This window comes from Citreimonas salinaria (genome assembly GCF_900107235.1).
Classification (GTDB): Bacteria; Pseudomonadota; Alphaproteobacteria; order Rhodobacterales; family Rhodobacteraceae; genus Citreimonas; species Citreimonas salinaria.
This window is the reverse complement of the sequence record NZ_FNPF01000014.1, coordinates 53,603-109,136: the sequence shown is the minus strand read 5'-3', so window position 1 is coordinate 109,136 and position 55,534 is coordinate 53,603. Positions and strand designations below refer to the sequence as shown.

General features: G+C 67.6%; 52 protein-coding genes and 1 pseudogene (1 of these 53 only partly in view). 20 read left to right on the top strand and 33 right to left on the bottom strand.

What is annotated here, in order from left to right; genetic code table 11:
- The 7 genes from BLW27_RS15600 to xylF form a co-directional block, all read right to left on the bottom strand.
- Nucleotides 1-527: IS5 family transposase (locus BLW27_RS15600; RefSeq protein ID WP_143042294.1), on the bottom strand; the 527-nt coding region annotated here is incomplete at its 3' end.
- A 637-nt stretch (nucleotides 528-1,164) separates the two neighbouring features.
- The gene (locus BLW27_RS15595) at nucleotides 1,165-2,184 is read right to left on the bottom strand and encodes an aldose epimerase family protein (RefSeq protein ID WP_089884598.1); all 1,020 of its coding nucleotides are present in this window, start codon (nucleotides 2,182-2,184) and stop codon (nucleotides 1,165-1,167) included.
- Between the two features lie 21 nt (nucleotides 2,185-2,205).
- Nucleotides 2,206-3,507, bottom strand: a complete 1,302-nt coding sequence (gene xylA / locus BLW27_RS15590) for a xylose isomerase (RefSeq protein ID WP_089884595.1) — start codon at nucleotides 3,505-3,507, stop codon at nucleotides 2,206-2,208.
- A complete protein-coding gene (xylB, locus tag BLW27_RS15585; RefSeq protein ID WP_089884593.1) occupies nucleotides 3,504-4,943 on the bottom strand; it encodes a xylulokinase in 1,440 nt (479 codons plus the stop codon). The genes xylA and xylB overlap by 4 nt, the downstream gene beginning before the upstream one ends.
- Nucleotides 4,943-5,722: an ATP-binding cassette domain-containing protein gene (locus tag BLW27_RS15580; RefSeq protein WP_089884616.1), complete on the bottom strand. Its 780-nt coding sequence runs from the start codon at nucleotides 5,720-5,722 to the stop codon at nucleotides 4,943-4,945. The genes xylB and BLW27_RS15580 overlap by 1 nt, the downstream gene beginning before the upstream one ends.
- On the bottom strand, nucleotides 5,722-7,017 hold the full coding sequence (locus BLW27_RS15575; protein WP_089884591.1) for a sugar ABC transporter permease: 1,296 nt from the start codon (nucleotides 7,015-7,017) through the stop codon (nucleotides 5,722-5,724). The genes BLW27_RS15580 and BLW27_RS15575 overlap by 1 nt, the downstream gene beginning before the upstream one ends.
- Nucleotides 7,018-7,112: 95 nt before the next feature.
- Nucleotides 7,113-8,141, bottom strand: a complete 1,029-nt coding sequence (gene xylF / locus BLW27_RS15570; RefSeq protein WP_089884589.1) for a D-xylose ABC transporter substrate-binding protein — start codon at nucleotides 8,139-8,141, stop codon at nucleotides 7,113-7,115.
- Nucleotides 8,142-8,437: 296 nt separating this feature from the next.
- Between xylF and BLW27_RS15565 the strand changes: the two genes are divergently transcribed.
- Complete coding sequence (locus BLW27_RS15565) at nucleotides 8,438-9,652, top strand: ROK family transcriptional regulator (RefSeq protein ID WP_245710900.1); 1,215 nt, start codon at nucleotides 8,438-8,440, stop codon at nucleotides 9,650-9,652.
- A complete protein-coding gene (locus BLW27_RS15560) occupies nucleotides 9,649-11,259 on the top strand; it encodes a CRTAC1 family protein (protein ID WP_089884587.1) in 1,611 nt (536 codons plus the stop codon). Before BLW27_RS15565 ends, BLW27_RS15560 begins: the two co-directional genes overlap by 4 nt.
- Nucleotides 11,260-11,296: 37 nt before the next feature.
- Here BLW27_RS15560 and BLW27_RS15555 read toward each other — a convergent pair whose 3' ends face one another.
- The 8 genes from BLW27_RS15555 to BLW27_RS15520 form a co-directional block, all read right to left on the bottom strand.
- A complete protein-coding gene (locus tag BLW27_RS15555; protein ID WP_089884584.1) occupies nucleotides 11,297-12,616 on the bottom strand; it encodes a cytochrome-c peroxidase in 1,320 nt (439 codons plus the stop codon).
- Nucleotides 12,617-12,972: 356 nt separating this feature from the next.
- On the bottom strand, nucleotides 12,973-14,247 hold the full coding sequence (locus BLW27_RS15550; RefSeq protein ID WP_089884582.1) for an ABC transporter substrate-binding protein: 1,275 nt from the start codon (nucleotides 14,245-14,247) through the stop codon (nucleotides 12,973-12,975).
- A 34-nt stretch (nucleotides 14,248-14,281) separates the two neighbouring features.
- Nucleotides 14,282-15,250: a branched-chain amino acid ABC transporter permease gene (locus BLW27_RS15545; protein ID WP_089884580.1), complete on the bottom strand. Its 969-nt coding sequence runs from the start codon at nucleotides 15,248-15,250 to the stop codon at nucleotides 14,282-14,284.
- Nucleotides 15,247-16,161, bottom strand: a complete 915-nt coding sequence (locus tag BLW27_RS15540; protein WP_089884578.1) for a branched-chain amino acid ABC transporter permease — start codon at nucleotides 16,159-16,161, stop codon at nucleotides 15,247-15,249. Before BLW27_RS15540 ends, BLW27_RS15545 begins: the two co-directional genes overlap by 4 nt.
- Nucleotides 16,158-16,892: an ABC transporter ATP-binding protein gene (locus tag BLW27_RS15535; RefSeq protein WP_089884577.1), complete on the bottom strand. Its 735-nt coding sequence runs from the start codon at nucleotides 16,890-16,892 to the stop codon at nucleotides 16,158-16,160. Before BLW27_RS15535 ends, BLW27_RS15540 begins: the two co-directional genes overlap by 4 nt.
- Nucleotides 16,885-17,658 carry an ABC transporter ATP-binding protein gene (locus BLW27_RS15530; RefSeq protein WP_089884575.1) on the bottom strand — a complete coding sequence of 258 codons (774 nt, stop codon included), beginning with the start codon at nucleotides 17,656-17,658 and terminating at the stop codon, nucleotides 16,885-16,887. Before BLW27_RS15530 ends, BLW27_RS15535 begins: the two co-directional genes overlap by 8 nt.
- Entirely contained in the window at nucleotides 17,655-18,734 is a 1,080-nt protein-coding gene (locus tag BLW27_RS15525; RefSeq protein ID WP_089884573.1) for an aldo/keto reductase, read from the bottom strand. The genes BLW27_RS15530 and BLW27_RS15525 overlap by 4 nt, the downstream gene beginning before the upstream one ends.
- Entirely contained in the window at nucleotides 18,731-19,102 is a 372-nt protein-coding gene (locus BLW27_RS15520; RefSeq protein ID WP_089884571.1) for a TIGR04076 family protein, read from the bottom strand. Before BLW27_RS15520 ends, BLW27_RS15525 begins: the two co-directional genes overlap by 4 nt.
- Before the next feature lie 99 nt (nucleotides 19,103-19,201).
- Here BLW27_RS15520 and BLW27_RS15515 point away from each other — a divergent pair, with 99 nt between their 5' ends.
- From BLW27_RS15515 to BLW27_RS15505, 3 genes are read left to right on the top strand one after another with little or no spacing between them, the layout of a single operon-like run.
- Nucleotides 19,202-19,873, top strand: coding sequence for a GntR family transcriptional regulator (locus BLW27_RS15515; protein WP_089884570.1), 672 nt, complete (start codon nucleotides 19,202-19,204; stop codon nucleotides 19,871-19,873).
- A complete protein-coding gene (locus tag BLW27_RS15510) occupies nucleotides 19,866-21,332 on the top strand; it encodes an aldo/keto reductase (RefSeq protein ID WP_089884569.1) in 1,467 nt (488 codons plus the stop codon). Before BLW27_RS15515 ends, BLW27_RS15510 begins: the two co-directional genes overlap by 8 nt.
- Nucleotides 21,329-22,162: a tryptophan 2,3-dioxygenase gene (locus BLW27_RS15505; RefSeq protein WP_089884567.1), complete on the top strand. Its 834-nt coding sequence runs from the start codon at nucleotides 21,329-21,331 to the stop codon at nucleotides 22,160-22,162. Before BLW27_RS15510 ends, BLW27_RS15505 begins: the two co-directional genes overlap by 4 nt.
- A gap of 66 nt (nucleotides 22,163-22,228) precedes the next feature.
- Here the strand turns inward: BLW27_RS15505 and BLW27_RS21965 are convergent.
- The 4 genes and pseudogenes from BLW27_RS21965 to BLW27_RS15485 all read right to left on the bottom strand — a co-directional run bounded on the left by BLW27_RS21965 (nucleotide 22,229) and on the right by BLW27_RS15485 (nucleotide 25,894).
- Nucleotides 22,229-24,003: pseudogene (locus tag BLW27_RS21965) on the bottom strand (SulP family inorganic anion transporter).
- A gap of 84 nt (nucleotides 24,004-24,087) precedes the next feature.
- The gene (locus tag BLW27_RS15495) at nucleotides 24,088-24,999 is read right to left on the bottom strand and encodes an MBL fold metallo-hydrolase (protein ID WP_089884564.1); all 912 of its coding nucleotides are present in this window, start codon (nucleotides 24,997-24,999) and stop codon (nucleotides 24,088-24,090) included.
- On the bottom strand, nucleotides 24,999-25,436 hold the full coding sequence (locus BLW27_RS15490; protein WP_089884563.1) for a DUF6691 family protein: 438 nt from the start codon (nucleotides 25,434-25,436) through the stop codon (nucleotides 24,999-25,001). The genes BLW27_RS15495 and BLW27_RS15490 overlap by 1 nt, the downstream gene beginning before the upstream one ends.
- The gene (locus BLW27_RS15485; RefSeq protein ID WP_089884561.1) at nucleotides 25,436-25,894 is read right to left on the bottom strand and encodes a YeeE/YedE family protein; all 459 of its coding nucleotides are present in this window, start codon (nucleotides 25,892-25,894) and stop codon (nucleotides 25,436-25,438) included. Before BLW27_RS15485 ends, BLW27_RS15490 begins: the two co-directional genes overlap by 1 nt.
- Nucleotides 25,895-25,986: 92 nt before the next feature.
- Between BLW27_RS15485 and BLW27_RS15480 the strand changes: the two genes are divergently transcribed.
- From BLW27_RS15480 to BLW27_RS15460, 5 genes are all read left to right on the top strand, one after another.
- Nucleotides 25,987-26,304, top strand: coding sequence for an ArsR/SmtB family transcription factor (locus BLW27_RS15480; RefSeq protein ID WP_089884559.1), 318 nt, complete (start codon nucleotides 25,987-25,989; stop codon nucleotides 26,302-26,304).
- A 175-nt stretch (nucleotides 26,305-26,479) separates the two neighbouring features.
- Nucleotides 26,480-27,121, top strand: a complete 642-nt coding sequence (locus BLW27_RS15475; RefSeq protein ID WP_089884557.1) for an SRPBCC family protein — start codon at nucleotides 26,480-26,482, stop codon at nucleotides 27,119-27,121.
- Between the two features lie 11 nt (nucleotides 27,122-27,132).
- Nucleotides 27,133-28,317, top strand: coding sequence for a zinc-dependent alcohol dehydrogenase (locus BLW27_RS15470; RefSeq protein WP_089884556.1), 1,185 nt, complete (start codon nucleotides 27,133-27,135; stop codon nucleotides 28,315-28,317).
- A gap of 390 nt (nucleotides 28,318-28,707) precedes the next feature.
- Nucleotides 28,708-30,018: a chromate efflux transporter gene (chrA, locus tag BLW27_RS15465; RefSeq protein WP_089884553.1), complete on the top strand. Its 1,311-nt coding sequence runs from the start codon at nucleotides 28,708-28,710 to the stop codon at nucleotides 30,016-30,018.
- An 84-nt stretch (nucleotides 30,019-30,102) separates the two neighbouring features.
- Nucleotides 30,103-32,289 (top strand): thiamine pyrophosphate-dependent enzyme, encoded by a 2,187-nt coding sequence (locus BLW27_RS15460; RefSeq protein WP_089884551.1) that lies wholly within the window; start codon nucleotides 30,103-30,105, stop codon nucleotides 32,287-32,289.
- A 69-nt stretch (nucleotides 32,290-32,358) separates the two neighbouring features.
- On the opposite strand, the gene dnaJ is transcribed toward BLW27_RS15460, so the two are convergent.
- Complete coding sequence (gene dnaJ / locus BLW27_RS15455; protein ID WP_089884549.1) at nucleotides 32,359-33,513, bottom strand: molecular chaperone DnaJ; 1,155 nt, start codon at nucleotides 33,511-33,513, stop codon at nucleotides 32,359-32,361.
- 75 nt (nucleotides 33,514-33,588) lie between these two features.
- Nucleotides 33,589-35,514: a molecular chaperone DnaK gene (dnaK, locus tag BLW27_RS15450; protein ID WP_089884546.1), complete on the bottom strand. Its 1,926-nt coding sequence runs from the start codon at nucleotides 35,512-35,514 to the stop codon at nucleotides 33,589-33,591.
- A gap of 187 nt (nucleotides 35,515-35,701) precedes the next feature.
- Here dnaK and BLW27_RS15445 point away from each other — a divergent pair, with 187 nt between their 5' ends.
- Nucleotides 35,702-36,304 carry an alpha-ketoglutarate-dependent dioxygenase AlkB family protein gene (locus BLW27_RS15445; protein WP_089884544.1) on the top strand — a complete coding sequence of 201 codons (603 nt, stop codon included), beginning with the start codon at nucleotides 35,702-35,704 and terminating at the stop codon, nucleotides 36,302-36,304.
- A 2-nt stretch (nucleotides 36,305-36,306) separates the two neighbouring features.
- Here the strand turns inward: BLW27_RS15445 and BLW27_RS15440 are convergent, their stop codons facing one another.
- Together BLW27_RS15440 and BLW27_RS15435 are read right to left on the bottom strand one after the other, a co-directional pair.
- Nucleotides 36,307-36,921, bottom strand: coding sequence for an SH3 domain-containing protein (locus tag BLW27_RS15440; protein WP_089884542.1), 615 nt, complete (start codon nucleotides 36,919-36,921; stop codon nucleotides 36,307-36,309).
- Between the two features lie 67 nt (nucleotides 36,922-36,988).
- Nucleotides 36,989-37,819: an ABC transporter permease gene (locus BLW27_RS15435; RefSeq protein ID WP_089884612.1), complete on the bottom strand. Its 831-nt coding sequence runs from the start codon at nucleotides 37,817-37,819 to the stop codon at nucleotides 36,989-36,991.
- Between the two features lie 147 nt (nucleotides 37,820-37,966).
- On the opposite strand from BLW27_RS15435, the gene cysQ reads away from it, so the two are divergent.
- From cysQ to BLW27_RS15405, 6 genes are all read left to right on the top strand, one after another.
- Nucleotides 37,967-38,764: a 3'(2'),5'-bisphosphate nucleotidase CysQ gene (gene cysQ, locus BLW27_RS15430; protein ID WP_089884541.1), complete on the top strand. Its 798-nt coding sequence runs from the start codon at nucleotides 37,967-37,969 to the stop codon at nucleotides 38,762-38,764.
- 209 nt (nucleotides 38,765-38,973) lie between these two features.
- Entirely contained in the window at nucleotides 38,974-39,870 is an 897-nt protein-coding gene (gene galU, locus BLW27_RS15425; protein ID WP_089884539.1) for a UTP--glucose-1-phosphate uridylyltransferase GalU, read from the top strand.
- Between the two features lie 13 nt (nucleotides 39,871-39,883).
- A complete protein-coding gene (locus tag BLW27_RS15420) occupies nucleotides 39,884-40,930 on the top strand; it encodes a glycosyltransferase family 2 protein (RefSeq protein WP_089884538.1) in 1,047 nt (348 codons plus the stop codon).
- Between the two features lie 121 nt (nucleotides 40,931-41,051).
- Nucleotides 41,052-42,062 (top strand): glycosyltransferase family 2 protein, encoded by a 1,011-nt coding sequence (locus BLW27_RS15415; RefSeq protein ID WP_089884536.1) that lies wholly within the window; start codon nucleotides 41,052-41,054, stop codon nucleotides 42,060-42,062.
- Nucleotides 42,059-43,747 (top strand): DUF5927 domain-containing protein, encoded by a 1,689-nt coding sequence (locus BLW27_RS15410; RefSeq protein ID WP_089884534.1) that lies wholly within the window; start codon nucleotides 42,059-42,061, stop codon nucleotides 43,745-43,747. Before BLW27_RS15415 ends, BLW27_RS15410 begins: the two co-directional genes overlap by 4 nt.
- On the top strand, nucleotides 43,744-45,177 hold the full coding sequence (locus tag BLW27_RS15405; protein ID WP_089884532.1) for a nodulation protein NodH: 1,434 nt from the start codon (nucleotides 43,744-43,746) through the stop codon (nucleotides 45,175-45,177). The genes BLW27_RS15410 and BLW27_RS15405 overlap by 4 nt, the downstream gene beginning before the upstream one ends.
- 51 nt (nucleotides 45,178-45,228) lie before the next feature.
- Here BLW27_RS15405 and BLW27_RS15400 read toward each other — a convergent pair whose 3' ends face one another.
- From BLW27_RS15400 to BLW27_RS15375, 6 genes are all read right to left on the bottom strand, one after another.
- Nucleotides 45,229-45,693: a PTS sugar transporter subunit IIA gene (locus BLW27_RS15400; protein WP_089884530.1), complete on the bottom strand. Its 465-nt coding sequence runs from the start codon at nucleotides 45,691-45,693 to the stop codon at nucleotides 45,229-45,231.
- Nucleotides 45,694-45,753: 60 nt separating this feature from the next.
- On the bottom strand, nucleotides 45,754-46,323 hold the full coding sequence (gene hpf / locus BLW27_RS15395; RefSeq protein WP_089884528.1) for a ribosome hibernation-promoting factor, HPF/YfiA family: 570 nt from the start codon (nucleotides 46,321-46,323) through the stop codon (nucleotides 45,754-45,756).
- Nucleotides 46,324-46,548: 225 nt separating this feature from the next.
- Nucleotides 46,549-47,307, bottom strand: coding sequence for an LPS export ABC transporter ATP-binding protein (lptB, locus tag BLW27_RS15390; protein ID WP_089884527.1), 759 nt, complete (start codon nucleotides 47,305-47,307; stop codon nucleotides 46,549-46,551).
- Nucleotides 47,304-47,801: a lipopolysaccharide transport periplasmic protein LptA gene (lptA, locus tag BLW27_RS15385; RefSeq protein ID WP_089884524.1), complete on the bottom strand. Its 498-nt coding sequence runs from the start codon at nucleotides 47,799-47,801 to the stop codon at nucleotides 47,304-47,306. The genes lptB and lptA overlap by 4 nt, the downstream gene beginning before the upstream one ends.
- On the bottom strand, nucleotides 47,798-48,406 hold the full coding sequence (locus BLW27_RS15380) for a hypothetical protein (RefSeq protein ID WP_089884522.1): 609 nt from the start codon (nucleotides 48,404-48,406) through the stop codon (nucleotides 47,798-47,800). Before BLW27_RS15380 ends, lptA begins: the two co-directional genes overlap by 4 nt.
- A 22-nt stretch (nucleotides 48,407-48,428) precedes the next feature.
- Nucleotides 48,429-49,043 carry a ribonuclease D gene (locus BLW27_RS15375; RefSeq protein WP_089884520.1) on the bottom strand — a complete coding sequence of 205 codons (615 nt, stop codon included), beginning with the start codon at nucleotides 49,041-49,043 and terminating at the stop codon, nucleotides 48,429-48,431.
- Nucleotides 49,044-49,832: 789 nt separating this feature from the next.
- Between BLW27_RS15375 and BLW27_RS15370 the strand changes: the two genes are divergently transcribed.
- Nucleotides 49,833-50,510 (top strand): sugar transferase, encoded by a 678-nt coding sequence (locus tag BLW27_RS15370; protein ID WP_425429301.1) that lies wholly within the window; start codon nucleotides 49,833-49,835, stop codon nucleotides 50,508-50,510.
- Between the two features lie 202 nt (nucleotides 50,511-50,712).
- Here the strand turns inward: BLW27_RS15370 and BLW27_RS15365 are convergent, their stop codons facing one another.
- A complete protein-coding gene (locus BLW27_RS15365) occupies nucleotides 50,713-51,381 on the bottom strand; it encodes a YiaD family glycine zipper/OmpA-like lipoprotein (RefSeq protein ID WP_089884516.1) in 669 nt (222 codons plus the stop codon).
- A 135-nt stretch (nucleotides 51,382-51,516) separates the two neighbouring features.
- Nucleotides 51,517-52,362: a methylated-DNA--[protein]-cysteine S-methyltransferase gene (locus BLW27_RS15360; RefSeq protein ID WP_089884514.1), complete on the bottom strand. Its 846-nt coding sequence runs from the start codon at nucleotides 52,360-52,362 to the stop codon at nucleotides 51,517-51,519.
- Between the two features lie 129 nt (nucleotides 52,363-52,491).
- Here BLW27_RS15360 and nth point away from each other — a divergent pair, with 129 nt between their 5' ends.
- Together nth and BLW27_RS15350 are read left to right on the top strand one after the other, a co-directional pair.
- Nucleotides 52,492-53,136: an endonuclease III gene (gene nth, locus BLW27_RS15355; protein WP_089884512.1), complete on the top strand. Its 645-nt coding sequence runs from the start codon at nucleotides 52,492-52,494 to the stop codon at nucleotides 53,134-53,136.
- Nucleotides 53,133-54,122 (top strand): adenosine kinase, encoded by a 990-nt coding sequence (locus tag BLW27_RS15350; RefSeq protein ID WP_089884509.1) that lies wholly within the window; start codon nucleotides 53,133-53,135, stop codon nucleotides 54,120-54,122. The genes nth and BLW27_RS15350 overlap by 4 nt, the downstream gene beginning before the upstream one ends.
- A 25-nt stretch (nucleotides 54,123-54,147) precedes the next feature.
- On the opposite strand, the gene BLW27_RS15345 is transcribed toward BLW27_RS15350, so the two are convergent.
- Nucleotides 54,148-55,221, bottom strand: a complete 1,074-nt coding sequence (locus BLW27_RS15345) for a 5-(carboxyamino)imidazole ribonucleotide synthase (RefSeq protein ID WP_089884507.1) — start codon at nucleotides 55,219-55,221, stop codon at nucleotides 54,148-54,150.
- 85 nt (nucleotides 55,222-55,306) lie between these two features.
- A protein-coding gene (purE, locus tag BLW27_RS15340) for a 5-(carboxyamino)imidazole ribonucleotide mutase (protein WP_089884505.1) crosses the window boundary here: on the bottom strand, nucleotides 55,307-55,534 show its 3' portion. The gene runs 267 nt beyond the window's last position; the window shows 228 of its 495 coding nt (coding positions 268-495); its start codon lies off the right edge, out of view; it ends in the stop codon at nucleotides 55,307-55,309.

The following is a 55,534-nucleotide window of genomic DNA, read 5'->3' as shown; positions in this document are numbered from 1 at the left end:
GGCAGGATCGGACTGTCGCCGTCGCTGCTGGGGGTGAACTCGACTGCCCGGATGTCCGAAGTGGCGGTATCCATCGCCAGGTGGACCTTGCGCCACTGGCGGCGACTTTGCGGCCCATGCTTGCGGGTCTGCCATTCGCCATCGCCGAGGAACTTGATGCCGGTGCTGTCCACGAGGAGGTTCAGGGGACCGTCGGCAAGGCGGTAAGGGAGCTGCACAACCAACGTCTTCTGTCTGCGGCACAGGGTGCTGAAGTCGGGGACGGACCAGTTCAACCCCGCCAGCCGCAGCAGGCTGGCCACCATGCCCGCGGTCTGCCGCAAGGGCAGCTTGAAAAGCACCTTGATCGAGAGGCAGAACTGGATCGCGGCATCGGAGAAGACGGGAGGGCGGCCGAGCCGACCTTCATGCGGCGCCAGCCAGGCCATTTCCTCTACCCAGATCAGCATCGAGCCGCGCTTGCGCAACGCGGCGTTATAGCTGGACCAGTTCGTCGTGCGGTAGCGGGCGGGAGGAGGCTTGCTCATGCGACCCGTCTAACCGCAGGGATTCGCGATGTGAATCGCCCGCAGTCAGAGTTACGCAACAACGCCGTGTGGAACGCATCCGGATGCAGTTCGTGCCGCTGAAGTTCTTCAGCGAGTTCGAGCACGATCGGGACTTAAACGCGCTTCGAGCCGGCTTTCTTCGGCGGCCAGTTCGATTACGCATGGCCGCCCCGCAGGACAATATTGCGCGGGGCAGACATCGACCGGCTCGCAAAATGCATAATCAATTGCTAAGCGTCCTGAGACGCGCCAAGGCCGTTCCGATTTTTTGAACCGGGTTCGGCTTTCCCAGTTCCCGTAACCTGAAAATCAGACCCAGAGGTGGGAAGATAAAAGGCGCGGCGAACGAGGAGCCGTGTGAGTTCCGCAGCCGCAAAGTCTGCGGGGGATCGGACTTCGAAACCACAAGCGATACTTCCGGTTTCATCGCGGGGAGGTGGTGCCGCTCGATGATGACCGGAACCATCCGGGCATAATACTTGCGTCGCAGGGCAGGCGGCGGCGCCATTTCCTGGGCCGTATCGACTGAGAGGCGATCGATCAGCGTGTGCAGTTGTTCCGCCGCCCGTCAAAGTGCACGCTGCGCAGGTGCCTTGCAATGCTGCACTTTTTTGTTTCAGCCGAGCGTTCGGACCGAGAAGCGCGTGATCTGCCGGAAAACCTGCCCGGGCTCCAAGGTGATGTCGGGAAAGCGGGCGTGGTTCGGAGCGTCCGGCCAGAACTGCGGCTCCAGCGCGATCCCGGCATTGGCCCCGTAGGCGGCGCCGGCGTGGGTTCGATGGTCACCCGAATCGATCAGCGCACCGTCATAGACCTGAAGCCCCGGCGCGTCCGTTTCGATCTCGAGCTGGAGCGGGCCTCGGGACAGCGTGGCGACGGGGCGCATCCCGGTCCCGCCGAGGCAGAAATTGTGGTCGAGCGCCACCTCAGGGTTCACCGGCGATCGTGGCGCGGTGAAGTCGAAGGGGCTGCCGGAGACGGGTTCCGGCGCCGAGGGTATCTTGTCGGCGTCGATCGGAAGATAGTGGGCGGCGGCGACCGTAAAGCGGTGATCCTCCAGGCCTGCTCGCGGGGCGAGGGTCCAGTAGCTGTGATGAGCCATGTTGCAGAAGGTCGTGGCATCGGTCCGGCCCTCGATCGTCAGCGCCAGTGCGCCGGTCTCGTCCAGCCGGTACTCGGCGGTCAGGTCGAGATTGCCTGGAAACCCGTCCAGCCCGTCCGGCAGCCGGATGGAGAAGGTGCAGCCGTGGTGATCGTGCCGCTTCAGCGACCAGTTGAGACAGCCCGACCCGTGACGCCCGCCGTGCAGCGTGGTGCGGCCATTCTCGTTCCGGTCAAAGTCCAGAACCCGCCCGTCCAATTCTGCGCGGCCGCCGGCGATGCGGTTCGCGACGCGCCCCACGATGGCGCCGAAATAGTGCAGCGGGCCCAGGTAGGCCTCGAAGTCCGGGCTGCCCAGCACCAGCGCGTGCGCAACGCCGGCGATACGGAAATCCTGCAGGCTGGCGCCCCACGTCATCAGCGCCGCGTGGGTGCCGCCGTTCTGGATCCGCGCCAGCAGCACTGGCGAGCCGTCGGGCGCCGTGCCGAAGTGCTCGGCGCGGCGGCCGGCAGGCGTGGCGTATGCGTCACTCATGGTCCACTCCTGCCGGCCGGCTCAGACGTAGCGCATCACCAGGTTTTCGAGGATCTCCTGCCGGCCCGACTTCGGCTGCGGCACGATCTGCTCGCGCTCGACCCGCGCGGCGATCTCGTCCAGCGAAGAGCCGAGCATCGCCTTCGCCTCGTCGCTCTCCCATCCGGCGTAGCGGGCAGTGCGTGCCGCTTCCAGCTTGCCCTCCTCGAGCATCTTCGCGGCGGCCTTCAACCCGCGGGCGCAGACATCCATGCCGCCGACATGCGCAAGGATCAGATCCTCGGCGTCCAGCGACTGACGGCGCAGCTTGGCGTCGAAATTGGTGCCGCCCGTCTCGAAGCCGCCCATCTTGAGCACCTCGTAATAGGCCAGCGCCACCTCGGGCACGTTGTTCGGGAACTGGTCGGTGTCCCAGCCGGACTGGTAGTCGTTGCGGTTCATGTCGATCGACCCGAGCATGCCCAGCGACGCCGCCATCGCAAGCTCGTGCTCGAAGCTGTGGCCGGCCAGGATCGCGTGCCCCTGTTCCAGGTTCAGCTTCACGTCCTTGTCGAGGCCGTAGCGCTGCAGGAAGCCTGCGACCGTGGCGACATCGTAGTCGTACTGGTGCTTGGTCGGCTCCTGCGGCTTCGGCTCGATCAGGATCGTGCCCTCGAACCCGATCTTGTGCTTGTAGTCCACGACCATCGAGAGCATCCGCGCCGCCTGGTCGGCCTCGCGCTTGAGGTCGGTGTTGAGCAGCGTCTCGTAACCTTCGCGCCCGCCCCACAGAACGTAGTTCTGACCACCCAGCTTGTGCGTCGCGTCCATGCAGCTCTTGATGGTCGCGGCGGCGAAGGCGAAGACGTCCGGGTCGGGATTGGTCGCGGCGCCGGCCATGTAGCGGCGGTGCGAGAACAGGTTCGCCGTGCCCCACAGCAGCCTGGTGCCGGTCTCTTCCATTTTCGGGCCGAAGTAGTCGGTGATCCGGTCGAGGTTGGCGGTGTTCTCGGCAAAGGTTTCGCCCTCCGGGCGCACGTCGACGTCATGGAAGCAGAAGAACGGCTGGCCGAGGATGCGAAACATCTCGAACGCCGCGTCGGCCTTCATCTTCGCGTGGTCCATGCTGTCGCCGAACCACGGCCTCTGGAAGGTCTGGCCGCCGAACGGATCGCCGCCCTCCCACGCGAAGGAATGCCAATAGGCGACGGAGAAGCGCAGATGCTCTTCCATCCGCTTGCCCATGACGATCTCGTCGGGATCGTAGTGGCGGTAGGCGAAATCGTTGTCGCTGTCGGGCCCCTCGTAGGCGATTTTCGGGATTCCGGCGAAGAAGTCGGTCATGTCAGTCCTCTGATCCTGTCGCGCGCCTCGACATAGCGGGCGTGACCCGCGGCGAAGGCGTCCTTGAGTTCGGGGTCGGGTTCGAAACTGCGGGCGACCCGCGGCTGGGTCGCCACTTCGGCCCCCTGTTCGGTCGCCGCCATCAGGCCCAGCCGGGCGGCACCAAAGGCCGCGCCGCGCTCTCCGCTGGCCGGCACCGAGACCGGCGTGTCGAGCGCTGTCGCGATCGCCTTGAGCCAGTAGTCGGATTGCGAGCCGCCGCCGACCGCCAGAAGCGAATCGATGCGGGTGCCGGTCGCCGCCAGCGCGTCGGCGCAATCGCGGATGGCGAAGGTGACGCCCTCGAGTACGGCGCGCGTGGCGGCGGTGCGGTCGGTGGCGTGTTCCAGCCCGGCGAATGCGCCACGGATCGCGGCGTCGTTGAGCGGCGTGCGTTCGCCCCCGAGATAGGGAAGGAACAGTCCGCGCCCCGGCGCCTGGAGCGCCCCGAGTTCGCCGGTCAGCGTCGAAGGGTCGGCGCCGACGAGACGGGCGAACCAGTTCAGCGAGTCGGTCGCAGAGAGGATTACGCCCATCTGATGCCAGCTGCCGGGCAGGGCGTGGCAGAAGGTGTGAACCGCGGTCGCCGGGGCAGGGCGGTAGCCATCGCTCGCGGCGAACAGGACGCCGGAGGTGCCGAGCGAAACGAAGGCCTGTCCCGCATGGACTACGCCGACGCCGATGGCCGAGGCGGCGTTGTCCCCGCCGCCGCCGGCGACGACGACGTCGTTCCCGAACCCCCACCGGCGCGCCAGTTCGGTGCGCAAGGTGCCGGAGACTTCCGATCCTTCCACGAGGCGCGGCATGTGACCGCGCGACATGCCGGTCACGGCAAGAAGGTCGTCCGACCAGTCCCGCGCGCCGGTATCCAGCCAGGATGTGCCGGCGGCGTCCGACATCTCGGCCACGTGTTCGCCGGTCAGCCAGAGCCGCAGGTAGTCCTTCGGCAAGAGGACCTTGGCGGTCCGCTCGAACAGGTCCGGCTCATGCGCCTTGACCCAGGCCAGCTTGGGCGCGGTGAAGCCGGGGAAGACGATGTTGCCGGTGATGTCCCGGAAACGCGGATCGGCGTCCAGCTGTGCTGCCTCGGCATGCGACCGCGTGTCGTTCCACAGGATGCAGGTGCGAAGCACCTCGTCGGCCCGGTCCAGAAGCGTCGCCCCGTGCATTTGCCCGGACAAGCCGATGCCGCGCACCTGCGAGAGGTCCACCTTGCCCGCAAGGCTATCGAGCACGGCCTCGGCCCCGGCGATCCAGTCCGACGGAGCCTGTTCGGACCAGCCGGAGTGCGGCCGCGAGACGTCGAGCGGGGCCGAGGCCTCCGCCAGCAGCGCCTGCTCGTCGTCTATGATGACGCCCTTCAGCGAGGACGTGCCAAGATCGAGGCCCAGATACATCAGGCGGCCTTGCCCGGGTTCTTGCCGAGAATGATCATTCCCAGAAGATCGTCCTCGGTCACGTCGGCCACGTTGACCGTGCCCACGAGTTCGCCGTTCTTCATCACGCTCGCACGGTCGCACATGCGCATGACCTGGTGGATGTCGTGATCGATCAGGAAGATACCCAACCCCTGCTTCTTGAGCTCCTGGATCAGCTCAGAGACCATCTCGGTCTCCTGCACGCCGAGCGCGGCGGTCGGTTCGTCCATGATCAGGATGCGGGCGTTGAAGTAGACGGCGCGGCTGATCGCGACGGATTGGCGCTGACCGCCCGAAAGTGACTTCACCGGGGCGGCGAACTTCCTGAAGTTGGGGTTGAGCCGCGACATGATCTTGCGCGTCTCGGCCTCCATCGTCGCGTCGTCGACGATGCCCATCCTGTTGGTCAGTTCGCGCCCGAGGAACAGGTTCGAGGCGGCGTCGAGATTGTCCGCCAGCGCGAGCGTCTGATAGATCGTCTCGATGTTGTAGTTCCGGGCATCGCGGGGGCTGCCGATGTCGGCCTTCTGCCCGTCGACCAGGATCTCGCCGGAATCGGCGCGATAGGCGCCGGACAGGATCTTGATCAGCGTCGACTTGCCGGCCCCGTTGTGGCCCAGCAGGCCGACGACCTCGCCGGGGTAGAGATTGATCGAGACGTCGTCCACGGCCCGGACGCCGCCGAAGGTCTTCGTGATGTTGCGCATCTCGACCAGCGGCGTGCCGCTGCGGTCGATCGCCGTGCTTTCGGTGCTCATCATTCGGCCCCCGTGCGCTTGCGATAGAAGATGTCCACCAGGACCGCGAGCACGAGGACGCTGCCGACGACGATGTTCTGCAGCGGCGCGTCCACGCCCACCATCGCCATGCCCGATTGCAGCGACTGCATGATCAGCGCGCCCAGGATGGCGCCGTAGATCGTGCCGATGCCGCCCGACAGCGCCGTGCCGCCGATCACCGCCGCTGCGATGACCCGAAGCTCGTCCAACGTGCCGATGTCGTTCGAGTGGAACGTCAGCCGGGCCGAGGCGACGAGTGCGGCCAGCGCGCAGAGCACGCCCATGATCGCGAAGACCTTGACGGTCAGCATCCGGGTGTTGATGCCCGACAGTTCGGCCGCGTCCGGATTTCCGCCGGTCGCGAAGATGTAGCGGCCCAGCCGCGTCTTCCGCGCCGTAACGGTCATGACGATCGCGACCACGGCGAGTAGCAGCACCGAATAGGGGATGCCGTAGCCTGCGGAATGGCCCTCGGGCATCGTCTCGCCGCGTGCCTCGAACATCCGTTCCAACCGCGCCGTCGGAATCTCGTAGGCGTTGAGAAGCGCAATGAAGCCGAGGATCATGGCGGTGATGATCAGCGCGACCAGGACTTCGGCCCAGAGCGGCTTGACGGGGAAGTCGTGGGCAAGCTTGTTGCGCCTTGCCTGCCACAGCGCGAACAGCGAGAAGGCAACCGCCACGATCCCGACGATCCAGGACCAGGTCTCGCCCAGCGTGCCGCCGATCCCGCCGAACAGAAGGAAATTCTCGTCGAGCGGCCCGATCGTCTGGCCGCTGGTCAGGTACCACGCCACGTTGCGCCACACGAGCAGCCCGCCCAATGTGACGATGAAGGCGGGAATGGCCAGGTAGCCGATCAGCATGCCGTGGAAGGCGCCGATCGCGGCCCCGCACACGATCCCGACCAGGATCGCAAGGGGCGCCGTCAGCGGGTGGTTCAGCCCGAGACCCAGCCATTCCGGCGCGACCATCGTCTGCGTCATCGCCATGAGGGCCGAACAGGTCGCCAGCAGCGAGCCGACCGACAGGTCGATGTGCCGGGTCACGATCACGAACACCATGCCGGTGGCCATGATCGCCACGCTCACGGTCTGGATCGTCAGGTTGAAGATATTCCGAGGCGTCAGGAAGCGACCGTCTGTGAAGACGTTGAACACCAGCGCGAGCACGATGAACGCGCCGATCATGCCGAGCAGGCGCGTGTCGAGTTCGAGCTGTTCGAAGAGGGAACGCTTGCGCGTGCCGGACTGGCTCTTGGCCGCGTCAGTCATAGGGATTGCCTTCCGGGGTGTCGGGGCGCGGCGAACGCCGGTTCGGCGGGGACCGGACTACCGGCCCCCGCCTGGGACGATGATCGCTCAGGCGATCAGTTGCAGGGTGCGGGTCCGCCCTCGACGCCCTGGCAGAGCGCCTCTTGCGAGATCCAGCCGGCGTCGACGACGACGTCGAGGTTGTCCTGCGTGATCGGGACCGGCTCGAGGAACTGCGCCCAGAGGGTCGTGCCGGCCGGCGATTCCCATTCCTCGGCGCCTTCGACCTCGGCGAGGCTGGCGCCACCGGCCAGTTCCACGGCGATCTCGCCGGCGCGGCGGCCGAGATCCCGGCTGTCCTTCCACACGGAAACGGTCTGGGTGCCCTGCGCCACGCGATTCAGGGCGGCGTGATCGGCGTCCTGGCCCGAGACCGGGATGCCATCCATGCCCTGCGCGGTCAGCGCGGCGACGACGCCGCCGGCCGTGCCGTCGTTCGAGGCGACGACGGCATCGACGTCGTTGGCCTGGGCCGTCAGGATCTGCTCCATGTTGCGCTGCGCGTTGGCGGGCAGCCAGCCGTCGGTATAGGCTTCGGCCACGATGGTGATGTCACCTGCTGCGATTGCCTCCTCGAGCACTTCGCCCTGGCCTTGGCGCAGGAAATCCGCGTTCGGATCGGTGGGCGAGCCCTTGATCATGACGTAGTTGCCGGTGGGCTGCTCCTCGAGCACCGCGCGGGCCTGCATGCGGCCGACCTCGATGTTGTCGAAGGTCAGGTAGAAGGCGCGCGGATCGTCGATCAGGCGATCGTAACCGACGACCGGAATGCCTTCGTCCGATGCGGCCTGCACCGCCGGCTGGATGGCGTCCGCGTCCTGCGCGAGGATGATCAACGCGTCGGCGCCCTGGGCGATCAGGCTCTCGACGTCCGAAAGTTGTTTCGCCGACGAGGACTGGGCGTCGGTCGAGATGTACTCGGCCCCGGCGGCCTCGAGCGCCTCGCGGATGGCGGCTTCGTCGGTCTTCCAGCGCTCTTCCTGGAAGTTGGACCAGCTGACGCCGACGGTCAGGTCATCCTGAGCCATCAGGGCCGTCGCAGAAACGCTCGTCGAAAGCGCGGCGAGCAGAAATGCCTTACGCATGAATAAATCCTCCCATTTGATTCCCGCCACGGCGGGCCCCCGGCCTCCTCGCCGGATACGGTGGCACGATGGCCAGAATTCGTTCGATTGTCAAAATTAATTTGACCCGCCGAGCGAGCGAAGAATAGGATTCATCCCAATTACTGCTATGAATGTCGCGCTCAAGGCATTCTCGGCGTCGTTCGCTAGGCGCGGCCGTGCTTTATAAGTTCACGACCTGAAGGAATCACGCAGTGGGCGCCGCGCCAGATATCGAGATCCACGAAAAGGACAGGCGGTCTCTCGGTTGCGGTCCGTTGACACTGCCCGCCGGGCCGGCCGGCCGGCCGCTGCGCCAGCAGGCGTTCGAACACATCCGGGCCAACGGTCTGATCAGCCGGGCCGACGTGGCCAAGGATCTGGGGGTGAGTCCCGGCTCCGTGACGGCCGTCGTGGCCGAACTGATCGATCTGGGAATGATCCAGGAGCATCCGCGCCCACGAAGGAGCGCCGACAGCGGGAGGGGCCGCCCGCCGGTCGCGCTCGGCGTCAGGCCGGGTGCCGGGGCGGTCGCAGGGCTGAAGCTGTCGGACCGGGCGCACAGCGCCGTCGTGATCGACGCCTCCGGTCGGCGGCTCGGCGAGGCGGTCATCGAGGCAGAGCCGGGGCGGCATCGGGTCGAGACGCTGATCGATGGCGCCGAGGCGGCTTTGAAGATGGCGCTGGAGCAGGCGGGGCTGGCCGCCACCGACCTCGCGGCGACCGGCCTGGGCCTGCCGGGAGTCGTCGCGCACGAGGCCGGCCGCGTCCTTTGGTCTCCGCTCATGCACGAACGCGACGTACCCTTCGCCGAGCAACTGGCCGACCGGATCGGCGGCCTGGTCTGTATCGATAACGATGCCAATCTGGTCACGCTGGCCGAACTCTGGTTCGGCGCGGGACGCCACATGTCGGACTTCGCCGTGGTCACGATCGAGCACGGCGTCGGGATGGGGCTGGTGCTCAATCACCGCCTGTTCCGGGGTGCGCAGGGGCTGGGAATGGAGCTTGGGCACACCAAGGTGCAGCCCGACGGCGCGCTGTGTCGGTGCGGTCAGCGAGGATGCCTGGAAGCCTACGTGGCCGATTACGCCCTGGTGCGCGAGGCCTCGACCGCCCTGAACTGGCCCGACGCCGGTCTGCGCTCGACGCCTGTGATCCTCGAATCCCTCTACGCCCACGCCAAGGCCGGGAACTCGGAAGCGCGCGCCATCTTCGGTCGGGCCGGGCGGTACCTGTCCATCGGGCTGGCGAATGTCGTGAACCTGTTCGATCCCGGCTTGATCCTGCTTTCGGGCGAACGGATGCAGTACGATTATCTCTACGCCGAGGAGGTGCTGGCCGAGATGACGGCCCTGACCCTCACCCACGGCCGAAATGACCCGAAGGTCGAGATCCACGCCTGGGGCGACCTGCTGTGGGCCCAAGGCGCCGCGGCGCTGGCGCTCGACATGGCAACCCCGATCCTGCTGAACGGGGGCGCGGTCCGATGAGCGGATCATGCGGCGGGCGAGGGCGGGCGCGCCACGAAGGAACCACGGGCCGGCGCGAACGGCGGCGTACCGGCCCTTTGGCCGCTGTCGTGCCGGTTGTCGCGATTGTGACGGCCTCCTGCGCCTCCGCCGCTCCGCGGTTCGAGGACGCGTCGGCGTCGCTGCCTTCGCCTCACGTTTATGCCGGCGGCTGGGAGCACTTCGTCGGCGGCGGGGTCGCGGTCCTCGACTGCAACGCTGATGCGCTGCCCGACCTGTTCGTGGCTGGGGGCGAGAACCGCGCCCGCCTGTTCGTCAATGTAACGACCGACGAACTCCGGTTCCGCGAGGCTGACGTTCCGGAACTGACCGGGGTGACCGGAGCCTATCCGCTGGATCTCGACGCCGACGGAATCCTCGACCTCGCGGTGCTTCGCGCCGGGCCGAACGTGATGCTGAAGGGTGACGGCGCTTGCGGTTTCGCCGACCGCGGCGATGCGCTGGGGATCGCCGCGGGCAATGCCTGGACGACGGCCTTCTCGGCCACGTGGGAGCCCGGCGCCGCGCTGCCGACCCTCGCCTTTGGAAACTACGTCGACCGGGACGATCCCGACGGGCCCTTCGGCACCTGCGATGCCAACGTCCTGATCCACCCGGCGGGCGCGCGCTTCGGTGCGCCCGAGGCGCTCGAACCGGGATTCTGCGCGCTGTCGATGCTGTTCTCGGACGGTGCGCGGGGGAGGACGGGCCTGCGGATTTCCAACGACCGCCACTACTACGTCCGCGGCGGGCACGAACAGATGTGGGACCTGGTCGAGCGCCGCTTCCTGACCGAGGGGGACGGCTGGCAGCGGGTCTCGCTGTGGGGCATGGGGATCGCCAGCCGCGACCTGACCGGCGACGGGCTGCCCGAGGTGATGCTGACCTCGATGGGCGACCAGCTTCTCCAGATCGCGCAGCCCGACGGCACCTACGCCGCGGCGCCGTACGAGATCGGCACCTACGCCCAGCGGCCCTTCGTCGGCGACGACGGACGGCCCTCGACCGGCTGGCACGCGCAGTTCGGGGACGTGGACAATGACGGCCGCGCCGATCTCTTCATCGCCAAGGGCAATGTCGACCAGATGCCCGGCCTCGCGATGGAGGATCCGAACAACCTGCTGATGCAGGGCGCCGACGGCCGATTCTCCGAGGCGGCGGACGTGGCCGGCGTGGCCAGCACGGCACGTGCGCGGGGCGCGGCCTTGGCGGACCTCGACCTCGACGGGCGTCTCGATCTCGTGGTGGTGAACCGGCGGGCGCCGATGGAGATCTGGCGCAACGTGACGGCGGACGCCGGGAACGCCGTCACAATCGAGCCGCGACAGCCCGGAGCGAACCATTTCGCCGTCGGCGCGTGGGTCGAGCTGCGGAAAGGCGACGAGGTCCAGCGGCAGGAGGTGACCGTAGGCGGCGGGCATGCCGGCGGTGTCGCGGGCCCGCTGCATTTCGGGATCGGGTCGGCCGGCACGGCGGAGATCCGCGTGATCTGGCCGAACGGGTCCGCCGCGCCCTGGTCCCCCGTCGCGGCCGGAGACTCCGTCATTGCCACGCGCAACGCCGAAGGCATCGGGATCGAGGCACGCTGACGCCTCAGGTGCGCGCCGGAAGGTGCCCGCTCCGCACCTACTTGTCGACCTTCAGGCCGCTCGGAACCGCGTCCGGAATGCCGAGGCGACCCGCCGCGGCGCCCTCGTCGGTCAGCGCCGCAAGAAAGGCCAGGATCGCGTCCATCTGCGTTCCGTCGAGCGGCGGGAAGGTCTCGGCCGCGGCGGCGATGGCAGCTCGCTCGGCCGGATCATCCAGCGCCCGCCAGTCCTCGACCTCCATGCGGGGCAGCACCGCGCGGCTGCGGTCGAACGCCGCCGCCTCGCCCCGTCCGTGGTCGGACAGGAAGCTGCGGAGGTCGGCATACGCGCCGGAATGCCCATAGGGCGCGGTCATCGTGACGTTGCGCAGGCTGGGCGTACGGAAGCGGTAGGCGTCCTCGGCCCGCCCCGTCACGCGCATCCGCCCGATATCCTGCGCATGATCCTCGAAGGCGGCGCGCTTGCCCGGGCCGAATTGCGGCACGCCCATGGCGTGGAACCCGTGGTCCGTCTGGAACGGCCCCGAGTGGCAGGTGATGCAGGCTGCCTCGCCGTAGAACAATGCCATGCCGTCCGCCGCCGCGCCGGTCAGAGGCGCCTCTTTGCGAAGGTGCCGGTCGAAGGGGCTGTCGTCGGCGCGCCATTCATGCGCCATGAACGCGGCGATGGCGTCCGAGATGTCGGTGAAGTGGATCGCGCGGCCGGCGGCGATCTCGGGGTCGACCCGTGCGAAGCGGTCGGTGTACTCCGGTATCGCCGCCACGCGCTCGGACAGGATCGCCCAGGCGCCGCCTTCCCCGGTGATCCGCCCCATGCGCGCGGCCTTCGAGACCTCGTTTTCGCTGTAGTGGCCGGCCATCTCGTCGTCGCTGAGCACGGGGAACATCGTCTGTGCAGACAGGACGCCGGAAAAGCCCTGCTCCATCTCGACCCCCATCGGCGTGCGCAGGCCGCTGGGCCGCGCGGGATCGGCCTCGATCCGCCCGTCGTGGAAGAGCACCGTGAACTCGTGCGCGCCGAGGTTCCACAGGCCCGGTGCGTTGCGCGGGATGCGCTCTTCGGGCGGGTTCGCCGGCTCGCCGATGCGGTCCGGCCCCACCCCGCTGCCCCCTTCGCCCATCCCGAGGCTCAGCCCGTCCGAGGTGCCGAAGCGCGGATGATGGCAGGTCCCGCACGAGATGTTGCGGTTGCCCGACAGGATCGGGTCCCAGAACAGAAGCCGGCCCAGTTCGGCCTGCTCGGGATCGACCTCGACGAAATCGGCATCGCCAACCGGGTCCGGCAACTCCGACCCGCCGCCGCGCGCCCCTGTCGCGGCGAGGCCCAGGGCGACCACGAAGATGGCCGTCCGCTTCATGCCGGCTGCTCATGGCTAATGAAGGCAAGGCCACGTCCGCACGAAGACCCCGCGGATCGCCGTCCGCTCAGCATGGTCTTGGCGATGCCGGGAATCGCAAGCCTGTTTGCCAATGCCTGTCCTCCGCCCCGCCGGTTTCAGCAGGCAGAGTCACCGCGGACCGGGTTCCTGTCAACGGGAGCGGCAGGCGAATGTCGTTGCTGTCGCGCATCCCGAAGCTGTCGGCAAGGCGCGGACCTTAAGCGGCGACACCATTCTGAAGAAGGTTCGGGCTTCACTGTGAAGCCTGCCGCCGATCGCCCGCGCATGAAAAACCCGCGGGGCAGGCGCCCCGCGGGTTCCACGCTGCAAGAATCTCAGTCCTGCAGGGACGCCATGAAGTCGTTCACCTCTTCAAGCGACAGGTACTCGACCTCTTCGATCCCGTCCTCGGTGAACTTCCAGATCACCGCCGGGGCCGACACGTCGCCGTACTCGTCGAAGCGCACGTTGCCGGTGGCGCCCTGGTACATCACGTTGCCGCCCTCGGCGAAGATCTCGGCAGCCTTGGCGAAGCCTTCGGCATCGGCCGTGACCGGCGTGCCCTCGGGATCGGTGACGCGCGGCACGGCGGCCGCGATCTCGGCGCCCGTGGCGTCTTCGCCGGCGGCTTCCATCGCCATCAGCGCGATCATCGTCGCGTCGTAGCTGTTGGCGAGGCCGGGCCCGTTCGGCGGGCTGTCGAAGCGCGCCTCGTAGGCGTCGACGAAGGCCGTGGCGCTGTCCGCGCGGGGCGAGGCGGTGTCGGTCCCCCAGGCATTCTCCAGGTACTGCATCCCGACGTTCTCGCGGAATTCCTCGGACTTGAGCGAGTTCGCGAGGATCATGTTCTGCGTGCCGCCCAGCGCCAGCCATTCGCGCGCCGTGGCCGTGCCCTCGTTGGGGTAGAGCGCCATGTAGACCGCGTCGGGCTGGCCCGACAGCGCGCTGGCCGCCTCGGCACGATAGCTGGGCTGGCCGTCGTTGATTGCAACCTGCGCCGTCACCTCGATCCCCATGGATTCGAGGTTCTGAGCCACCAGCTTGCCGATGTCCTGGCCCCAGTCGTCGTTCTTGTAGAACACGGCGACCTTCTTCCAGCCCTGGTCCTGCGCCACCTTGGCGCCCACGGCGGCCTGCACGCCGCTGGTGGCGAAGGTGCGGAACCACAGCCCGTTGGTCTTGCCCTCCTTGGCAAGCTCGGTCAGGGCGGTCGAGGACGTGCAGCACGACATCTGCATCACGCCCGCCGGCACCGTGACCGAGGTCAGGATCGGCAGCGACACGCCCGACGACACCGCGCCGATCAGCAGCTGCACCCCGTCGAGATCGACCAGCGCCTTGGCGGCGTCGACGCCGACCTTGGGATCGACCTGCGTGTCGCGCAGGATCATCTCGACCTGGCAGTCGTTCACGCCGCCGGCCTCGTTCACCTGGTCGACGACCCATTGCGCCGTCTCCGCGATCGGCCGGCCCCAGTCGACCGAGGTCGGCAGCACCGCGCCCACCTTGGTCGTGCAATCCTGCGCCGCGGCGCCAGTGGCGATTCCCGCCGCGCCCAAGGCGAGCGCCAGCGCCGCACCGGCGCGCCGCCTGGTCCTATTGTTCGTCATGTCAGTCTCCCTGTTTCGGTTGGTTTTTATCTTGTCATTCGGCGGCGGCGGGCACGGGGTGACGCCCCCGTTGCGACACCACCAGCCGTTCCGGAAACAGCCCCTGCGGTCGCCACAGAAGCATGCCCACGATCACCGATCCAATCAGAACATACTGGATCGATCCGGCATAGATCTGCGCCTCGACCGGGGCATATCGCGACAGCGCCCAGCCGCTGGCGGTCCACGCGCCCCAGATCAGGAAGGCGCCGAGGATCGCGCCGCGGTTGTTGCCCGCGCCGCCCACGATCAGCATGGCCCAGATCTGGAAGGTCAGGATCGGCAGCACGTCCTGCGGGCTGACGAAGGCGTAGAACGTCCCGTAGAGCCCGCCGGCCAGCCCCATGATGACCGAGCCCGTGACGAACGAGATCAGCCGCACGCGCGCGGGCGACTTGCCGAGCGATTGCGCCGCCTCCTCGTCCTCGCGGATGGCGCGCAGCAGGCGGCCGAAGGGCGACGCGACGAGGCGCTGCAGGAACGCGTAAGTCGCCACCAGCAGCACCACGACGAAGCCCAGGAAGACCGCGTTGTAGGCCAGCGGCGACGCGAACAGCTCCTGCAAGGGCCGGTCGAAACCGCGCAGGCCGCGCGCGCCGCCCGACAGCCATTCGGCATTGCGCATGACGTTCTCGAAGGTGACGGCGACGCCGAAGGTCGCGATGGCGAGGTAGTCGTGCCGCAGTTTCAGCGTCAGCCGCCCGACCAGCCACGCCAACAGCCCGGCCGCGGCCATGCCGCCCGCCAGCGCCACGGGGTAGGGCAGGGCGAAGCCGCCGATATGGCCTTCCTGCGGCGTCCCGCCCAGGATCAGCGTACCATAGGCGCCGGCGCCGAAGAACGCGGCCACGCCACCGTTGAACAGCCCGGTGTTGCCCCATTGCAGGTTCAGCCCCAGCACCGCGATCGACAGGATCGTCGCAACGGTGGTGAAGAACACCAGGTACGAGATCAGCCCGATCATGCGCGCGCCACTCCAAGCAGGCCGTGCGGGCGTAACGTCAGCACCGCCAGGATGATCAGGAACGGCATCGACGGCGCGTAGCCCGAGGGTAGCACAACCAGCGCCAGGTTCGCCGCCAGCCCCACCAGGAAACCGCCCAGCGCCGCGCCGTAGATCGAGCCGATCCCGCCAACGATCGTGGCGGCGAAGACCGGCATCAGCAGGTCGCGGCCGATCATCGGCGTGATCTGGTTGGTCAGCGCGTAGAACACGCCCGCCGCCGCCGCCAACGCCCCGCCGATGACCCAGACGGCGATCACGATGCGCCGCAGGTTGACGCCGGCCACCTGCGCAAGGCTCGCGTTCTCGGCGACCGCCCGCAGGGCATAGCCGAAGGTCGTGCGCGACAGCACCAGGTGCAGCACCACCATCAGCACCAGCGCTGCCGACAGGGTGAAGATCTGGTCCGGCCGGACGAGGATCAGGGGATCGGTGCTCAGCACCATGGCAAACGCGATGTCCGAGTTGTAGAGCGTCGTGCCCAGCCCGAAGGCCAGCCCGATCAGGTTGCGCACGATCAGCGCCACGCCGAAAGACGCGAAGACCATCGACAGCTCCTCGCCGCGTTCGCGGATGCGCTTGAACACCAGCTTGTCGATCAGCACCGCCGTGGCTGCGGTAACCGCCATGGACACCAGCACCGCCAGCGCCAGCGCGAAGGACATGGACAGCGGCCCGATCTTTGCCGTCAGCACCGGCGCCAGCGCGCCGAACAGCTTGTCGAAGACCAGCGCCACGTAGGCCCCGACCGACAGCAGTTCGGCATGGCTGAAGTTGGCGAAGCGCAGCATGTGCATGACCATGGTCAGCCCGATCGCCCCCAGCGCGTAGATCGCGCCCACCAGCACGCCGTCGACGAGATGCTGGATCATGCGTTCACCCTCTTGCGCCGGCCGCCAAGGTAGATGTCGGCCACGACGCGATCGCCCAGCAGATCGGCCGCCTTGCCGTCGACCTGGTTGCGCCCCTCGGCCAGGATATAGCAGTAATCCGACAGGCGCAGCGCCTGCGTCACGTTCTGCTCGACCAGCAGGATCGTCACGCCCGAGTCAGTCAACGCGCGCGCCATCTCCAGCACCTCCTCGGCCGCCTTGGGCGACAGCCCGGCCGAGGGTTCGTCCATCAGGATCAGCCGCGGCTCGGACGCCAGCGCGTTGGCGACCGCCAGGAACTGCCGCTGCCCGCCCGACAGCGAGCCGGCCTTGTCGTCCAGCTTGTCCTTCAGCGCGGGGAATTGCGTCATCAGCCGGTCGAAGATCGCCTCGCGCCGCGCGCCCGCCCGGCGCAGCGCCAGGGTCAGGTTCTCGCGGATGGTCAGCGTGCGGAAGATGTTGTCGTTCTGCGGCACGTAGGCGACGCCCTCGGTCGACAGCCGGTCGGGGCGGATGTTGGTGATCTCGCGCCCGTTCAGCGCGATCGCACCCGCGCTCACCGGCACCAGCCCGGCGATCGCCTTGATCAGCGTCGACTTGCCCGCGCCGTTCGGCCCGATGATCGCGGTGATCGTGGCCTTGTGCGCAACCAGGTCCACGCCGTGCAGGATCGGCAGGTCGCGCACGTAGCCGGCGGTCACGCCCGCGCAGGACAGCACCGGTTCAGGCATCGGCCATCGTCCCCAGGTAGGCCTCGAGCAGGACCGGGTTCGCCTGCGCCTCGGCCGCCGTGCCCTCGAACACCACGCGCCCCTCGGCCAGCGCGATGATCGGGTCGCAGTGGCGCATGATGAAATCCATGTCGTGCTCGATGATGACGAAGGTCTTGCCCTGCCGGTTCAGCTCTTCGATCTTCTCGATCAGGGTGCCCGCCAGCGTGGGGTTCACCCCCGCCGCGGGTTCGTCCAGCAGGATGATCTCCGGATCGCCCATCAGCACGCGCGCCAACTCCAGCAGCTTCATCTGCCCGCCCGAGATCTTGCCCGCCGGGTGATCGGCCAGCGGCGCCAGCGTCACGAAATCCAGCACCTCGAGCGCGCGGTCGCGGATGCGCCTCTCGTCGTCGCGCATCGCGCCGGGGCGCAGGAACGGGCCCCAAAGCCGTTCGCCCGTCTGCCGCAGCGGCGCGAGCATCACGTTCTCCAGCACCGACATCCGCGCGAAGGGGCGGGGGATCTGGAACGTCCGGCCGAGGCCGCGTCCGAACAGCCGGTCCGGCGACAGGCCGGTCACGTCCGCCCCGCCCAGCATGACCGTCCCGGAATCCGCCGCCAGCGTGCCGGTCAACAGGTTGAACAGCGTCGACTTGCCCGCGCCGTTGGGGCCGATCAGCCCGGTGATCGTGCCGCGACGGACCGCGATCGACACATCGTCGACCGCCTTCATCGGGCCGAAGCTGCGCGCCAGGCCGCGTGTCTGCAGCAGCACGTCGCTCATGTCGCGGTGCCCAGGACGGCGTCGTTCGGGTTGGTGTTGAGGTTGTACTTCATGATCCGGCCGTGGCGGCTGGTGCGGTCGCCCTCCAGCCCGAAGACGGGCCCGTTCGGCCCGGCCGCACGCGCGATCACCGCGCCGATCTCGGCGTGGTCGGCCTCGGTCAGCTTCGCGTCGAAGACCTGCAGCGTCTTGGGCAGATGGCGGGCGTAACGCGCGCCGACGATGGCGGCGGCGACCTGCGGCTGGTCCAGCACCCAGGCGGTGGCGACCGAGGACACCGACACGCCGTGCCGGTCGCCCACCGCCTTCAGCGTCTGCAACAACTCCTGGAACAGCTCCCACGGGCCGAACTCGTCGATGATCAGCCGGTATTTCACGAGGCTGCGGTTCTCGAACGCGAAGCCGGGATCGGCGTTGCCCAGCCAGGTCTCGGTCAGGAAGCCGCCCGCCAGCGTGCCGTAGCACAGCAGTCGCAGGTCGTGCGCCGCCGCCCAGTCGGTCAGCCCCAGCGCCGGCCGGCGGTCGAGCACGGAATACTGGACCTGCGTCGACACCAGGTCGATGCCCGCCTCGACGAACGGCTTCGTGTCGGCGGCGTCCCAGTTGGTCACGCCGAGGTTTCCGATCTTGCCCTTCTGCTGGCAGTCCTTCAGCACCTGCATCGCCGCGACAGGATCGCCAAGCGTCAGGTCCCACCAGTAGAACTGCACCAGGTCCAGTTTTTCCACCCGCAGACGCTTCAGCGAGCGGTCGACGATCGCCTCGACCTCGTCCGCGCGCAGGTCGGGCAGGCGGGACAGGTCGGGCACCAGCTTGGTGTGCACGACGACACGATCCGCCGCCTCGGCCCCGCGACGCGCCCGCAGGTCGGCGATGAAGTCGCCGATCATCTCCTCGACGCCGGTATAGATGTCGGCGCAGTCGAAGGTGGTGATGCCGGCGTCGACGAACGCCTCCATGTCCGCGATCGCCTCGGCCCGGTCGACCGCGCCGTGATCGCCGGCCAGTTGCCAGCCCCCGCGGATCACGCGGCTGATCGTGTGGCCGGGGCGCAGGTCGGTGGTCTCGACGCTCATGCGGTGCTGTCCTTCCAGTAGGGGGTGGTGCGGCTTTCGGGCAGGCCCGTGGTCTCGGCATGGCAGAACCGGCGCTTGCCCTCGCGCACGATGCGGAAGCGCCCGCCGCAATGCGGGTCGGGGCAGGCGATCTCGGCGTCGGTGCTCATCCAGTCGTTCGCGTCGGTCATACGCTGCTTCGCGGGCAGCAGCGGCAGGATCGCCGCCAGCGCGTAGGCCGAGACCTTCTGCCCGGCCTCGAACACCAGGTTCTCGCCCAGCATGCGAAAGAACTCGCCCTCGACATGCCGGCAGACGGGCGTGCGACCGTCCAGCACGGTTTCGATCCGCAGATCGTATAGCCAGAACCCGTCATCCTTTGCCGTCATCGCGAAACCTTTGATCTGTGATATTTGATGTTGTGTAAAACCGGCCCGACGTGTCAAACTTTTTCTCGAACGGTCCGCACGGCGGCCGCGGAGATGCCCATGAACCAGCCACGGCTTGCCCGGATCGACCAGTCGAAGCTGCGCGAAACGGTCTACGACGCGCTCAAGGGCGCCTTCACGCGGGGCGAATTCGCGCCGGGTGACGTGCTCAGCCTGCGTGACCTGGCCGACCAACTGGGCTGCTCGATGACGCCGGTGCGCGAGGCCGTGCGCCGGCTGGTGGCCGAGGGCGCGCTGATCGACACGCCGTCGCGCACGCTGATGGTGCCGCCCTTCGACGCGCGCCGCATTTCCGACCTCAAGGCCGCGCGCCTGGCGCTTGAATCGCTGACGCTGCGAGCGGCGATGGACCGGGCCGGTGCCGACGACTTCGCCCGGCTGGACGCGCTTCTGCGCGAGGCCGAGACCAGCGCCCTCCGCCCCGACCTGGAACGCAACTACGCCTTCCACTTCGCGCTCTATTCCCTGTCCGCCTCGCCCGTCCTGCTGCCGCTGATCGAGGCGCTGTGGATGCAGTACGGCGCCTACCTCAACCTCGTGATCCGCGAAGAGCAGGCCCTGCAGTTGGAAGAACACCGCCACCACCACGAGATCGTCGCCGCCATGAAGGCCGGCGACGCCGACGCGGCCGTGGCCGCGCTGACCCGCGACATCGAGCGCAGCTTCGCTCTCCTGTCCCACCGCATCGAAGAGGCCGCCCGCCATGCTTGACACGCCCCGCCCCGCCCGCACCCGGCTGGGCTCGCTCGACATCGCGCAGACGCTGGTCGGCCTGTGGCAGGTCGCCGACATGGAGAAGGACGGCGAGACGCTGGACCCGGACAAGGCTGCCGACGACCTCGCCGCCTACGCCCGCGTGGGCTTCGACACGTTCGACATGGCCGACCATTACGGCAGCGCCGAGATCATCGCCGGCCGCATGCTGGCGCGCCCGTCGGACCGCCGCCCGCTGGCCTTCACCAAGTGGTGTCCCAAGCCCGGCCCGATGACCCCCGAGGTCGTGCGCGCCGGCGTGCAGGAGCGGCTCGACCGTCTCGGCGTGGACCGCGTGGACCTGCTGCAATTCCACTGGTGGAGCTTCCAGCACCCAGCATGGCTCGACGCGCTGCACGAACTGGCCGAGCTGCGCGAACAGGGCCTGGTCGCCGAGATCGGCGTGACCAACTTCGACGCCGACCACTTGCGTGTGGCACTGAAGGACGGCGTGCCGCTGGTCAGCAACCAGGTGTCCTTCTCGCTGGTCGACCGCCGCGCGGCGGGCGCGCTGTCCGCCCTGTCGCGTGAGACGGGGGTGAAGTTGTTCGCCTACGGCACGCTCTGCGGCGGCTTCCTGTCCGACAAGTGGGTCGGCGCGCCGGACCCGGCGGCCATCGGCGACTGGTCGAAGATGAAGTACCGCCGCTTCATCGAAACGATCGGCGGCTGGGACGCGTTCCAGGCCATCCTGCACGCGGCCAAGGGCATCGCCGACAAGCACGGCGTGTCGGTGTCGAACGTGGCGACCCGCTGGGTTCTGGACCACGACGCCGTCGCCGCCACGATCATCGGCGCGCGGCTGGGCGAGGCCGAGCATATGGCCGACAACGCGCGGCTGTTCACGCTAAGCCTCGAGGCGGACGACCGCGCCACGCTGGACGTGGCCTTCGCGCAGACTAAGATGGTCCCCGGCGATTGCGGCGACGAGTACCGCAAGCCGCCGTTCCTGACCGCCTCGGGCGATCTCTCGCACCACCTCGACGCGATTCCCCGCGCGCACGAGGCCGAGCCCGCCGCTCGCCCAGGCGCGACCCGCGTCCTGACGGGATCGGAGTGGGAGGACATCGCCGGCTACGCCCGCGCCCAACGGGTGGGCGAGCGGGTCTTCGTCTCGGGCACCACCGCCACCGCCGGCGCGGCGCGCGTGGTCGCGCCCGACGATGCCGGCGCGCAGACGACCTACGTGCTCGACAAGATCCTCGCCGCGCTGTCGGCCCTCGGCGCGCGCCCCGAGGACGTGGGGCGCACGCGCATCTACATCACCGACGAGGCCGACGTCGAAGCGATCTCGCGCGCGCATGGCCGCGTCTTCGGCGCCATCAAGCCGGCCAACACGCTGGTCGTCGTGGCGGGCCTGATCGGCGGCTACAAGGTCGAGATCGAGGCCGAGGCGGTGATCGGAGACGCGGCATGACCGACGCATACGACCCAGGAACCGAAGGCGCGCAGATGACCTTCGACCGGGACATGAGCTATGGCGACTATCTCGGCCTCGACAAGATTCTGAGCGCGCAGGCGCCGCTGTCGGACGCCCATGACGAGATGCTGTTCATCGTCCAGCACCAGACGTCCGAGCTGTGGATGAAGCTGGCCCTGCACGAGGTCGGCGCCGCGCGCGACGCCCTTGCCCGGCGCGATTTTCAGCCCGCGTTCAAGATCCTGTCGCGCGTCGCGCGCATCTTCGAGCAACTCAATTCCGCGTGGGACGTGCTGCGCACGATGACGCCAAGCGACTACACGACCTTCCGCGAGGCGCTGGGCAAGTCCTCGGGCTTCCAGTCGCACCAGTACCGGCTGATCGAATTCGCGCTGGGCAACCGCAATCCGAACATGATGCGCGTGCACGACCACCGCCCCGAGACGCACGCCCTGCTGACCCGCGAACTCGACCGCCCGTCGCTCTACCACGTGGCACTCGACCGGCTGGCCGAGGACACCGGCGCGACCTTCCCCGAGGGCTTCCGCCGCCTGCGCGCGCCGCATTCCCACGTGTCCGAGATCGAGGCCGCCTGGCACGTCGTCTACAGCGACACCGCCCGGCACTGGACGCTCTACGAACTGGCCGAGAAGCTGGTCGACCTCGAGGATTACTTCCGCCGCTGGCGGTTCAACCACGTCACCACCGTGGAACGCGTCATCGGCTTCAAGCGCGGCACCGGCGGCACCAGCGGCGTGCAGTACCTGCGCAAGATGCTCGACGTCGAGCTGTTCCCCGAGCTCTGGTCGGTGCGCGGCGGGCTCTGACGGCGGCCGCGCCGACGGGCGCCCGGCGCGCCCATGCCGGGACCGGCACGGGCGCGCCGATGCGGATCACTGTTCCGGAAACGGCTTCGCGGCGTCGATGGGGGGGCGTCGCGCGGCATCGGCCGTGCGGGTCGTCTCGGGGGCGAGCGCGGCCAGCGCCTCGTGGTGCGACAGGAACACCTGGCCGGTGAGATGCGACAGGAACTCGGTGCGCGCGAGGCGGTCCATGACCGGGCCCTTCACCTCGGACAGGTGCAGGGCGATCTGCTGGTCCGAAAGGCGGTGCATGATCAGTTCGAGGCTCTCCATCGCGCTCGAGTCGATGCCGTTCACCGCGGCGCAGTTGAGGATCACGTGCCGGACGCGGGGATGCCGCGCGACCGCCTCCTGCACCACGCCCTCGATCGCGCGCGCATTGCCGAAGTACAGGCTTTCGTCGATGCGCAGGCTCAGCACCTCGGGCGCGCGGATCACGTCGTGACGGCGGATGTTGCGGTAATGCGCGGTGCCGGGCACCTGGCCCAGGACCGCCACGTGCGGACGCGACGTGCGCCACAGCAGCAACAGCACCGAGATCGCGATGCCCGACAAGATGCCCGCCTCGACGCCGGCGCCCAGCGTGACGAGGATCGTGACGGCAAGCGCGGTGAAATCGTGCCGGGAATAGCGCCACGTGCGGGGCAGCGCGCCCAGATCCACGAGGCTCAGCACCGCCACGATGATGGTCGCGGCCAGAACCGCGGTCGGCAGGAAGTACAGCAGCGGCGTCAGGAACACCGAGGCCAGCGCGATCCCGATCGCGGTGTAGGCCCCGGCGGCGGGCGTCTGCGCGCCCGCGTCGAAATTGACGACCGACCGGGCGAAGCCGCCGGTGACGGGATACCCGCCCGAGAAGGCCGCCGCCAGGTTCGCGGCGCCCAGGCCGATCAGCTCCTGGTCGGGCTGGATCGACTGGCGCCGCTTGGCCGCCAGCGTCTGCGCGACCGAGACGGATTCGACGAAGCCGATGACCGAGATCATGAACGCCGCCGGCAGCAGCGTCACCCACAGGCCCGGGTCGACGTCGGGCACGCTGAAGGGCGGCAAGCCCTGCGGCACCTCGCCCACGACCGAGACCCCGGCCGCGGTGAGATCGAGCAGCACCACGGCAAGGATCGAGACGATCACCGCCAGCACCGGGCCGGTGCGCGCCAGCAGTGCCGCCGCGCCGGGACGCAGGCCCAGCCGCGCCAGCGTCGGCCGAAGCTGCGTGCGCGACCAGAACAGGAAGGTGGTCGCCGCCGCGCCCACGATCAGCGTCGGCAGGTTCACCTGCGGCAGGGACGTCCACAACGAGTCCAGCAGCTCCACCATGTCGTGCCCTCCGGCACGCACGCCGAGGATGTGCTGAAGCTGGCTCGTCGCGATGAGGATGCCCGACGCGGTGATGAAGCCGGAGATGACCGGATGCGACAGCAGGTTCGCGACGAAACCCAGCCGGAAGACGCCCATCACGACCAGCATCAGCCCCGACAGCAGCGCCAGTGCAAGGGCCGCGGCGATATAGTCTGCGCTGCCCGGTTCGGCCACCGCCCCGGCCGCCGTTGCCGTAGCAGCGAGACGACGGCCACCGGCCCCACGGCAAGCGTGCGGCTCGTGCCGAAGATGGCGTAGGCGACCAGCGGAAGGATCGAAGCGTAAAGCCCCACCACCGGCGGCAAGCCCGCAAGCATGGCATAGGCCAGCGATTGCGGAATCAGCATGATCGTGACGATCGCCGCGGCAAGGCCGTCGCCGGTCAGATCCTGCCGGTCATAGCGGCGTCCCCAGTCGAGGATCGGAAAGTAACGGGACAACGACATGATGTCTGGCCTTCAAGGCTGGTGGATCGGGAAAGGCTGGCGGCGCGCCGTTCGCCGGCGCGCCGCTTGCGGAAAATCCGCGGTTCAGAAGCGGTCGACCGGCAGCTTCAGGTAGTGCCGGCCGTCGCTTTCGGCCTCGGGCAGGCGCCCGCCGCGCAGGTTGACTTGCAGCGCGGCAAGGATGCGGTCGGGCAGCGGCAGCGTCTCGTCGCGGGCCTCGCGCCGCTCGATCCAGTCCTCGCGCCGGGTGCCGTCCTTCACGTGGGCGTTGTGCGCCTTGTGCTCGGCCACGGTCGCCTCCCATTCCGGCTCGTCCCGGTCGGGTGCTCCGTAATCGTGCCCGACGAACAGTCGCGTGTCGCCCGGCAGCGCCAGGATCGCCTGGATCGTCTCCCACAGCTGGGACGCGTCGCCGCCCGGGAAGTCCGCGCGCGAGGTGCCCACGTCGGGCTGCATCAGCGTGTCGTGCGTGAAGGCCGCGTCGCCGCAGACATAGGTGATCGACCCCAGCGTGTGTCCCGGCGACAGCATCACCGTCACGTCCAGCTCCCCGATCTTGAACACCTCGCCCTCAGCGAACAGCCGGTCGAAATCGCGATCCGGATCGAAGGTGTGCGGCAGGTGGTAGATATCGCTCCAGATGGCGGCGATGTCGCGCACCTTCTCGCCGATCGCGTTCGGGGCGCCGGTGCGCTCCTTCAGATGCGCCGAGGCCATCACGTGGTCGGCATGCGGGTGGGTGTCGAGGACCCATTCGACCGTCAGGCCGTTCTCGCGCACCAGGTCGAGCACCTGGTCCATGCTGCCGGTCGAGAAGCGGTAGTGCTTCGGATCGAAGTTCCACGCCACGTCGATCAGCGCCGCCTTCTTCGTGGCCGGATCGGCGCAGATGTACTGGATCGACCCGGTGTCGGGCTCGTAGATGCCCCAGACATCGGGGCTGCCTGCCCCGCGCGAGGGGGAATGGCGGACAACGCGTTCATCAAGCTTGCTCATCAGAAAGCTCCTTTGGGATTGAGGATGGAAAGGGATTTGCCGTGCGCGCCCAGCCAGAGACCAAGCAGAAGCATCGGCAGGAATACGAGTGTCCCGGGCGCCAGCAGCGGCAGCGCCGTCCAGGCCGGACCGGGGCAGAAGCCGCCGATCCCCCAGCCGACGCCGAACAGCGCCGCGCCCACGACCAGGGGCCGGTCGATCCGGGTGCTGGTCGGCAGTTCGAAGCCGCCGCCCATGGCCGGGGCCGTCCGGCGCCAGACCAGGCGATAGCCGATATACGCCGTGACGGTCGCGCCGCCCATGACGAAGGCCAGGCTGGGGTCCCAGCTGCCGGCGAGATCGAGGAAGTTCAGCACCTTGGCCGGGTTCGCCATGCCCGAAACGACCAGTCCCAGGCCGAAGACGAGACCGGACAGAAAGCCTAGAAACGTGCGCATCAGAAACCTCCCGCGACGTGCCGAAGAACGAAGACCGTGACGATGGCGGCGGCCATGAAGGTGCCGACGGCCACGAACGACCGGCGCGACAGCCGGGCCATGCCGCAGACCCCGTGCCCCGAGGTGCAGCCCGAGCCAAGCCCGGTCCCCAGACCCACCAGCAGGCCGGCGATCGCCATTCCCGGCAGGTTGTTCGGCACGCTCTGCTGCACCGTGCCACCCGCGAGAAGAACCGCCAGCGGTGCCGCGATCATCCCGAGGATGAAGGCGAGCCGCCAGTCGCGGTCCTGCGGCGCGGCGCCCATCGGGACGATCGCGCCCAGGACGCCGTTGGTGATGCCGGCGATCCCCGCGATGCGCCCGAACAGCGCCATCACCATCACTGCGCTCAAGCCGATCAGGATGCCACCGCCAAGCGACAGCCACGGCGTGAATTCCGTTGGAGTGATCGGACCCATGTGTCCTCCTTGATATTATGCCCGGGGCGCTTGCCTCGGCTGCTTCGATGGACTACATATTAGCAATCACTGTATCAGTCAAGGCTAATATAATGAAAAAAGCAGCCGACCTGCCGATCTCGGAACTGGAGAACCGCGCCGACCACGTCGCCGCGCGCCTCGCCCTGGTGGCCAACGCCAAGCGCCTGCTGATCCTGTGCGAACTGGCCAAGGGCGAGCGCTCGGTCCGGTCGTTGCAGGACGCCGTCGGCCTGAGCCAGTCGGCGCTCAGCCAGCACCTCGCGCGCCTGCGCGAGGCCGAGATGGTCGCCACGCGCCGCGAGGCGCAGACGATCTTCTACCGCATCTCCGACCCCGAAACGGAAACGCTGATGGCCGCCCTCTACGAGGCGTTCTGCAAGGTGAGCTGACCACCAGGCGCGGCTCGCCGCGACGAAAGCGGAACAATCGTGCCGGGCACGGCCTTTCCCTTCTGCATCGACCATCGCGACGCGTGATCCGGGGCCGGGGCCGGACGCCACAGGCGCCGCCTCGTCCGGCGCCCGGACATGGGGATGGACGGACGCAACGGACCGGAGGCCGACAATGAGACACGATTCTGGACGACACCGGGGCGACCGCCTCGGCCTGCTGGCGGCGGCGACCGTCGGCGTGGTGGGGCTCGCCTTTCTCTACCAGCAGCAGACGCGCAACAGCGTGCCCCAGCGGCGCGGGGACAGCGCGCCGGGCCGCGCCGCGCGCCGCGCGCGGTTCGGCCGGTACGCCGTGGTGGGCCGCACCGTGACCATCGCCAGGCCCCGCAGCGAGATCTACGCCTTCTGGCGCGACTTCTCGAACCTGTCCAGCTTCATGGAGAACGTGCGCCGGGTCGAGGAGACGGGCGAGGTCACGCACTGGACCATCGCCGGCCCGATGGGCCGCGACGTGCATGTCGAAAGCCGCATCGTCGCCGACCGCCCGGACAGCGAGATCGCCTGGCGGTCGACCGGGAACTCGGAAATCGACACCGAGGGCAAGATCATGTTCCGCGACGCCCCCGGCGACCGCGGCACCGAGGTCGAGGCGATCATTGCCTACGTCCCCCCGATGGGCGAGCTTGGCCGCTGGGTCGCCAAGGCCTTCCAGACCGAACCGCACCTGCAGGGCCGCCGCGACCTCAAGCGGCTCAAGATGCTGATGGAGACCGGCGAGATCGCCACCTCCGCCCTTCGCAAAACCCCTTCCTGAGGAGACAGGCCATGCGCGCACTGACCTGGCACGGCAAGCACGACGTCCGCGTCGACACCGTCCCCGACCCCGAGATCATCAATCCCCGCGACGCCATCCTCGAAGTGACGTCCACGGCAATCTGCGGCTCCGACCTGCACCTCTACGACGGGGTCATTCCCGGCATGATGTCCGGCGACATCATCGGCCACGAATTCATGGGCCGGGTGGTCGAGACCGGGCCGAAAAGCACGCTGCAGAAGGGCCAGCGCGTCGTGGTGCCCTTCACCATCTCCTGCGGCTCGTGCTTCTTCTGCCAGAAGACGCTCTATTCCGCGTGCGACAACTCGAACCCCGTCGCCAACCAGGACGTCAGCGAGAACCTCTACGGCCACGCCATGTCCGGCCTGTTCGGCTATTCGCACCTGACCGGCGGCTATCCCGGCGGGCAGGCCGAATACGTGCGCGTGCCGTTCTCGGACATCGGCCCCATCGTCATCCCCGAGGGCATGGAGGATGACGACGTGCTGTTCCTGTCCGACATCCTGCCCACCGGCTGGATGGCCGCCGAGAACGCCGAGATCGAGGAGGGCGATACCGTGGCCGTCTGGGGCTGCGGTCCCGTGGGTCTGTTCGCCATCCAGTCGGCGCTGCTGATGGGCGCCGCCCGCGTCATCGCGATCGACGAATTCCCGAACCGGCTCGACCTGGCGCGCAAGCTGGGCGCCGAGGTCATCGACTTCAAGCAGACCCGCGTGCTCGACGCGCTGATGGATATGTCCGGCGGCCTCGGCCCCGACGCGGTGATCGACGCGGTGGGCATGGAAGCGCACGGCTTCGCGCCCGACACGATCCTGGACAACATCAAGCAGAACGTCGGCTTCGGCGCCGACAGCGCGCATGCCCTGCGCGAGGCGCTGATGGCGGTGCGCAAGGGCGGCCGCGTCTCGATCCCCGGCGTCTATGGCGGCTTCGTCGACAAATTCCCGCTGGGCGCGCTGATGGAGAAGGGCCTGAAGGTCAAGACCGGCCAGACCCACGTCCAGCGCTACACCGATGAATTGCTGCGCCGCATCGGCGAGGGCGAGATCGACACGACCTTCCTGATCTCGCACCGCCTGCCGCTGGAGGAGGCGCCCACCGGCTACAAGAACTTCCGCTACAACCAGAACGACTGGACCAAGGTCGTCCTGAAGCCCGGAATGACCAGCGCCTAGACGTCGGCACGACCATCGGACTCCGGTGCCGGATGCGGCACCTTCGGCAGGCCCGGCGCCGGGCCTGCCGTTTTTCGTCCGCTCCAGCTCCGGCGCGGATCGCGTAGCCCCGCGCTTCGCCGCCTTCGTGGTCGCTGGGCAGCTCCGCACGCGCCGCCCGGACGCCGGCCGCGACGCGCCACGCGGCCCCGAAAGAGGCCCGAACGTTAAGACTTCCTGAATCCGTCTCTGTAACCCGTTGATTTCCCGTGCGCGTCCGGCTGTCCCACCGTGGGACATCCCCGCGCCGCCAAAATCCCTTGCGCCCGCTTTCGCACCTTCGTCATACAGGTCCTTCAACGTCCCTCCTGCCCACGGTCCCTCCCGCGGCCCGGCAGAAAAGGAGCCTGCATGCCGCCACCAGCCGACACCACGCGCGACGCCTCGCTGTCCGAAGCCGCCGGTGTCTGGGGGCGCATCGGCGTGCTCTCCTTCGGCGGCCCGGCGGCCCAGATCGCCCTGATGCACCGGATGGTCGTCGACGAGCGCCCCTGGCTCTCCGAGCGCCAGTTCCTGGACGCGCTCTCGTTCTGCATGGTCCTGCCAGGCCCCGAGGCGATGCAGCTGGCCACCTACGCCGGCTGGCGGATGCACGGCGTCCGCGGCGGCCTGATCGCGGGCGGGCTGTTCGTGCTGCCGGGGGCGGTGCTGATCGCCTTCCTCGCCGCGCTCTACGTCCGCTTCGGCGAGTTGGCGATCACCCAGGCGCTGTTTCTCGGCGTCAAGGCCGCGGTCCTCGTGATCGTGGTCGAGGCGCTGACCCGCGTCGCCCGCCGCGCCCTCGTCGGTGCCGAGCCGCTGGCGATCGCGGCGCTGGCTTTCGTCGCGCTGTTCTTCTTCGACATCCCCTATCCGGCGGTGGTGGCGGCCGCGGCACTGTGGGGCGCGCTGCGCCTGCGCGAGGCAGCGCCCGAGCAGACCCGCCGGCGGACCACCACGGTCGGGCGCCAAGTGACCGCGACGCTCAGGACCGCCGCGCTGTGGCTTACGATCTGGATCGTGCCGCTGATCGCCGTGGGCCTTCTCGCGCCGCCGATCTTCGGAGACATCGCACGCTTCTTCTCGGTCCTGGCCACGGTGACCTTCGGCGGCGCCTACGCGGTGCTGGCCTACATGACGCAAGAGGCGGTGGCGACGCAGGGCTGGCTCTCCACCGGCGAGATGCTGGACGCGCTGGGTCTGGCGGAAACCACGCCCGGCCCGCTGATCCTTGTGACCGAGTTCGTGGGCTTCCTCGCAGGCCACAACGCCGCGCCCGAGGGCCGGTCGCCCATGCTCTGGGGTCTAAGCGCCGCGGTGGTGACGCTGTGGGCGACCTTCGCGCCGTGCTTCCTGTGGATATTCGCCGGCGCGCCATGGATCGACAGCATCACTGCGCGGCCGGTCCTGCGTGCCGCGCTGGCCGGGATCACCGCGGCCGTGGTGGGCGTGATCGCCAACCTATCGGTCTGGTTCGGATTGCACGTCCTTTTCGAGACCGTCCGGACGCTCGAGGTGCGCGGGTTCAGCATCGCGGTGCCGGACCCGACGACCTTCGACTGGCGCAGCGGCGTGATCGCGCTGGTCGCGGCGGCCCTGCTGCTGCGCTGGCACCGAGGCGTGCCGCTGACGCTGGCGATCTGCTCGACCTGCGGGCTCGCGCTGGTCGCCATCGGCGGCTGAACCGCCGGTGCGTCGCCCGGATATCCGGTTGCGGGGCGGCCGGGCACAAGGCAGGGTTCGCGCGATCTGACGGGGGGAACAGGCATGGATCGGGCGGAACACGTGCACGAGCGGCTTCAGGCGCGGTTGCAGGCGCGCGAGTGGTCGCCGGGGCGCGCGCCGGCCGGACCGCTCGGGAACGACGACGCGGTGGCGCTGTTCCGCGCCCAATGCCTCAGCCGCGCGCTTGACCGGCAGGCGCGGCACATGCAGAAGGCCGGGCAGGGGTTCTACACCATCGGATCGTCCGGGCACGAGGGGATGGCTGCGGTCGCCTGGGCCCTGCGGCCGACCGATCCGGCCTTCCTGCATTACCGAGATGCCGCCTTCCAGATCGGGCGTGCGGCGCAGGTTGACGGCCAGGACCCGGCCCGCGACATGCTGCTGAGCTTTGCGTCGTCCTCCGAGGATCCGATCTCGGGCGGGCGTCACAAGGTGCTGGGGTCAAAGGCGCTGAACATCCCGCCACAGACCTCGACCATCGCGTCGCACCTGCCGAAGGCGGTGGGCGCCGCCTACGCGGTCGGCCTGTCGCGCCGCCGTCCACCCGAGCATCAGGCCTGGCCCCACGACAGCGTCGTCATGTGTTCCTTCGGCGACGCCTCGGCCAACCACTCCACCGCGCAGGGCGCGATCAACACCGCCTGCTGGACCGCCTACCAGAACGTGCCGCTGCCGCTGCTGCTGGTGTGCGAGGACAACGGCATCGGCATCTCGGTCAAGACGCCGCCGGGCTGGATCGAGGCGAGCTTCGCCCACCGCCCCGGGCTGCGCTACTTCGCCTGCGACGGGCTGGACCTGTTCGACACGGCGCGCGTGGCGAAAGAAGCGGCCGACTGGGTGCGCCGCCACCGCAAACCCGCCTTCCTGCACGTGCGCACCGTGCGGCTCTACGGTCATGCCGGCGCGGACGTGCCCACCACGTATCTGGGCCGGGACGAGGTCGAGGCCGACGAGGCCAATGATCCGCTGGTGCATTCAACGCGCCTGCTCGACGTGTCGGGGGCGCTAGATCCCGATGCGGCGCTTGCCATTTACCGCGACACGGTCGCGGACGTCGCCCGCATCGCCGACGAGGTGGTGACCCGGCCGCGGCTGGGCGACGCGGCCGAGGTCATGGCCGCGATCATCCCGCCGGCGCGCGCCTGCCGCCCGACCAACGGCCCCGCGCCCGAGGATCGCGCGCGCGCCTTCGGCGACCTGTCGGCGCTGGACGACCCACAGATCCTGTCTCGGCACGTGAACTGGGCATTGACCGACCTGATGCTGGAACACCCCGAGATTCTGGTCATGGGCGAGGACGTGGGGCGAAAGGGCGGCGTCTACGGCGTCACGCAGAAGTTGCAGGCGCGGTTCGGCCCCGACCGCGTGATCGACACGCTGCTGGACGAACAATCGATCCTCGGGCTGGGACTGGGCCTCGGGCAGAACGGGTTTCTGCCGATCCCGGAGATCCAGTTCCTCGCCTACCTGCACAACGCCGAGGACCAGCTGCGCGGCGAAGCGGCGACGCTGCCGTTCTTCTCGAACGGGCAATACGCAAACCCGATGGTCGTGCGGATCGCGGGGCTCGGCTACCAGAAGGGCTTCGGAGGGCATTTCCACAACGACAACTCGGTCGCGGTGCTGCGCGACATCCCCGGGCTGATCCTGGCCTGTCCGTCGACCGGCGCGGATGCCGCGCGGATGTTGCGCGAATGCGTGCGGCTGGCGCGCGAGGAGCAGCGTGTCGTGGTGTTCCTGGAACCGATCGCGCTTTACCCGATGCGCGATCTGCATGAACCCGGCGACAACGGCTGGCTGACGCGCTATCCCGCACCTGGCGAGGGGATCGCGATGGGCAGCGTTGGCGTGGCTGGCGAAGGCACCGACCTCGCAATCGTCACTTACGGCAACGGGCACTACCTGTCGCGGCAGGCACAGGCCCGGTTGCAGGAGGCCGGGATCGGCGTGCGCGTGATCGACCTGCGCTGGCTGTCGCCGCTTCCCCTGCAGGAGATGGACCGCGCCATCGCCGGCTGCGATCATGTTCTGGTGGTGGACGAGACGCGCCGCTCGGGCGGCGTGGCCGAGGCACTGATGACACACATGGCCGAGACGCGGCATCCCTCGTTCGCCCGGCTTACGGCCGAGGACAGCTTCGTCGCCACCGGCCCTGCCTATGCCGCCACGATGCCCTCGGCGCAGGGGATCGAGAAGGCGGCCCTGGCCTTGGTGCGCGGACAGGGCTGAGCGCCGCATGACGGATACGAAAAAGCCCGCCGTAAGGCGGGCTTTCGCGGCTTAGGCAGCAACCGCGGCTTAGCCCTTCATGCTGTCCCAGAAACTTTTCACCGACGAGAAGAAGCTCTTGGTCTCAGGGTTGTTGTCTTCTGACAAGTCCTCAAACTCGCGCAGCAACTCCTTTTGCCGAGCGGTCAGGTTCACCGGGGTCTCGACCGCCAGTTCGATGTACATGTCACCGGTTCCCGCGCCGCGTAGCGCGGGCATGCCCTTGCCGCGCAGGCGCATCTGCCGGCCCGACTGGCTGCCCGCGGGGATCTTCACGCGGCTGCGGCCGCCGTCGATGGTCGGCACCTCGATATCGCCGCCAAGCGCTGCCACGGTCATCGAAACCGGGACCCGGCACTGAAGTTCCGCGCCCTCGCGGGTGAAGATCTCGTGCGGCTTTACCTCGATGAAGATATACAGGTCGCCCGGAGGACCGCCGCGCATCCCGGCCTCGCCCTCGCCGGCAAGCCGGATCCGCGTGCCGGTCTCGACCCCGGCGGGGATGTTCACCGAGAGAGCGCGGTCCTTTTGAACGCGTCCGGCGCCACCGCAGGCCGAGCAGGGATTCTTGATGATCTGGCCGAGCCCCGAACAGGTCGGGCAGGTCCGTTCGACGGTGAAGAAACCCTGCGTCGCGCGCACCTTGCCCATGCCGGAACAGGTGGGGCAGGCTGTCGGCTCTGAGCCGCCCTCGGCGCCCGAACCCTTGCACGATTCGCACTGGACCGAGGTCGGCACGTTGATCGTCTTGTGCAGGCCGCTGTAGGCCTCTTCCAGCGTGACGCGCAGGTTGTAGCGCAGGTCGGCGCCGCGCGCGGCACGTTGCCGGCCGCCCTGGCGCCCGCCCATGAAGTCGCCGAACAGGTCGTCGAACACGTCCGAGAAGGCACTGGCGAAATCGGCATTGCCGCCGCCCATGCCGCCGGGGCCGGGACGCGGTCCGCCGCCGCCCATGCCGCCCTCGAAGGCGGCGTGGCCGAAGCGGTCGTAGGCTGCCTTCTTGTCGGCATCCTTGAGCACCTCGTAGGCCTCGTTGGCCTCCTTAAACTTGGCCTCGGCCTCGGGGTTGTCCTTGTTGCGGTCCGGGTGCAGTTCCTTGGCCTTCTTGCGATAGGCCTTCTTGATCTCCTCGGCCGAGGCTCCCCGGGAAAGCCCCAGCGTGTCGTAATAGTCGCCCTTGGACATTGTGCACTCCATGCGCGAAACGTCAGGGGCCGGCCCGGTGTCCGGACCGGCCCCCGCTCGGTTCCGCTATCGGGCTCAGGCCCGCTTGTTGTCGTCCAGATCCTCGAAGTCGGCATCGACGATGCCGTCATCGTCCTGCGCGTTCGACTGGCGATCGGCAGGCTCGGCTTCGTCGCCGTTCGAGCTCTCGGCCTGGGCCTTGTAGATCGCCTCGCCCAGACGCATCGCCGCTTCGGTGACGTTCTGGATGCCGGCCTTGATCTTGTCGGCGCTGGCGTCGTCCTTCTCGAGGTCGTCCTTCAGGGCCGCGATTGCCAGCTCGATGGCCTCGACGGTGGACGGGTCGACCTTGTCGCCGTGTTCCTCGACCGACTTCTCGGTCGAATGGATCAGGCTTTCGGCCTGGTTCTTCGCCTCGACCAGTTCGCGGCGGCCCTTGTCGGCCTCGGCGTTGGCCTCGGCTTCCTTGACCATGCGCTCGATCTCGGATTCGTCGAGACCACCGGACGCTTGGATGGTGATCTTCTGCTCCTTGTTCGTGCCCTTGTCCTTCGCGCTGACCGACACGATGCCGTTGGCGTCGATGTCGAAGGTCACCTCGATCTGTGGCATGCCGCGCGGTGCCGGCGGGATGTCCTCGAGATTGAACTGGCCGAGCATCTTGTTGTCGGCCGCCATCTCGCGCTCGCCCTGGAAGACCCGGATCGTCACGGCGCCCTGGTTGTCCTCGGCGGTCGAGAATATCTGCGATTTCTTGGTCGGGATCGTGGTGTTGCGGTCAATCAGGCGGGTGAACACGCCGCCCAGCGTCTCGATGCCGAGGCTCAGCGGAGTCACGTCGAGCAGGACCACGTCCTTGACGTCACCCTGAAGCACGCCGGCCTGAATCGCCGCGCCCATGGCGACGACCTCGTCCGGATTCACGCCCTTGTGCGGCTCCTTGCCGAAGAACTTGGTGACCTCTTCGAACACCTTGGGCATCCGGGTCTGGCCACCGACCAGCACGACCTCGTCGATGTCGGACGTAGACAGGCCCGCATCCTTCAGCGCCGCGGCGCAGGGCTTCAGCGAACCCTTGATCAGGTCGCCGACGAGGCTTTCCAGCTTGGCGCGGGTCAGCTTCATGACCATGTGCAGCGGCTGCCCGTTCGAGCCCATCGAGATGAACGGCTGGTTGATCTCGGTCTGGCTGGAGGACGACAGTTCGATCTTGGCTTTCTCGGCGGCTTCCTTCAGGCGCTGAAGGGCCATCTTGTCCTTGGTCAGGTCGGTGCCGTGCTCTTTCTTGAACTCGTCCGCCAGGTAGTTGACGATCCGCATGTCGAAGTCTTCGCCACCGAGGAACGTGTCGCCGTTGGTCGACTTGACCTCGAACAGGCCGTCGTCGATTTCCAGGATCGTAACGTCGAAGGTACCGCCGCCAAGGTCATACACGGCGATGGTGCGGCTTTCCTTCTTGTCGAGGCCGTAGGCCAGCGCGGCCGCGGTCGGCTCGTTGATGATGCGCAGCACTTCGAGCCCGGCGATCTTGCCGGCGTCCTTGGTCGCCTGGCGCTGGGCGTCGTTGAAGTACGCGGGCACAGTGATGACGGCCTGCGTCACTTCCTCGCCCAGATAGCTCTCGGCGGTTTCCTTCATCTTCTGAAGGATGAAGGCGGAAATCTGGCTGGGCGAATACTTCTCGCCGCGGGCGCGCACCCATGCGTCGCCGTTGCCGCCGTCGATCACGTCGAACGGCATGTTCTTGCGGTCCTTGGCGAGATCCGGGTCGTCGTTGCGACGGCCGATCAGGCGCTTGACGCCGAAGATAGTGTTCTCGGGGTTGGTAACCGCCTGGCGCTTGGCCGGCTGGCCCACGAGGCGTTCGTTCTCGGTGAAGGCGACGATCGAGGGCGTCGTGCGCGCGCCTTCCGAGTTCTCGATCACGCGTGCCTGGCTGCCGTCCATGATGGCCACGCAGGAGTTCGTCGTGCCGAGGTCGATACCGATCACTTTAGACATGTTTCGATCCCTTCTAGTCTTGAGGCGATGGCCCGAGGCGTACGGACCCGTAGCGGCATCCAGCCCCGGTAAGATCACGGACCGGGTAGGCCCGCGACGTTCGGAGGGTATATAGGAGGGGCATCTTGGGCCTGCAAGCGTCGTGCGCGGGCGGATTTCGTCAATTGTCGAGCAAATCGGAGCCGGTATGACCGTTCTCGAACGCCGGGGCTTTGTCATCCATCAAGGGGTCCTGGACCGGGCGGCGCAGGAATCGCTGGTGGCTAATCTGCGTGGCGTGCTGGCGCAGGCGCCGCTGGTGCAGCCGGTCACCCCGCGCGGGCGGCCGATGTCGGTGCGGATGAGCGCCGCGGGCCGCTTCGGCTGGATCACCGACCGCAGGGGCTATCGCTATTCGGAGACGCATCCCGACGGGCAATCATGGCCGCCGATCCCCGATGCGGTGCTGGCGATCTGGGACACGGTCTCGGGCAGCGATCGCGCGCCGGAAAGCTGCCTGATCAACTGGTACGGCGAAGGCGCGCGCATGGGCCTGCACCAGGACCGCGACGAGGCGGATTTCGGCCAGCCCGTGGTCTCGGTCAGCCTGGGCGACGAGGGCTTGTTTCGCATGGGCAACCTCGAACGCGGCGGCACGACCGAGTCGATCTGGCTGCAATCGGGCGACGTGGTGGTGATGGGCGGCGAGGCGCGGCTACGTCATCACGGCGTCGATCGCATCCGCTTCGGCTCGTCGACGCTGTTGCCCAGGGGCGGGCGCATCAACCTGACGCTGCGCGTCGTGACCTGAGGCTAGTCCACATCCAGCGAGCAGCAGCCGGCCAGCAGTTCCGGCGTGCCGTCCAGGTCGTGGGTCACGGCGGCGCCGATGCCGTAGGTGTAGTTCGACATGCCGTCCGAGCAGCTGTCCAGCGTCATCAGAAGGTGTCCGCGCATACCGTCCGTCAGGCGATAGATCAGCCCCGACACGTCCCGCCGCGCAAGGCTTGCCAAGTCGCTTTGCACCGTCCCGTCCGGCCGGCCCTCGGGCATGGACCAGCTGATCGCGTCGACGCTGCGTGTGACGGACCAGAACGGCTCTGTCCCGAAGCAGCGCACCGTCTCGATCGTCGAGCCAAGCCACTGGCCCGGCTGACGTCGAAGGTAGTGCAGCGAAGCCCAGCCCGTTTGCCCGTTCACGTTGACCTGCCCCCAGTTCTGCCGCGCGTCGGCCGCGATCACCTCGACCCCGCGCGCGTCGGGGGCCAGTTCGCCGATCTTTTCGGCGCCCGCGTCGGGCGCGGCCCGGACGTTCAGCACATCGTTCGCGGCGACGCCGGCGACGTCGAAAAGCGCGGGCCACCGCTCTTGGGTGGCGAAGGCAGGCGCGGCCAGAAGGACGAGCAGGGCAACGAGGAAACGTATCATGGCGAGATTCGTGTTGGGGCGACCTCATCATCGGCCGTTTCGGCGGGCCGAGCAAGGGCAGGGGCGGTCAACGCCGGGCGCTCCAGCTCGCCGAGGCGTGCTTGCGGGTGTAGAATTCTCCCATCAAGCCGATCATGATCAGCACGATCGACACCCACAGCGCATATTCCCAGTCCGAATTGCGGGGATTGTAGTTGACGAAGGCGTGGCCGCGCGCCTGGTCGATCGAGTGGAACAGCGGGTTCCAGTCGAACATCGCCAGCATGTAGCCCGGCATCGCGTTGGCCACGAACATCTTACCCGAGGCGATCATGTTCACGCGCTGGTAGACGGTCGAGGCGATATTGACCGCGGTCGGCGCCCAGGGCTTTGCCGCCAGCAGGACCATCCCGATCGCCGCCCCCGAGAACCAAGACAGGACCAGCATGGCCAGGCATCCTACGGGGTCGTGGATTTCCTGCAGCACGAACGGGTTGAAGGCGACGTCGTAGACGAACAGGATCACGAACAGCGACAGCACCTGCACGTAGAGCGACGACAGCATCGCAGCAGCAATGGCAATCGCGGTGTTCATCGGCGCATGCTGCATCATCGGACTTGCGGGTCCCTCGCTGGCCACGACGGCAGATAGCGTCTTGGTGTGCGTCATGAACAGGAAAACGCCGGTCATGATGTAGATCAGGAAATCGCCCCGGATCGCGGCGCCGCGGATGCCCAGGATCACGAACATAAAGTAGAAGGCGAGCACGAAGATCACCGTCTGCAGCACGTTGATCCCGATTGCCATGAAGGCATTGCCGTGCGACTTGCGCACCGCCCGCACCGCGTTGTGGTAGATCAGTTCGGCCGTGTAGAGCGTCGAGCCGAGGCGCGATCGTGGCGCGGTCTTCTGAAACATCGTCCGCTGCTCCGATTGAGGCGCCGCGCGTGGCGGCATCGTGACGGCGGCCGCCCGCGTCCTGCGCGCTTGCCGATCCCGCAAGAGCCGACCATAAGGAAGGTACGTTCAAAAGCAATAAATCCGCCCGCGCCGAAGGAGATCGCCTTGAATTATTCGGAACTTGTGACCGTCATGCGTCGCCTGGCGATCGAGGCCGGCGACAGGATCATGCAGATCTACGATGCCGCCGATTTCGACGTCAACCTAAAGGCCGATACCAGCCCGGTCACCGAAGCCGACGAAGCCGCCGACGCACTGATTTCCGAGGGGCTGCGCGCGGCGTTTCCCGACATGGCGCTGGTTACCGAGGAGCAGGCCGACAGCCACGATATCAAGGCCGCACGCTTCCTGATCGTCGACCCGCTCGACGGCACGAAGGAGTTCATCAAGCGGCGCGGCGACTTCACCGTCAACATCGCCCTTGTCGAGGACGGCGTGCCCGTGCGCGGCATCGTCTACGCCCCGGCGCGCGGCCGGATGTTCTATACCGACAGCGTCGGGCACTCGGTCGAGGAGGAAGGGCCGTTCGACCCCGAGGCACCGGGCGTGACCCGGCCGATCCGGGTTTCCAAGCCCGACGGCGATGCGCTGATGGTGGTGGCTTCGAAGTCGCACCGGGACGAGGCGACCGACGCCTACATCGCGAAATACCCGGTGAAGGACATGCGCAGCGCCGGGTCGTCGCTGAAGTTCTGCCTGGTCGCGACCGGCGAGGCCGACCTCTACCCGCGGCTGGGTCGCACGATGGAGTGGGACACCGCCGCGGGTCATGCGGTTCTGGCGGGCGCAGGCGGACGGGTGGTGCGGTTCGACGACCACACCCCGTTGGCCTATGGCAAGCCCGGCTTCGCGAATCCGTTCTTCATTGCCCATGCGCCGGGTGTGACGCTGCAAAAGGACTGACTGCGCGGACCTCCGCCGCCGGCTGCAGATCCCGCCCGCCGCAACGGAAACCATCCACATCGGCCAGCGCCGGGAACGCGCGATGCGGCTCGCGAGTAACAACAACGGCCTCTTTGCCGCCCGTTGTCGCGAATTCTGCACACATGTTCTGGCAAAGAGCGGGTGCGGGTGCCAACATCCGAGCGTAACAATTCCGAAACGGAGCGATCATGCGTAAGAAAGTGACCAAGGCGATTTTTCCGGTGGCCGGCATGGGCACGCGGTTCCTTCCCGCGACGAAATCCGTGCCGAAGGAGATCATGACCCTGGTCGATCGCCCGCTGGTGCAATACGCAATCGACGAGGCCCGCGAGGCCGGGATCACCGAGTTCATCTTCGTCACCTCGCGCGGCAAGGGCGCGCTCGAGGATTACTTCGACCATGCTCCGCAGCTCGAGGAAGAGCTGCGCGCCAAGGGCAAGGACGAGCTGCTGAAGGTGCTCCAGTCGACCAACATGGAATCGGGCGACATCGCCTATATCCGCCAGCACAAGGCGCTGGGCCTCGGCCACGCGATCTGGTGTGCCGGGCGGCTGATCGGTGACGAGCCCTTTGCCGTCATCCTGCCCGACGACGTGATCGCCGCGGACACGCCCTGTCTCAAGCAGATGATCGACGCCTACGAAGCCGCCGGCAGCAAAGGGAACATGGTGGCCGCCATGGAGGTGCCGCGCGACAAGACGTCGTCCTATGGTATCCTTGACGTCGAGAGCGAGGACGGCGCCATGCTTACCGTCAAGGGCATGGTCGAGAAGCCCAGGGCCGAGGACGCCCCGTCGAACCTGGCGGTGATCGGCCGCTACATCCTGACGCCGAAGGTCCTGAAAAACCTCGATGCGGGCGAGAAGGGCGCGGGCGGCGAGATTCAGGTGACCGACGCGATCGCCAAGGAAATCGACGGCGAAGGCGTCTACGGCTTCCGCTTCAACGGGCAGCGGTTCGATTGCGGCTCGAAAAGCGGTTTCCTGCAGGCGACCGTTGCCTTCGGCCTGGCGCGCGACGATCTGCGCGACGACCTCGAGGCCTACATCGAAGAGGTCATGGCCACGCGCCGCGCGGCCCAGTGACCCTTGGCCGCTGATGGTGCGCGGGGTGAGGTCTGAACCGGACGCCCTGCCACCGATCTCTCCGCTTGCGGCCTACAGACTGCGCTGGAAGCGGCGGCGGGCATTGTGGCGGGCGCTTCGTGCGCGCCACGCCCTGACGGCCGTGACGAGACACCCGGCGACCGCCTCCGGCGCTATCCTGGGGGGCGTCTGCCTGCGGAACGAACGCATCCGCCTGCCGCATTTCCTTGCCCATCATCGCGCGCTGGGCGTCGACCGCTTCCTGATCGTCGACAATGCCAGCGACGACGGCACCACGGCCTATCTGCGCGATCAGCCCGACGTTTCCCTTTGGACAACCGGCGCGTCCTACCGCGCGGCGCGCTTCGGCATGGACTGGCTGAACTGGCTGCTGACCCGCTACGGCCACGGGCACTGGTGCCTGACCGTGGATGCGGACGAACTGCTGGTCTATCCCGACTACGAGACGCGCCGACTGCCCGCCCTGACGGCGTGGCTCGACCGAACGCGTCGGCCGGCCTTCGGCGCGCTGATGCTGGACCTGTATCCGCGCGGGCGGCTGGGAGATGGCGCCCGGCATGATGACCCGCTGCAGACGCTGCGCTGGTTCGACGCCGGCCCCTACAGCGTCAAGCGGCAAAGCCCGGCCGGCAATCTCTGGGTGCAGGGCGGACCGCGTGCGCGCGTCTTCTTCGCCGACGATCCGCGCCGCGCACCGACGCTCAACAAGCTGCCACTCGTGCGCTGGCGGCGCGGCATGGCCTATGTCAACTCGACGCATGCCATGCTGCCGCGCAAGCTCAACGCATGGTATGACGGCCCGGGCGGGGCGCAGCCGTCGGGGGTTCTGCTGCATACAAAGTTCCTGCCGGACATCGTCGCCCGCTCGGCGCAGGAACGCGGGCGGGCGCAACATTTTCACACGCCCGCGGCGTTCGGCGACTACTATGACCGCATCGCACAACGCCCGGACCTGTGGTCGGAGGGATCGTGTCGCTACGACGAACCCGAACAACTGGCAGAACTCGGGCTGCTGCACGGCTGGTCGTGGAAGGGCTGACGCCGTAAGGGCGCGGTAAACCATTTTCTTGCACTGGTGAGGCGGCCGGCTACACTCGGCGAAGATCCGCTTGGCAGGGCGGGCGGACCGAAAAAAGGTCGGGCAGGCAGGAAACGCGGCAATGGGGCTTTGGGATTCGTACCGAATGCGTTTGCGGCGCAAGCGGCTTCGGCTGCGGGCCCTGCGCAAGCGGCACGAACTAAGCCCCGTGACCGACCGCACGGCGCAGATCCGCCCCGACCACGTTCTGGTCTTCTCGACCCAGCGCAACGAGATGGCGCGCCTGCCGTGGTTCCTGAAGTACTATCGCGGCCTCGGCGCCGACCACTTCCTGTTCGTCGACAACGACAGCGACGACGGCTCGCGCGAGTATCTGTCGCAGCAGCCGGACGTGTCTGTCTGGTCCACCGGCGCCAGTTACCGCGCATCGCGCTTCGGCATGGACTGGATGAACGCGCTGCTGAGGCGCCACGGGCACGGGCACTGGACCCTGACCGTCGACCCCGACGAGTTGCTGGTCTACCCGTTCTGCGACACGCGCCCGCTGGCGGGCCTGACCGACTGGCTGGACAGCTGCGGGATCAAGGCATTCCCGGCGATGCTGCTGGACATGTATCCCAAGGGGCCGATCGGAGAGGCGACCTACACCCCCGGCCAGGACCCGCTGGAGGTGCTGCCGTGGTTCGACGCCGGCAATTACACGATTAGCCGCAACTGGGGCTACAACAACCTGTGGATCCAGGGCGGGCCGCGCGCCCGGGTGTTCTTCCGCGACCAGCCGGGCAGGGCACCCGCGCTCAACAAGATCCCGCTGGTGCGGTGGCACCGCCGCTACGTCTATGCCAGTTCGACGCACAACCTTCTACCGCGGGGGCTGAACCTGGTCTTCGACGACATGGGCGGCGAGAAATCGAGCGGCGTGCTGCTGCACACCAAGTTCCTGCCGACGTTCCCCGCCAAGGCCGATGAAGAACTCTCCCGCCGCCAGCATTACGGTGACAGCCGCGAATACATCGCCTATGCCGCGGTGCTCGACGGCGACGCGGACCTGTGGTGCCGGTATTCGGAGAAATACATCAACTGGCGCCAGCTCGAGATCCTCGGACTCATGTCCAAGGGCAATTGGGCATGAGCATGGGCGTCATCATGCTGGTGCATACCGCGCTGGACCGGGCCGCGCAGATGGCGCGGCATTGGGCGCGGGCGGGTTGTCCGGTCGTGATCCATGTCGACCGGCGGGTGCCGGATGCGCCGTACGGCGCGTTCCGCCGCGCTCTGGCGGACCTGCCGGACATAGCGTTCTCGTCCCGGCACCGCTGCGAATGGGGCACCTGGGGCCTAGTGGCGGCGACGCTGGACGCTTCGCGGGTGATGTTGGACCGGCACGACGTGCGCCACGTCTACCTGGCCTCGGGGGCGTGCCTGCCGTTGCGTCCGGTGGCGGATCTGCAGGATTACCTGGCGGATCATCCGGAGACCGACTTCATCGAAAGCGCTGCCACCGCCGACGTTCCATGGACGGTGGGCGGGCTGAACCACGAACGCTTCACGCTGTTTTTTCCGGTGTCATGGCGCCGCAACAAGCCGCTGTTCGACGCGCTGGTGGCTGGGCAACGAGCGCTAGGCTTGCGACGCCGGGCGCCGCGCGGCGTGGTTCCCCATATGGGCAGCCAATGGTGGTGCCTGACCTCTCGGACCCTTCGCGCGATCCTCGACAGCCCGGACCGCCGCGCCCACGACGCCTATTTCCGCCGCACTTGGATCCCCGACGAAAGCTATTTCCAAAGCCTCGCGCGGCTGTACGCGACCGAGATCGAGGCGCGGTCGCTGACGCTGTCGAAGTTCGATTTCCAAGGCAAGCCGCACATCTTCTACGATGATCACCTGCAGCTGTTGCGCCGGTCCGACTGCTTCGTCGCGCGCAAGATATGGCCGCGCGCAAACCGGCTGTACGCTGCATTTCTTGGCGAAGGTCTCCCCCCCGCCATCCGGCAGGACCCGCAACCCGGCAAGATCGACCGCGTCTTCGCCAAGGCGGTCGAGCGTCGCCTGCGCGGCCGGCCCGGGCTCTACATGCAAAGCCGCTTCCCCCGTCTCGGGCACGAGAATGGCGTCACCGCCGGGCGCTATGCCGTCTTCCACGGGTTCGAGCCGCTGCACGACGGTTTTTGCGCATGGCTGGCCGACGCGACGGGCGCGCGCGTGCACGGGCGTCTTTTCTCGCCCGAACGCGCGCATTTCGCCGAAGGCGAAGCGGTCGGCCCCGGCGCGTTGACCGACGATGCGGGCCTGCGCGACTACAACCCGAAGGCCTTCCTGACGAACCTGTTGTGGAATTCGCGGGGCATGCAGCACTGCTTTCTCTACGGGCCCGACGACACGCCGGAGATCCTTTGGCACATTGCGCGCGATCCCAACGCGCGGATCTCGGTCGTGTCGGGGGCATGGGCGGTACCGCTTTGGCGCTCGGACGCTCCGTTCGACGTTGTGCGCGCCCGCGCCGCCAAGCTGCAGCGGGCCGAGGCGGCGATGATCGACGCCCTGCGCGCGCCAGACGTCAAGGCCCGGGTGCGGATCCAGACGATGGCCGAATACCTGGAAGCGCCGGCCGAGACGCTCAAGAGCATCGTGGCCGAGATCGGCTGGCGCGACGGTGCGGACCGATCCGCGTCTCCTTCAACTGTCGAGCTGCTTGGCTTCGGGCAGTTCCTGCAGCGCCTGCGCAACGAGGGGATGGACCCCTACCTGGCGGGAGATTTCCCGCTGCTCTCCTCCACACCGCGCCAGCCGGAGCCCCGACGGTACATCGCCTCATGACCGATCGTTTCGACGCCTTCGTGGTCTTCGCCGAGATGCGCACCGGGTCGAATTTCCTCGAGTCGAACCTGAACGCCTTCGACGGCGTCACCTGTCACGGCGAGGCGTTCAATCCGCATTTCGTCGGCTACCCGAATCGTGAGGAACTGCTGTCGATCGATCGCGAGACGCGCGACCGCGAACCGCAGGCGCTGCTGGAGCGGATCCGCGATGAAGACGGTTTCAATGGCTTCCGCTACTTCCACGACCACGATCCACGCATCCTGCCGACGGTGTTGGACGATCCGCGCATCGCCAAGATCGTGCTGACGCGCAACCCGCTGGACAGCTATGTCAGCTGGAAGATCGCGCAGGCGACCGGGCAATGGAAGCTGACCAACGTCAAGCGCCGCAAGGATGCGCAGGCGGTTTTCGACGCGGACGAGTTCGCAGCTCACATGGAGGCGCTGCAGGCGTTCCAGGTGCAGATCACCGGTGCGCTGCAACGTTCCGGCCAAACGGCGTTCCACGTTGCTTACGAGGATTTGCAGGACGTCGCCGTGATGAACGGGCTGGCGCAATGGCTGGGCGTGGCGGCACGGCTGGACAGTCTCGAGACCGGGCTGAAGCGGCAGAACCCGCAGCCTGCGCGCGAAAAGGTAGCAAACCCCGACGAGATGGAGCGTGCGCTGGCGCGGCTGGACCGGTTCAACCTGCACCGCACCCCGAACTTCGAGCCGCGCCGGGGCCCGGTCGTGCCGTCCTACCTTGCCGCGGCGCGTACCAAGCTTTTATACATGCCGATCCGCTCGGGCCCCGAGACGGCGGTCCGGCGCTGGCTGGCTGCGCTGGACAACGTGGACGAGACGGCGCTGCTAGGCGATTTCCGCCAATCCTCGCTCCGCCAATGGATGCGCGACCGACCTGGCTTTCGCAGTTTCACGGTCATCCGCCACCCGCTGGCCCGCGCGCATGATGCGTTCTGCGCGCGCATCCTCTCGACGGGGCAGGGAGCATTCACGGGCATCCGGCGGACGCTGCGCCGCGCGCACGACCTGCCGATTCCCGAGGGCGCTCCGGACGACAGCTACGACGCCGATACGCACCGCGCGGCCTTCACCGCCTGGCTGGACTTCGTGAAGGCGAACCTGGCCGGCCAGACCGCCATCCGGGTCGACGGGCATTGGGCTTCGCAAGCGCAATGCCTGCAGGGCATGTCCGAATTTGCGCTGCCCGACATGATCGTGCGGGAAACCGAGATGTCGACCTATCTGCCGGCGTTGGCGATGCAGGTGGGCCATGCCGCCCCGCCCGAGCCCGAAGCCGCCGCGAACCGGGCGCCGTTCTCGCTGGCGCAGATCTACGACGACAGGATCGAGGCGCTGACCCGCGACGCCTATGCGCGCGACTACATTACCTTCGGCTTCGAAGACTGGGGGCAGACGCCCTGAACGAAGACGCCCCGCCGGGATAGGCGGGGCGCTTGCCGTTCAGTCGGGCGATCAGGCGGCCTTGACCGCCTCGCTTTCCGTCAGGATCGTGTACAGCTTGCTCGCATCGCGGTTGGCGCGAAGCTTGGCGCACAGCGATGGGTCGCGCAACGAGCGGGACACGAGCGCCAGCGCCTTTAGATGCGCGACGCCCGCATCCTCGGGGGCGAACAACGCGAAGACGATATCCACCGGCTGCCGGTCCACAGCGTCGAAATCGACAGGCTTTTCCAGCAGCAGGAACGCGCCGATCACCTCGTCCAGGCCCGGCAGGCGTGCATGCGGCAGCGCCACGCCGTGACCGACCCCGGTAGGACCGAGCGACTCGCGCTCGACCAGTGCCTCGACCGACGCATCTGCGTTCAGGCCGTAGGCCTGCTCGGCCAGATCGGCGATGTCGTGCATGAGGCGCTTCTTGCTGGAGGTCGAACCCAGAAGCTTTACCGCTTCCGGCTTGACGAGGTCGACGAATTTCATGGCACTCTCGTGGCTTGTCGAAGGGACGGTCGCGCCCCGCGCGGGGCAGCTCCGGTTGGTTTACGGATCGATCCAGCCGATATTGCCGTCCTCGCGGCGATACACGACGTTCACACCGTCCTTCTTTTCGTTCCTGAAGACGAGGACCGGGGCCCCCGCCAGTTCCATCTGCATCACCGCTTCGCCCACCGAGAGAGAGGGAATACGAGTCTCCATCTCGGCGACGATGATCGGCTGCAGCGACTCCGGCTCGTCGTAGTCATCGGAGCCGTCCTGTTCCGAGGCGAGGATATAAGTGGACGCTCCGGACAGTTCAACCGGTTCCGTGCGGTCCTTGTGATGGTCCTTCAGCCGGCGCTTGTAGCGGCGCAACTGCTTGTCCATCTTCTCGGCGCAGGCATCGAAGGCGGCGTATATTTCCGTTGCGTGACCCTTGGCCGCGGCGGTCAGTCCGCTGGACAGATGCACCGTGGATTCGCAGACGAATTCGTGACCGCTCTTGGAGAAGACGACAGTCGCGTCCGTCGGGCGCTGCGAGTACTTCTCGAGCACGGTGCCGAGTTCGGTTCTCACGTGGGTCTGAAGTGCCTCGCCGACATCGATCTGCTTGCCCGTGATCTGATAGCGCATGGTAGGTCCTTTTCTTTGCCGTCCGAGCCGGGTCGCCACCCTTCCAGGGGAGGTGGATCACCATCGGTCGGTCAGGCCTGGGAGCGACGCCGCGGCGCGTCGAGTGCCCCGCAGACGCGGGGATCAGTGTTAGTCGATACAGCGCGTCGCGTCGTCATGCCCGCATTTGAGTAGAGAAGCGCCGGGGCTGTCAATCGAAACCGGGCCGGCGCGGAGGAGCAGGTTTCAGCCGATGCGAAAGGAATCGCCAAGGTAGACCCGGCGCACGTTTACGTTGCGCACGACCTCGTCGGGCGTGCCGGACATCAGCACGTGGCCGTCGTGCAGGATGTACGCGCGGTCGACGATCTCCAGCGTCTCGCGCACGTTATGGTCGGTGATCAGAACGCCGATGCCGCGCTTGCGCAGGTCCGAGACCAGGTGGCGGATGTCGCCCACGCTGATCGGATCGACACCGGCGAAGGGCTCATCCAGCAGCAGGTATTTCGGGTCCGACGCAAGACAGCGCGCAATTTCGACCCGGCGACGCTCGCCGCCTGACAGCGCCATCGCGGGTGCGCGGCGGAGATGCTCGATCGAGAACTCGCCCAGAAGCTCTTCGAGCCGCTCGCGCCGGCGGCGGGCGTCGGGCACCGCTATGTCCAGCACCGCGGCGATGTTGCCCTCGACCGACAGGCCGCGGAAGATCGACATCTCCTGCGGCAGGTAGCCTATGCCCATGCGCGCGCGGCGATACATCGGCAGGTATGTCGCGTCCTGCCCGTCTATCAGGACCTGCCCACCTTCGGGATTCACCAAGCCGGCGATCGCGTAGAACGACGTGGTCTTGCCGGACCCGTTCGGACCCAGCAGCGCGACCACTTCGCCCCGGCCGAGATCCATCGTGACGTCGCGGATAACCACGCGCTTGCGGTAGCTCTTGCGCAGGTGCCTGACGCGCAGGCCGCTGTGGCCCTCGGTGACCTTGAGGGCAGGCGCGCTCACGGCTCGTCCTGTTCGGTCGGTTGCTGTTGCAGGACCGTCCGCACTCGGCCCGACAGCTGCGCGGTGCCGGTGTCCAGGTCAACCACCATCGTCTGAGCGGTCAGCGCGTTGTCGCCTTGGGTCAGAAGCACGTCGCCCGACAGGGTCACGGTGCCGCCCTCGATGTCGTAATCCGCGCGCTCGGCTTCGGCCGCCTCTTCGCCGCTGACGAGCGTCACGCCCCCCGTCGCCTCGAGCCGGTCTATCCGGCCCGCCTGTTCAGAATAGACCACAAGGACCTGCGGCGCGGCCAGCCGCATGTCGCCCTGCACGATCACCACGTCGCCGGAATAGGTCGCCGTGCCATCGGACTGGCTGACGGAAAGCTGGTCGGCGGTGACCTCGACCGGGGCGGACGTGTCCTGCTGCATCGAGCCGAACGCGACCTGGCCCTGGGCCGCCACGAGGGCAGGGGACGCCGCCAGTACAGCCGCAAGTATCAGTATTCTTATCATGGCGTTTCCGGTTCAAATTGCGGGACGTATACCATCTTTACGCTCTCGGTGAACACAAGTTGCACGTCGTCCTTCGTGGCGCCGGGCGAGATGCTCATGCCACCGGCCTCGATCGTGCCGGCGGGAGCCTCGCCTTTTATCGACCCCAGCGAGCGGCCGGCGACCGTGTCCAGCCTGGCCACGAGGCCCTCGGTCTCGAAGCTGTATCCGGACGTGCTGCGGAACCGCACGCCACCCTCCAGCCGCGCTTCGTTTTCGCTTTCCGTCAGTCGCGCGCTGGGCGCCATCATCTCGATCCGGGTACCGTCGTCCAGCGTGACGATCGCCGTCACCGTTTCGGCAACGACCGCACCGTCGCCCTCGGGGCGGGCCGAGCGGGCCACGACCGAGACAGTTTCGCCGCGCTCGGTCACTCCTGCGAACGAGGGTTCGCGCACCTGCTCGCGGCTGACGCCGTCGACGCCCAGCCGCGCGCCGATCTCGGGCGCGATGGCGTCCTGGGTATCGCGCGACAGCAGGAAGAGCGTCGACAGCAGAACCAGTGCCGCCAGCGGCAACAGGATCTTCAGCCAGGCGATGATGCGCGAATAGAACCCGGTGCGCATGACCGATCAGCCCTGCGCCCGCTCAGACATGGGCGAAGATGTCCGTGCCCGGCCAGCCTTCGAGGTCGAGAAGCGCCCGGGTCGGCAGGAAGTCGAAGCACGCCTGGGCCAATTCGGTGCGGCCCTCGCGCTTCAGCATATCGTCCAGGGCGATGCGCAGGCGGTGCAGGTACAGCACGTCCGATGCGGCATAGGCCCTTTGCGCGTCCGTCAGAGTCTCGGCACCCCAATCCGAAGACTGCTGCTGCTTCGAGATGTCGACTCCCAGCAACTCCGACGTCAAGGACTTCAGCCCGTGACGGTCGGTATAGGTGCGCACCAGCCGGCTGGCGATCTTTGTGCAATAAACCGGCCGCGCCAACGCGCCGAACGCGTTGTGAAGCGCCGCAATGTCGAAGCGGCCGAAGTGGAACAGCTTGGTCACCGTCTCGTCCATCAGCAACGCGGCCAGATTGGGCGCCGCATCCTGTCCACGAGCAATCTGCACCAGGTGCGCATTGCCGTCGCCGGACGAAAGCTGCACCAGGCACAGCCTGTCGCGGTGCGGGTCTAGGCCCATCGTTTCGCAGTCGATCGCGACGGCAGAGCCGAGGTCCAGCCCGTCGGGCAGATCGTGCTGATGCAGATGGACGGTCAAGAGCAGGCTCCGGTCGTTTGCATGGCGAGTGCGTTTGAAGGCCACATACGTCGTCGGATGGCTCTGCGCAACTCGGGCTGACGCCGTAGTTGCGCCGCCGATTCGGCGTTTGGGATCTGGAATATGCGCCGGGCTGAGCCTCGTCCGGCTCTCTGTGTAACATTTCGTGAGCGTGTCGCCGCCTCGCTCGAGCGCGTCCAAGCGCAGCCTCGGTGGCACACTTCACCCGCGTCAAAGCCTGCGCACCGGCGCCTTGGCCCTAGCACTGGCGCCGTCATTGTTTCGCGAGTAGCGCGGCGCGGACTCCCAAAATCGGCGGCATCGGCCCGAATGCCGACATATCCGAAACAATCATTTGAAGCCGTCGACCTTTGTTGCCGAGAAGCGGACCGATTGCCGTCATTGGCTGTTGGCACGGTTTCCGTGCCTTCGGACCGTGAGTGCGACGGCGTCGCGGCGCAGCTTCACGGCCCGGCGCCGCGCACGCGTCGCGAGTCGAAATCGCGGCGGGTTTAGTCGGCGGGCGCCGAGTCATGCAGGGGTTGTGGCGCCGCGCATCTCGTTGACGGTGAGATAACGAAAATTGCATAAATGTCGCTGTAGATCGACGTAGAGTTTTGAAGTTCCACCACTTCCCCCCGGGCGCCCCGGTTTTTGCCGCGGGACGGAACGCCAAGTCATTCAGGTTCACGAGATGTGCCGCCGCGGAATTTTCCCGACCGACCGGTGCGGAGTCCTTGCCGCGCTGCGCCAGATGCCGACTTCCAGGAGGTCACAGTGACATCGCACTTGCGCATCCGGGTTTCCCCGTCCGAAGTCGACAAGCTTTTCGTGACACCATCGCTCCCTCGCCGCTTTGGCAACATCTATCGCATCTATTTCAAGCGAACCCTCGACATCGCGTTGGTCCTGCTGGCGGCTCTTCCGACGATACTGGTATTGAGCGTGCTGTGCCTGGCCATTATGCGGGACGGCGCCTCGCCGTTCTACCGACAGCAGCGCGTCGGACGTCATGGCCGGTCGTTCCACATGTGGAAGCTCCGCTCGATGGTGCCGAACGCCGATCGCCTGCTCGAGGCTTATCTGGTCGACAACCCTGCGGCTCGCGAGGAATGGGACCGCCGCCAGAAGCTCGGCCACGACCCGCGCATCACGCGCATCGGGCGGCTCATCCGCGCGACGTCGCTGGACGAGTTGCCGCAGCTGTGGAACGTCCTGCGGGGCGACATGAGCCTGGTCGGGCCGCGCCCGATGATGACGTGCCAGACCTCGATCTACCCCGGCACCGCCTATTATGCCCTGAGGCCCGGCATCACCGGCTATTGGCAAACCGCTGTGCGCAATGAATCAAGCTTCGTGCAGCGTGCGGACTTCGACACGCAGTATCTCCGCGACCTGTCGATCGCGACCGATCTGAAGCTGCTGGCGCGAACGGTCAAGGTTGTCTTCAGAGGCACCGGCGTCTGACGCGACGGCCCGCGCTCACGTGGCCAGAAAGCGCCGCGGCATGGAAACCATAAATCCCTGACGGAATCTCGGGCCGCGCTTACTGCTTCAGCGAAGAGCAGAATGTAAAACCGCCCCCGACCTGGGGCCGAGGGCGGTCATCGCGCCTATGCTGCGTTGGGAACCGGCATCTGCGGGACCAGGCGCCGGTTTTCCCGCAACCTCAGGCGTTGGGCAGGATCACGATTTCCACGCGGCGGTTCTGCGCGCGGCCCTCGGTCGTCAGGTTCGACGCGATGGGCTGGTCTTCACCGCGACCGATGGTCTGGATGCGCCCGGAGGAAACACCTTCGGACACCAGCACCGACGAGACCGCGCGCGCGCGGCGCTGCGAAAGGTCGAGATTGTACGCTGCCGAGCCGGTGTTGTCGGTGTGGCCGATCACCTGAACCGTCGTGTCTGGGTACTGGCGCAGGCTGTATGCCACCGTCTGAAGGTCGCCGATCAGGCGCGGCTGCAGCTGCGCGCTGTCGGTCGCGAACAGGATGTCCTGCGGCATGGTGACGATCAAACGCTCGCCGGTGTTGCGGATTGCCGTCTCGTTGCCCAGCTGCGCGCGCAGCTCAGCCTCCTGGCGGTCCAGGCGGTTGCCGATGGCGGCGCCGACGCCTGCACCCACCAGCGCGCCGGCGACCGTCGCGCGATTGCGCTCGCCCACGTCGCTGCCGCCGGCGGCACGGCCGGCAATCGCGCCGCCCACGGCGCCGATCAGCGCGCCCTGCTGGGCCTGGCTGTTCGGGTTGTTCGGGTCGCTCAACGGACCGGTGGTGCAGCCGGCGATGCCGACGACGGCGACGAGGGAAAGGATGAACGTCTTGCTGGTGCGGATCATGGTTGCCTCTGTTGTTCGTGGCCTTGTCGGCCTCTGGTCCGAAGTAGCGCTGAATGGCTCGTCATGCGATAACAAGCCCCTTCGTACTCGGCAAACCCTTGCGCAGCGCCTCTAGTTCCACCGGTCAAAACCCGCTCATGCCTCGTCCCGGGCGGCTTCCCACGCAAGCATGGCGCGCTTGACCGGAAGGCCCCAATGGTAGCCCCCCAGCGCACCGTCGCGCCGAAGCGCCCGGTGACATGGAACCAGAAAGGATATCGGATTACGTCCCACGGCCGTTCCCACGGCGCGCACGGCGCGAGGGTTGCCCACCGCGCGGGCGATGTCGGAATAGGTCGTGACCTGGCCTGCAGGGATTCGCAGCAGCGCCTCCCACACCTTGATCTGGAACGGGCCGCCGATCAGGTGCAGCTCCGGCCCGGGCCCGGGCCCGCGCGGCGCGAAGGCCGCCGCGACAGCGGGGGCCAAGGCCTGCGGGTCCTCGACATAGGTGGCGGCGGGCCATCGCGCGCACAGGTCCGCCATCGCTTCCGACTCGCCGGTCTCGGAGGTGAAGGCCAGGCCGCACAGGCCTTTTTCTGTCGCCATTGCCAGAACCGGGCCGAAGGGGCTGTCGGCCATACCCCAACGGATCGTCAGGCCACCGCCGCCGCGCGCATAGTCGCCGGGGCTCATCGCTTCCCAGCGCAGGAACAGGTCGTGCAGCCTGCCCGGACCAGAGAGCCCGGCCGCCTGCGCGGTCTCCAGCGTCGTGTGCCGCGCTGCCAGCAGCGCGCGGGCATGCCCCAGCGCCAGGTATTGCTGGTACCGCTTGGGCGACACGCCCACCCAAGCCGAGAACAGGCGCTGGAAATGAGCGGGGCTCATCGACAGCTCGGCCGCGAGCTCGTCCAGGGTCGCCTGCGGCCCCAGCCGATCAACCGCGTCTATCGCGCGTCGCATCACGCCGTAATGGTAGGGCTGGCCTTTGTCCTTGGGCATCGTTCTCGTCCTTTCGCGTCCTTCCAGACTAGGCGCCTTGCGTGGCGCGCGCGACCCGGATCATGCGCCTTGCGTTGCGCCACGCCGTCGCCCGTTGCGATCCGCGCGACGGACAGCGATAAGCCTCTCATGGCCAAGCAAATGGATTACGCGACCCTGCGCGAGGTGTTCACCCGCTTCCAGGCGATCGAGCCCGAGCCGAAGGGCGAGCTGGAGCACACCAACGCCTTCACTCTGGTGGTGGCCGTGGCGCTGTCGGCGCAGGCGACCGACGCGGGCGTCAACAAGGCCACGCGCGGGCTGTTCGCAGTGGCCGACACCCCGGAAAAGATGCTCGCCCTCGGTGAAGAGGGTGTGATCGAGCATATCAAGACGATCGGCCTGTACCGCAACAAGGCGAAGAACGTCATCAAGCTCAGCCGCATCCTGGTCGAGCAATACGGCGGCGAGGTGCCCAACTCGCGCGCCGCGCTGGAGAGCCTGCCCGGCGTCGGCCGCAAGACCGCGAACGTCGTGCTGTCGATGTGGTGGAAGCACCCGGCGCAGGCGGTCGACACGCACATCTTCCGCGTCGGAAACCGCACCGGCATCTGCCCGGGCAAGGACGTGGTGGCCGTCGAACGCGCGATAGAGGACAACGTGCCGGTGGATTTCCAGACGCACGCGCATCACTGGCTTATCCTGCACGGTCGCTATACTTGCGTCGCGCGGAAACCGAAATGCAACGCCTGCGTGATACGCGACCTTTGCCAATTCGAGGACAAGACAACATGAAAAAATTCCAGGTGGTCGGCATCGGAAACGCCGTGGTGGACGTGATCACCCGCACCGATGACGCGTTCCTCGGCGACATGGGGATCGAGAAGGGCATCATGCAGCTGATCGAGCAGGACCGGGCCAAGCAGCTTTACGCCGCCATGGGCAATCGCGTTCAGACACCCGGCGGCTCGGTCGCCAACACAATCGCGGGGCTGGGCAACCTTGATGCGCGAGCGGCCTTCATCGGCCGCGTGGCCGACGACGACCTCGGCGTGTTCTATTCCTCGGCCATGACGAACGAGGGCATAGCCTTCGCCAATGAGCCGGTGCCGGGGGGCGAATTGCCGACTTCGCGCAGCATGATATTCGTCTCGCCGGATGGCGAGCGGTCGATGAACACGTATCTGGGGATCTCGGCCGAGCTGTCGTCGGACGACGTGGACGAGGACGTGCTCGAGAATGCGGAAACCGTGTTTCTCGAAGGCTACCTGTTCGACAAGGACAAGGGCAAAGAGGCGTTTCTGAAAGCCGCACGTGCCTGCCGCAAGGGCGGAGGCATGGCCGGCATCGCCATTTCCGACCCGTTCTGCGTCGAGCGTCACCGCGACGACTTCCTGCGCCTGATAGAGAACGACATGGATTACGTCATCGGCAACGAGGACGAGATCCGCTCGCTCTACCGCAACGACGACCTCGAGGCGGACCTGAAGGCGGTCTCGTCGATCTGCGACCTCGTGATCTGCACCCGGTCGGGCGACGGGGTCACGATCGTGGATCGCGGCACGCGGATCGACGTTCCAGTGACCAAGATCGTTCCGGTGGACGCCACCGGCGCCGGCGACCAGTTCGCCGCGGGTTTCCTGTACGGGCTTGCGACGGGTGCCTCGATGGAGACGGCGGGCCGCATGGGCGTCGTCGCGGCGACCGAAGTGATCGGCCACCTGGGGCCGCGCCCCGAGGCGTCGCTTCCGGACCTGTTCCGCAAGCAGGGGCTTTTGTAACGCAAGACGCCGCTGGCCGGGCAGATCAGTCGGCGCGCGGCGTGACCCGGTTCACGTGCCCCATCTTGCGACCGGGGCGGGTTTCGGCCTTGCCGTAAAGATGGATCGCGCAGGCCGGATCGCGGGCCAGGTCGGGAACGCGGTCCATGTCGTCACCGATCAGGTTCTCCATCACCACGTTCGAATGGCGCCCGCCGTCGCCCAGTGGCCAGCCGGCGACGGCGCGGACGTGCTGTTCGAACTGGTCCACGGCGCAGCCGTTCTGCGTCCAGTGCCCGGAATTGTGCACGCGCGGCGCGATCTCGTTCACGATCAACTCGCCGGGCGTGACGAACAACTCGACTCCCATGACGCCCACATAGTCCAGCGCGTTTAAGATGCGGCCCGCCAGAAGCACTGCGTCGGTGCGCATCCGCGCGGGCAGGCCGGGCGCGGGCACCGTGCTGCGGCGCAGGATGCCGTCCGCGTGTTCATTGACGCCGGGATCGAAGGCCGCAACCCGTCCGTCCAACCCCCGCGCAGCGATCACCGAGATCTCCCTCGAGAAGTCGACGAAGCCTTCGAGGATCGCGGGGGCACCGTTCATGGACTGCAGCGCGGTCTCTGCGTCGCCCGGTGCGTTCAGCCGCGCTTGGCCCTTGCCGTCATAGCCCATCCGGCGGGTCTTGAGGATCGCCGGAAGACCGATCTCGGCGATCGCGGCGTCCAGCGTGGCGGCGTCGTCGACGGCGGCGAAGGGCGCGGTGGCCAAGCCCAGCTCCGCAAGAAACCGCTTCTCAACCAGCCGGTCCTGACTGGTGCGGAGGGCCTCGCGGTTCGGATGGATCGGGCGGATCGCCTCGACCGCGTCTAGCGATTCCGTCGGGATGTTCTCGAACTCGTATGTCACCACGTCGACGGCATTGGCGAAGGCAACCAGCGCTTCGGTGTCGCCGAACGCGGCGGTGGTCAGGCGGTAGCAGACCTGTCCCGCCGGCGCGGCCGGGGCGGGATCGTAGACATGCGCCTTCAGCCCGAGGCGCGCAGCCGCGACAGCCAGCATGCGCGCCAGTTGCCCGCCGCCGAGGATGCCGATGGTCGATCCGGGTGCCAGTGTCATGTGATGTCTCCGCAGCGCCTGCGCCCCTGATGACCCGCGCGCCGGCCGGTAGCAAGGGTGGCGCGGAGAATGACTGCGGAAGGCCTCACGCCTCGGGGGATTCGGGGATCGAGGCCGCAAGCGCCGCGCGCCAAGCCTCCAACCGTTCGGCCAGCGCCGCGTCGTGCAGGGCCAGGATACCCGCCGCCATCAAACCGGCGTTCTTCGCGCCCGCCGCGCCGATCGCCATGGTGGCCACAGGGAAGCCGCGCGGCATCTGGACGATGGAATACAGGCTGTCGACGCCCGAAAGCGCCTTGGTCTGAACCGGAAC

Bases quoted from the DNA above. Each gene is read 5' to 3' on its own strand.
- BLW27_RS15410 (WP_089884534.1), top strand. From the start codon at position 42,059: ATGAGCATGGGCGTCATCATGCTGGTGCATACCGCGCTGGACCGGGCC.
- BLW27_RS15550 (WP_089884582.1), bottom strand. From the start codon at position 14,247: ATGACGAACAATAGGACCAGGCGGCGCGCCGGTGCGGCGCTGGCGCTC.
- BLW27_RS15540 (WP_089884578.1), bottom strand. From the start codon at position 16,161: ATGATCCAGCATCTCGTCGACGGCGTGCTGGTGGGCGCGATCTACGCG.
- xylA (WP_089884595.1), bottom strand. From the start codon at position 3,507: ATGACCGACTTCTTCGCCGGAATCCCGAAAATCGCCTACGAGGGGCCC.
- BLW27_RS15495 (WP_089884564.1), bottom strand. From the start codon at position 24,999: ATGAGCAAGCTTGATGAACGCGTTGTCCGCCATTCCCCCTCGCGCGGG.
- dnaJ (WP_089884549.1), bottom strand. From the start codon at position 33,513: ATGTCCAAGGGCGACTATTACGACACGCTGGGGCTTTCCCGGGGAGCC.
- BLW27_RS15400 (WP_089884530.1), bottom strand. From the start codon at position 45,693: ATGAAATTCGTCGACCTCGTCAAGCCGGAAGCGGTAAAGCTTCTGGGT.
- BLW27_RS15445 (WP_089884544.1), top strand. From the start codon at position 35,702: ATGACCGTTCTCGAACGCCGGGGCTTTGTCATCCATCAAGGGGTCCTG.
- BLW27_RS15595 (WP_089884598.1), bottom strand. From the start codon at position 2,184: ATGAGTGACGCATACGCCACGCCTGCCGGCCGCCGCGCCGAGCACTTC.
- BLW27_RS15520 (WP_089884571.1), bottom strand. From the start codon at position 19,102: ATGACGGCAAAGGATGACGGGTTCTGGCTATACGATCTGCGGATCGAA.
- BLW27_RS15475 (WP_089884557.1), top strand. From the start codon at position 26,480: ATGAGACACGATTCTGGACGACACCGGGGCGACCGCCTCGGCCTGCTG.
- BLW27_RS15405 (WP_089884532.1), top strand. From the start codon at position 43,744: ATGACCGATCGTTTCGACGCCTTCGTGGTCTTCGCCGAGATGCGCACC.
- BLW27_RS15580 (WP_089884616.1), bottom strand. From the start codon at position 5,722: ATGAGCACCGAAAGCACGGCGATCGACCGCAGCGGCACGCCGCTGGTC.
- BLW27_RS15535 (WP_089884577.1), bottom strand. From the start codon at position 16,892: ATGCCTGAACCGGTGCTGTCCTGCGCGGGCGTGACCGCCGGCTACGTG.
- BLW27_RS15420 (WP_089884538.1), top strand. From the start codon at position 39,884: ATGGTGCGCGGGGTGAGGTCTGAACCGGACGCCCTGCCACCGATCTCT.
- BLW27_RS15575 (WP_089884591.1), bottom strand. From the start codon at position 7,017: ATGACTGACGCGGCCAAGAGCCAGTCCGGCACGCGCAAGCGTTCCCTC.
- dnaK (WP_089884546.1), bottom strand. From the start codon at position 35,514: ATGTCTAAAGTGATCGGTATCGACCTCGGCACGACGAACTCCTGCGTG.
- BLW27_RS15555 (WP_089884584.1), bottom strand. From the start codon at position 12,616: ATGAAGCGGACGGCCATCTTCGTGGTCGCCCTGGGCCTCGCCGCGACA.
- lptA (WP_089884524.1), bottom strand. From the start codon at position 47,801: ATGATAAGAATACTGATACTTGCGGCTGTACTGGCGGCGTCCCCTGCC.
- BLW27_RS15530 (WP_089884575.1), bottom strand. From the start codon at position 17,658: ATGAGCGACGTGCTGCTGCAGACACGCGGCCTGGCGCGCAGCTTCGGC.
- BLW27_RS15435 (WP_089884612.1), bottom strand. From the start codon at position 37,819: ATGTTTCAGAAGACCGCGCCACGATCGCGCCTCGGCTCGACGCTCTAC.
- BLW27_RS15560 (WP_089884587.1), top strand. From the start codon at position 9,649: ATGAGCGGATCATGCGGCGGGCGAGGGCGGGCGCGCCACGAAGGAACC.
- BLW27_RS15365 (WP_089884516.1), bottom strand. From the start codon at position 51,381: ATGATCCGCACCAGCAAGACGTTCATCCTTTCCCTCGTCGCCGTCGTC.
- hpf (WP_089884528.1), bottom strand. From the start codon at position 46,323: ATGCGCTATCAGATCACGGGCAAGCAGATCGATGTCGGCGAGGCACTT.
- BLW27_RS15545 (WP_089884580.1), bottom strand. From the start codon at position 15,250: ATGATCGGGCTGATCTCGTACCTGGTGTTCTTCACCACCGTTGCGACG.
- BLW27_RS15515 (WP_089884570.1), top strand. From the start codon at position 19,202: ATGAACCAGCCACGGCTTGCCCGGATCGACCAGTCGAAGCTGCGCGAA.
- BLW27_RS15380 (WP_089884522.1), bottom strand. From the start codon at position 48,406: ATGCGCACCGGGTTCTATTCGCGCATCATCGCCTGGCTGAAGATCCTG.
- BLW27_RS15440 (WP_089884542.1), bottom strand. From the start codon at position 36,921: ATGATACGTTTCCTCGTTGCCCTGCTCGTCCTTCTGGCCGCGCCTGCC.
- BLW27_RS15510 (WP_089884569.1), top strand. From the start codon at position 19,866: ATGCTTGACACGCCCCGCCCCGCCCGCACCCGGCTGGGCTCGCTCGAC.
- BLW27_RS15525 (WP_089884573.1), bottom strand. From the start codon at position 18,734: ATGAGCGTCGAGACCACCGACCTGCGCCCCGGCCACACGATCAGCCGC.
- BLW27_RS15485 (WP_089884561.1), bottom strand. From the start codon at position 25,894: ATGGGTCCGATCACTCCAACGGAATTCACGCCGTGGCTGTCGCTTGGC.
- BLW27_RS15470 (WP_089884556.1), top strand. From the start codon at position 27,133: ATGCGCGCACTGACCTGGCACGGCAAGCACGACGTCCGCGTCGACACC.
- BLW27_RS15345 (WP_089884507.1), bottom strand. From the start codon at position 55,221: ATGACACTGGCACCCGGATCGACCATCGGCATCCTCGGCGGCGGGCAA.
- chrA (WP_089884553.1), top strand. From the start codon at position 28,708: ATGCCGCCACCAGCCGACACCACGCGCGACGCCTCGCTGTCCGAAGCC.
- galU (WP_089884539.1), top strand. From the start codon at position 38,974: ATGCGTAAGAAAGTGACCAAGGCGATTTTTCCGGTGGCCGGCATGGGC.
- BLW27_RS15505 (WP_089884567.1), top strand. From the start codon at position 21,329: ATGACCGACGCATACGACCCAGGAACCGAAGGCGCGCAGATGACCTTC.
- nth (WP_089884512.1), top strand. From the start codon at position 52,492: ATGGCCAAGCAAATGGATTACGCGACCCTGCGCGAGGTGTTCACCCGC.
- BLW27_RS15415 (WP_089884536.1), top strand. From the start codon at position 41,052: ATGGGGCTTTGGGATTCGTACCGAATGCGTTTGCGGCGCAAGCGGCTT.
- xylF (WP_089884589.1), bottom strand. From the start codon at position 8,141: ATGCGTAAGGCATTTCTGCTCGCCGCGCTTTCGACGAGCGTTTCTGCG.
- BLW27_RS15350 (WP_089884509.1), top strand. From the start codon at position 53,133: ATGAAAAAATTCCAGGTGGTCGGCATCGGAAACGCCGTGGTGGACGTG.
- BLW27_RS15490 (WP_089884563.1), bottom strand. From the start codon at position 25,436: ATGCGCACGTTTCTAGGCTTTCTGTCCGGTCTCGTCTTCGGCCTGGGA.
- BLW27_RS15360 (WP_089884514.1), bottom strand. From the start codon at position 52,362: ATGCCCAAGGACAAAGGCCAGCCCTACCATTACGGCGTGATGCGACGC.
- xylB (WP_089884593.1), bottom strand. From the start codon at position 4,943: ATGTATCTGGGCCTCGATCTTGGCACGTCCTCGCTGAAGGGCGTCATC.
- BLW27_RS15460 (WP_089884551.1), top strand. From the start codon at position 30,103: ATGGATCGGGCGGAACACGTGCACGAGCGGCTTCAGGCGCGGTTGCAG.
- BLW27_RS15480 (WP_089884559.1), top strand. From the start codon at position 25,987: ATGAAAAAAGCAGCCGACCTGCCGATCTCGGAACTGGAGAACCGCGCC.